This is a genomic window from Streptomyces sp. NPDC051133, from assembly GCF_040682635.1.
GTDB lineage: Bacteria > Actinomycetota > Actinomycetes > Streptomycetales > Streptomycetaceae > Streptomyces.
In genome coordinates, this window is sequence record NZ_JBFBBK010000056.1 from 1 (window position 1) to 55,043 (window position 55,043).

49 protein-coding genes, 1 tRNA gene and 3 pseudogenes are annotated in these 55,043 nt (G+C 70.5%); 31 read left to right on the forward strand and 22 right to left on the reverse strand.

Features of this window, described 5'->3' with window-relative positions:
- Both AB0N17_RS37400 and AB0N17_RS37405 read left to right on the forward strand, forming a co-directional pair.
- Positions 1-249: transglycosylase SLT domain-containing protein (locus tag AB0N17_RS37400; RefSeq protein ID WP_366016114.1), on the forward strand; the 249-nt coding region annotated here is incomplete at its 5' end.
- A gap of 687 nt (positions 250-936) precedes the next feature.
- Positions 937-1,269, forward strand: coding sequence for a hypothetical protein (locus AB0N17_RS37405; RefSeq protein ID WP_366016115.1), 333 nt, complete (start codon positions 937-939; stop codon positions 1,267-1,269).
- 185 nt (positions 1,270-1,454) lie between these two features.
- On the opposite strand, the gene AB0N17_RS37410 is transcribed toward AB0N17_RS37405, so the two are convergent.
- The 4 genes from AB0N17_RS37410 to AB0N17_RS37425 form a co-directional block, all read right to left on the reverse strand.
- Positions 1,455-2,141, reverse strand: a complete 687-nt coding sequence (locus tag AB0N17_RS37410; RefSeq protein ID WP_366016116.1) for a DUF4232 domain-containing protein — start codon at positions 2,139-2,141, stop codon at positions 1,455-1,457.
- 324 nt (positions 2,142-2,465) lie between these two features.
- Complete coding sequence (locus tag AB0N17_RS37415; RefSeq protein ID WP_366016117.1) at positions 2,466-3,077, reverse strand: hypothetical protein; 612 nt, start codon at positions 3,075-3,077, stop codon at positions 2,466-2,468.
- A gap of 617 nt (positions 3,078-3,694) precedes the next feature.
- A complete protein-coding gene (locus AB0N17_RS37420) occupies positions 3,695-4,081 on the reverse strand; it encodes a hypothetical protein (protein WP_366016118.1) in 387 nt (128 codons plus the stop codon).
- Positions 4,082-4,667: 586 nt separating this feature from the next.
- Entirely contained in the window at positions 4,668-5,234 is a 567-nt protein-coding gene (locus tag AB0N17_RS37425; protein ID WP_366016119.1) for a lytic transglycosylase domain-containing protein, read from the reverse strand.
- Positions 5,235-6,656: 1,422 nt separating this feature from the next.
- Here AB0N17_RS37425 and AB0N17_RS37430 point away from each other — a divergent pair.
- Both AB0N17_RS37430 and AB0N17_RS37435 read left to right on the forward strand, forming a co-directional pair.
- Positions 6,657-7,322, forward strand: a complete 666-nt coding sequence (locus tag AB0N17_RS37430; protein ID WP_366016120.1) for a YeeE/YedE thiosulfate transporter family protein — start codon at positions 6,657-6,659, stop codon at positions 7,320-7,322.
- Entirely contained in the window at positions 7,322-7,738 is a 417-nt protein-coding gene (locus AB0N17_RS37435) for a YeeE/YedE thiosulfate transporter family protein (protein ID WP_366016121.1), read from the forward strand. Before AB0N17_RS37430 ends, AB0N17_RS37435 begins: the two co-directional genes overlap by 1 nt.
- A 489-nt stretch (positions 7,739-8,227) precedes the next feature.
- Here the strand turns inward: AB0N17_RS37435 and AB0N17_RS37440 are convergent, their stop codons facing one another.
- Positions 8,228-10,627, reverse strand: a complete 2,400-nt coding sequence (locus tag AB0N17_RS37440; RefSeq protein WP_366016122.1) for an LPXTG cell wall anchor domain-containing protein — start codon at positions 10,625-10,627, stop codon at positions 8,228-8,230.
- A 205-nt stretch (positions 10,628-10,832) separates the two neighbouring features.
- On the opposite strand from AB0N17_RS37440, the gene AB0N17_RS37445 reads away from it, so the two are divergent.
- Complete coding sequence (locus AB0N17_RS37445) at positions 10,833-11,348, forward strand: hypothetical protein (RefSeq protein WP_366016123.1); 516 nt, start codon at positions 10,833-10,835, stop codon at positions 11,346-11,348.
- A gap of 129 nt (positions 11,349-11,477) precedes the next feature.
- Here the strand turns inward: AB0N17_RS37445 and AB0N17_RS37450 are convergent, their stop codons facing one another.
- From AB0N17_RS37450 to AB0N17_RS37460, 3 genes and pseudogenes are all read right to left on the reverse strand, one after another.
- A complete protein-coding gene (locus AB0N17_RS37450; RefSeq protein ID WP_366016124.1) occupies positions 11,478-12,191 on the reverse strand; it encodes a hypothetical protein in 714 nt (237 codons plus the stop codon).
- A gap of 312 nt (positions 12,192-12,503) precedes the next feature.
- Positions 12,504-12,683: pseudogene (locus tag AB0N17_RS37455) on the reverse strand (ATP-binding protein); the annotation flags it as partial.
- 294 nt (positions 12,684-12,977) lie between these two features.
- A complete protein-coding gene (locus AB0N17_RS37460; protein ID WP_366016125.1) occupies positions 12,978-13,622 on the reverse strand; it encodes a polysaccharide deacetylase family protein in 645 nt (214 codons plus the stop codon).
- Positions 13,623-16,271: 2,649 nt separating this feature from the next.
- On the opposite strand from AB0N17_RS37460, the gene AB0N17_RS37465 reads away from it, so the two are divergent.
- Positions 16,272-16,460 carry a peptidoglycan-binding domain-containing protein gene (locus AB0N17_RS37465; protein WP_366016126.1) on the forward strand — a complete coding sequence of 63 codons (189 nt, stop codon included), beginning with the start codon at positions 16,272-16,274 and terminating at the stop codon, positions 16,458-16,460.
- Between the two features lie 572 nt (positions 16,461-17,032).
- Positions 17,033-17,201: pseudogene (locus AB0N17_RS37470) on the forward strand (ANTAR domain-containing protein); the annotation flags it as partial.
- 350 nt (positions 17,202-17,551) lie between these two features.
- Here AB0N17_RS37470 and AB0N17_RS37475 read toward each other — a convergent pair.
- Complete coding sequence (locus AB0N17_RS37475) at positions 17,552-18,241, reverse strand: hemerythrin domain-containing protein (protein WP_366016128.1); 690 nt, start codon at positions 18,239-18,241, stop codon at positions 17,552-17,554.
- Positions 18,242-18,325: 84 nt separating this feature from the next.
- Between AB0N17_RS37475 and AB0N17_RS37480 the strand changes: the two genes are divergently transcribed.
- The 3 genes and pseudogenes from AB0N17_RS37480 to AB0N17_RS37490 form a co-directional block, all read left to right on the forward strand.
- Positions 18,326-18,772: a MarR family transcriptional regulator gene (locus AB0N17_RS37480; protein ID WP_366016129.1), complete on the forward strand. Its 447-nt coding sequence runs from the start codon at positions 18,326-18,328 to the stop codon at positions 18,770-18,772.
- A gap of 398 nt (positions 18,773-19,170) precedes the next feature.
- Positions 19,171-19,842: a hypothetical protein gene (locus AB0N17_RS37485; RefSeq protein WP_366016130.1), complete on the forward strand. Its 672-nt coding sequence runs from the start codon at positions 19,171-19,173 to the stop codon at positions 19,840-19,842.
- Between the two features lie 40 nt (positions 19,843-19,882).
- A pseudogene (locus AB0N17_RS37490) lies at positions 19,883-19,987 on the forward strand (IS5/IS1182 family transposase); the annotation flags it as partial.
- Positions 19,988-20,030: 43 nt separating this feature from the next.
- On the opposite strand, the gene msrA reads toward AB0N17_RS37490, so the two are convergent.
- A complete protein-coding gene (msrA, locus tag AB0N17_RS37495) occupies positions 20,031-20,543 on the reverse strand; it encodes a peptide-methionine (S)-S-oxide reductase MsrA (protein ID WP_366016131.1) in 513 nt (170 codons plus the stop codon).
- Positions 20,544-20,906: 363 nt separating this feature from the next.
- Here msrA and AB0N17_RS37500 point away from each other — a divergent pair, with 363 nt between their 5' ends.
- The 3 genes from AB0N17_RS37500 (at position 20,907) to AB0N17_RS37510 (ending at position 24,423) form a co-directional block, all read left to right on the forward strand.
- Entirely contained in the window at positions 20,907-21,632 is a 726-nt protein-coding gene (locus AB0N17_RS37500) for a DUF4839 domain-containing protein (RefSeq protein ID WP_366016132.1), read from the forward strand.
- Positions 21,633-21,825: 193 nt separating this feature from the next.
- Complete coding sequence (locus AB0N17_RS37505; RefSeq protein ID WP_366016133.1) at positions 21,826-22,569, forward strand: DUF3472 domain-containing protein; 744 nt, start codon at positions 21,826-21,828, stop codon at positions 22,567-22,569.
- A 432-nt stretch (positions 22,570-23,001) separates the two neighbouring features.
- Positions 23,002-24,423, forward strand: coding sequence for a selenium-binding protein SBP56-related protein (locus tag AB0N17_RS37510; protein WP_366016134.1), 1,422 nt, complete (start codon positions 23,002-23,004; stop codon positions 24,421-24,423).
- A 71-nt stretch (positions 24,424-24,494) separates the two neighbouring features.
- Here the strand turns inward: AB0N17_RS37510 and AB0N17_RS37515 are convergent, their stop codons facing one another.
- The 4 genes from AB0N17_RS37515 to AB0N17_RS37530 are packed head-to-tail and all read right to left on the reverse strand — an operon-like array spanning position 24,495 to position 29,347.
- Positions 24,495-25,502, reverse strand: a complete 1,008-nt coding sequence (locus AB0N17_RS37515; protein ID WP_366016135.1) for a GNAT family N-acetyltransferase — start codon at positions 25,500-25,502, stop codon at positions 24,495-24,497.
- Positions 25,499-26,863 carry an MFS transporter gene (locus tag AB0N17_RS37520; protein ID WP_366016136.1) on the reverse strand — a complete coding sequence of 455 codons (1,365 nt, stop codon included), beginning with the start codon at positions 26,861-26,863 and terminating at the stop codon, positions 25,499-25,501. Before AB0N17_RS37520 ends, AB0N17_RS37515 begins: the two co-directional genes overlap by 4 nt.
- Positions 26,860-28,113 carry an ATP-grasp domain-containing protein gene (locus tag AB0N17_RS37525; RefSeq protein ID WP_366016137.1) on the reverse strand — a complete coding sequence of 418 codons (1,254 nt, stop codon included), beginning with the start codon at positions 28,111-28,113 and terminating at the stop codon, positions 26,860-26,862. The genes AB0N17_RS37520 and AB0N17_RS37525 overlap by 4 nt, the downstream gene beginning before the upstream one ends.
- A 1-nt stretch (position 28,114) precedes the next feature.
- Positions 28,115-29,347 (reverse strand): ATP-grasp domain-containing protein, encoded by a 1,233-nt coding sequence (locus AB0N17_RS37530; RefSeq protein ID WP_366016138.1) that lies wholly within the window; start codon positions 29,345-29,347, stop codon positions 28,115-28,117.
- Between the two features lie 293 nt (positions 29,348-29,640).
- Between AB0N17_RS37530 and AB0N17_RS37535 the strand changes: the two genes are divergently transcribed.
- The 10 genes from AB0N17_RS37535 to AB0N17_RS37580 all read left to right on the forward strand — a co-directional run bounded on the left by AB0N17_RS37535 (position 29,641) and on the right by AB0N17_RS37580 (position 40,700).
- Positions 29,641-31,074, forward strand: a complete 1,434-nt coding sequence (locus AB0N17_RS37535; RefSeq protein ID WP_366016139.1) for a radical SAM protein — start codon at positions 29,641-29,643, stop codon at positions 31,072-31,074.
- Positions 31,071-32,159 (forward strand): DUF1152 domain-containing protein, encoded by a 1,089-nt coding sequence (locus AB0N17_RS37540; protein ID WP_366016140.1) that lies wholly within the window; start codon positions 31,071-31,073, stop codon positions 32,157-32,159. The genes AB0N17_RS37535 and AB0N17_RS37540 overlap by 4 nt, the downstream gene beginning before the upstream one ends.
- Before the next feature lie 70 nt (positions 32,160-32,229).
- Positions 32,230-32,370: a hypothetical protein gene (locus AB0N17_RS37545; protein WP_366016162.1), complete on the forward strand. Its 141-nt coding sequence runs from the start codon at positions 32,230-32,232 to the stop codon at positions 32,368-32,370.
- 142 nt (positions 32,371-32,512) lie between these two features.
- Positions 32,513-33,112, forward strand: coding sequence for an isochorismatase family protein (locus tag AB0N17_RS37550; protein WP_366016141.1), 600 nt, complete (start codon positions 32,513-32,515; stop codon positions 33,110-33,112).
- A gap of 10 nt (positions 33,113-33,122) precedes the next feature.
- Positions 33,123-34,034, forward strand: coding sequence for a DJ-1/PfpI family protein (locus AB0N17_RS37555; RefSeq protein ID WP_366016142.1), 912 nt, complete (start codon positions 33,123-33,125; stop codon positions 34,032-34,034).
- A 514-nt stretch (positions 34,035-34,548) separates the two neighbouring features.
- Positions 34,549-35,940, forward strand: coding sequence for an MFS transporter (locus AB0N17_RS37560; RefSeq protein ID WP_366016143.1), 1,392 nt, complete (start codon positions 34,549-34,551; stop codon positions 35,938-35,940).
- Positions 35,937-37,736 (forward strand): alpha/beta fold hydrolase, encoded by a 1,800-nt coding sequence (locus tag AB0N17_RS37565; protein WP_366016144.1) that lies wholly within the window; start codon positions 35,937-35,939, stop codon positions 37,734-37,736. Before AB0N17_RS37560 ends, AB0N17_RS37565 begins: the two co-directional genes overlap by 4 nt.
- Positions 37,737-37,793: 57 nt before the next feature.
- Entirely contained in the window at positions 37,794-37,919 is a 126-nt protein-coding gene (locus AB0N17_RS37570) for a hypothetical protein (RefSeq protein WP_353603442.1), read from the forward strand.
- 91 nt (positions 37,920-38,010) lie between these two features.
- Complete coding sequence (locus tag AB0N17_RS37575) at positions 38,011-39,966, forward strand: RiPP maturation radical SAM C-methyltransferase (RefSeq protein WP_366016145.1); 1,956 nt, start codon at positions 38,011-38,013, stop codon at positions 39,964-39,966.
- A gap of 74 nt (positions 39,967-40,040) precedes the next feature.
- On the forward strand, positions 40,041-40,700 hold the full coding sequence (locus tag AB0N17_RS37580; RefSeq protein ID WP_366016146.1) for a DUF5825 family protein: 660 nt from the start codon (positions 40,041-40,043) through the stop codon (positions 40,698-40,700).
- Positions 40,701-41,202: 502 nt separating this feature from the next.
- Here the strand turns inward: AB0N17_RS37580 and AB0N17_RS37585 are convergent.
- Positions 41,203-41,271, reverse strand: a tRNA-Ser gene (locus tag AB0N17_RS37585).
- A 293-nt stretch (positions 41,272-41,564) separates the two neighbouring features.
- Here AB0N17_RS37585 and AB0N17_RS37590 point away from each other — a divergent pair.
- Together AB0N17_RS37590 and AB0N17_RS37595 are read left to right on the forward strand one after the other, a co-directional pair.
- Positions 41,565-43,160, forward strand: coding sequence for a cytosine permease (locus AB0N17_RS37590; protein WP_366016147.1), 1,596 nt, complete (start codon positions 41,565-41,567; stop codon positions 43,158-43,160).
- Entirely contained in the window at positions 43,157-43,846 is a 690-nt protein-coding gene (locus AB0N17_RS37595; protein WP_366016148.1) for a cyclase family protein, read from the forward strand. Before AB0N17_RS37590 ends, AB0N17_RS37595 begins: the two co-directional genes overlap by 4 nt.
- A gap of 285 nt (positions 43,847-44,131) precedes the next feature.
- Here the strand turns inward: AB0N17_RS37595 and AB0N17_RS37600 are convergent, their stop codons facing one another.
- The gene (locus tag AB0N17_RS37600; protein WP_366016149.1) at positions 44,132-44,797 is read right to left on the reverse strand and encodes an HAD-IA family hydrolase; all 666 of its coding nucleotides are present in this window, start codon (positions 44,795-44,797) and stop codon (positions 44,132-44,134) included.
- Positions 44,798-45,003: 206 nt separating this feature from the next.
- Here AB0N17_RS37600 and AB0N17_RS37605 point away from each other — a divergent pair, with 206 nt between their 5' ends.
- The gene (locus tag AB0N17_RS37605) at positions 45,004-45,690 is read left to right on the forward strand and encodes a GAF and ANTAR domain-containing protein (protein ID WP_366016150.1); all 687 of its coding nucleotides are present in this window, start codon (positions 45,004-45,006) and stop codon (positions 45,688-45,690) included.
- Between the two features lie 63 nt (positions 45,691-45,753).
- Here AB0N17_RS37605 and AB0N17_RS37610 read toward each other — a convergent pair whose 3' ends face one another.
- Positions 45,754-46,785, reverse strand: coding sequence for a saccharopine dehydrogenase NADP-binding domain-containing protein (locus tag AB0N17_RS37610; RefSeq protein ID WP_366016151.1), 1,032 nt, complete (start codon positions 46,783-46,785; stop codon positions 45,754-45,756).
- A gap of 103 nt (positions 46,786-46,888) precedes the next feature.
- Between AB0N17_RS37610 and AB0N17_RS37615 the strand changes: the two genes are divergently transcribed.
- Positions 46,889-47,833, forward strand: a complete 945-nt coding sequence (locus AB0N17_RS37615) for a helix-turn-helix domain-containing protein (protein ID WP_366016152.1) — start codon at positions 46,889-46,891, stop codon at positions 47,831-47,833.
- A gap of 88 nt (positions 47,834-47,921) precedes the next feature.
- Here the strand turns inward: AB0N17_RS37615 and AB0N17_RS37620 are convergent, their stop codons facing one another.
- Positions 47,922-48,473, reverse strand: a complete 552-nt coding sequence (locus tag AB0N17_RS37620) for a CGNR zinc finger domain-containing protein (protein WP_366016153.1) — start codon at positions 48,471-48,473, stop codon at positions 47,922-47,924.
- Between the two features lie 93 nt (positions 48,474-48,566).
- Between AB0N17_RS37620 and AB0N17_RS37625 the strand changes: the two genes are divergently transcribed.
- On the forward strand, positions 48,567-49,778 hold the full coding sequence (locus AB0N17_RS37625; protein WP_366016154.1) for an MFS transporter: 1,212 nt from the start codon (positions 48,567-48,569) through the stop codon (positions 49,776-49,778).
- A 79-nt stretch (positions 49,779-49,857) separates the two neighbouring features.
- Here the strand turns inward: AB0N17_RS37625 and AB0N17_RS37630 are convergent, their stop codons facing one another.
- From AB0N17_RS37630 to AB0N17_RS37640, 3 genes are all read right to left on the reverse strand, one after another.
- Positions 49,858-50,064, reverse strand: a complete 207-nt coding sequence (locus tag AB0N17_RS37630) for a hypothetical protein (RefSeq protein WP_366016155.1) — start codon at positions 50,062-50,064, stop codon at positions 49,858-49,860.
- 243 nt (positions 50,065-50,307) lie between these two features.
- On the reverse strand, positions 50,308-50,835 hold the full coding sequence (locus tag AB0N17_RS37635) for an STM3941 family protein (protein ID WP_366016156.1): 528 nt from the start codon (positions 50,833-50,835) through the stop codon (positions 50,308-50,310).
- A gap of 110 nt (positions 50,836-50,945) precedes the next feature.
- Positions 50,946-51,791, reverse strand: a complete 846-nt coding sequence (locus AB0N17_RS37640) for an AraC family transcriptional regulator (protein WP_366016157.1) — start codon at positions 51,789-51,791, stop codon at positions 50,946-50,948.
- A 92-nt stretch (positions 51,792-51,883) separates the two neighbouring features.
- Between AB0N17_RS37640 and AB0N17_RS37645 the strand changes: the two genes are divergently transcribed.
- From AB0N17_RS37645 to AB0N17_RS37655, 3 genes are all read left to right on the forward strand, one after another.
- Positions 51,884-52,660, forward strand: coding sequence for an alpha/beta hydrolase (locus AB0N17_RS37645; RefSeq protein WP_366016158.1), 777 nt, complete (start codon positions 51,884-51,886; stop codon positions 52,658-52,660).
- Positions 52,661-52,928: 268 nt separating this feature from the next.
- Positions 52,929-53,312, forward strand: a complete 384-nt coding sequence (locus AB0N17_RS37650) for a peptidase inhibitor family I36 protein (RefSeq protein ID WP_366016159.1) — start codon at positions 52,929-52,931, stop codon at positions 53,310-53,312.
- Between the two features lie 270 nt (positions 53,313-53,582).
- Positions 53,583-54,200, forward strand: a complete 618-nt coding sequence (locus AB0N17_RS37655; protein WP_366016160.1) for a hypothetical protein — start codon at positions 53,583-53,585, stop codon at positions 54,198-54,200.
- Positions 54,201-54,308: 108 nt separating this feature from the next.
- Here AB0N17_RS37655 and AB0N17_RS37660 read toward each other — a convergent pair whose 3' ends face one another.
- The gene (locus AB0N17_RS37660; protein WP_366016161.1) at positions 54,309-54,860 is read right to left on the reverse strand and encodes a YciI family protein; all 552 of its coding nucleotides are present in this window, start codon (positions 54,858-54,860) and stop codon (positions 54,309-54,311) included.
- Positions 54,861-55,043 lie beyond the last annotated feature (183 nt).

Consider the following 55,043-nt stretch of genomic DNA (forward strand, 5'->3'; position numbering starts at 1 on the left):
AACGGCATCCACCGCAACGTCATACGGGAATCCTCCGGCAACCCCAAAGCCATCAACCTCTGGGACTCCAACGCCAAAGCCGGCACCCCCTCCAAGGGCCTCCTCCAGGTGATCCAGCCCACCTTCGACACCTACCACGTCCCCGGCACCTCAACCGACATCTACGACCCCGTCGCCAACATCACCGCAGCCTGCAACTACGCCTACCACCGCTACGGCTCCATCGACAACGTCAACGGACCGTACTGACCAGCTTCGGTGCCGCCGGCGGCCGCCGACCGGGGCGCGACCGGCCGTCGAGGCTCCGTGCCGGGCTAGATCACGGAAGAAGTGACGGCAGCCTCTCCGACAGCGGGCATGGTGGCGCAGACGACAGCCGCGCTCTCGAGAGGGAGGCGTGTCCGGTCGTCGCTGGCCAACTCTGCTTAGGCTGCTACCTGGTGACTGACGCCAAAAGGCGCCCTGTGCGGGCGGCGCGCGCCAAGCGAGCCCCGTCTCCTCTCCGCTCCGGACAGGAGACGGGGCTCGCGTGGCGTGCCGTCTGAGTAGAGCTGTCCCGGCCGTGAGGAGCACGGCGGAAAGGCCGGGCTTGCCCCCGCCGCCGATGTGGGTCGGAGCCAGGGGTTGGGGGGGTGGGGGGGCCTCTCCCGCGGTTGGCGCTGATGCTGCCGCCCCCACCGAGGCAGCGGATGCCAAGGTCGCGGGCGAAGGTCTGTGACCGTACGGAGTCCTTGGTGGTGCGGGAACCCCAATGCGTCCCGCCGTGCTGCCGAGCCATCGCCGTGGCCAGAACTTCGTGATCTCTTGTCCGGTCCCGGTGCGGATGCCGTAGCCGACGAAGCCCTTGCCCCAGGGGCGCATGCCTTGAAAGAGGCTCACAGGCAGCGGGCTGAGAGATCTTGTCATGCGGCTCATCCAGCCAGTTGGATGAGCCGCATGACAGCGTCCGACAGAGGCACCTTCCAGCAGCGCATCAGCCCCTACCCGATATCGACGCCCCGCTCCACGTGGGAGCGGTTCAACGTGGCGAAAACCGACTCCGGCTGGCCCCTGTTGATCGCGAACCTTCTGCTCGGTGCGGCAGCCGCCGGCCTGTGCACCTACCTCAGCGCATCGCGCGGCCGGTCGTTCCTGCTCTTCGCTGTCGCCCTGGCGGGGCACGCCGTCAGAACCCTCTACGTCATGGTCTGCCTTGCCCGAGACGAGAGCGATCGACGGACCACAGGAAACGCTGCCGAAGCCCGACGCAGCACCGGCCGGCACAGATGATGACACTGGCGTCGTGTGGTCGAAGCCGCGTACGCGGCGCGGGCCGACGCCCTGCTGCGGCACATCGGGCACGAAAGCCGTCCGCGCGCCACGGCCGAGGACTTCGCCGGCTTCTGGAACACCACCCTCGAAGCCGCCCTTGCCGAGGCCTTCCCACTCGGTAGGCCTCCCCCAGTCTCTGGACGTCAGAAGTCGTACGGCTTCTTGGTGTTCCAGTTCAACACATCGGCCTCGTTCCAGCTGAACTGCGGCTTCTGGCCCTTGATGTCGACGGAGTAGAACGGGCCGGTGTGACCGCCCGCGTCGCGCAGCGCGATGGCGAACGACTGCGCCGTGTGGTGCTTCGAGCCGTAGTCGAAGAGGTTCACCGCGCTGTACACCTTGCCGCCGGGCTGGAGCATGATCTGCTTGTCGCCGCCCGGGGCGTCCTTCGTCGAGTGCGGCAGTGCGGGGCCATCGACGTCGTCGCCCAGCTTCACGGCCGGATAGGAGGTGACCCAGCACGGTTTGCTGCCCTCGTTTGACGCGGTGACCAGCAGGTGGTCGCCCTGCTGACCGGCGAACCGGTGCACCGCGGTGACCAGCATTTCGTCCCCCCGGCACTGCTGAACGGCGGCCGTTGCGCCCTTGCTCGCCACCTTGCCCGTCCCGCCCGAGGCCGTCGCCGAACGCGTCTTGTCCTTGGTGGTGCCACCGCTGTCGGCCTGCTCCGCAGCGCCCTTGGTGTCCCCGTGGGACGCGGACCGGCTCTGCGCGGTGCCGGCGGCGTGGTCGCCGCCCGCCGCCTTCGAGCCGTCATCGGCGCCGCCGCACGCGGTCAGGCCCAACGCCAGCCCGGCGGTGACGGCGGCCAGGGTGGCGCGCCGAGGCACCGGCCCAGTGCGTTCGCCATACCCGCATGGAGCGGCTCGGCGAGGAGACTGTCGGATAATTACATGCCCCTGATCAGGTGATGGCGTTTCCCCTGATGTGGGCCATGAGGGAGCTCCGCCGTACCACCAGCGTGCGCGGGCGCGTTGGCGGCAACATGGAATCGCGCCGTCACTATCGAATGGCTTCTCCCGACGCGAGAAGACCGACACACAATGCCCGGCAATCACAAGGGAGTACGCGGAAGCGGCCCGCCCAACTGGGCTGCGCGAAGCGGCAAGCGGGCAGCCGGTTCGCGCCCGCGTGTCCGGGCGGGCCGGAGCGCGTCATCGAGTCGCCTTCAGGACGCCGGACCAGGCGGGTGCCTGTGGGCCGGCGAGGATCGAACGGCTGCGCTCGGCGGCACTTGTGCGGCCGTCAGCCGGAGCGGCGGATGCTGCGGCTTCCGGGCCTGGCGACGGCGCCCCGCATGCGGGACATCTCCCAGGCCCGTCGAGGGGTACGACTTGCCGGCCCAGGGCCTGCTGCAAGGCCAGTTCGACGGCTGCGGGCGCGAACAGTGCGCCGGTGCCGTCGGGCGGAACCAGCCAGCGGAGCGGCCCGGCGGCCCGGTCCGGCGGGGGGACCGTGAGCCAGGCACCCCTGCCGAGGTAGCGGGTCCCTGAGCCGACCCAGCGTCCGGTCGGGTCGGGCGGCAGGAAGAAGCCCACCCGGCGAGCAAGGGTGTCCGCCAGGGCGGGGCCGGGAGCCTGAGGAACGCAGAGGAGAGCGTCGAGGGCCAGCACGCCGAGTTCTTGGGGCACACTCAGCACGTCCCAGAACCGCCCGCATGCCAGCACCGCCGTCTCGTTCTCCCCGTGCCACTGCCGTTTGCACGCTCGGGGGTCGATTGCTGCGGCGGCCAGCCATTCCCTGGCCTGCCTCGCGTTTCCTCGCATGGCGCTTCTCCGGGATCCGTGAGCCGACGTGGTCCGCGTACGTCCTCATCCGTCGGGCGGTCAGCCCGACTCGCGTCATGCTGTTGCATATTTCTATTTGGCGGAAGGGGTGGCGAACCATGGCGAAAGGCTATGAAATGTTCGGTTTGGGAACGCGCGTTCCCTGCTCCTCGGAATTCTGCTCGAGGTCATGACCGGCAAACTGTCATGTGCCGGAATCCGGCGTGTCTGGCGGTACGTATGGCGCAGGACCGGCGCCGCGCTGTGCGGGCGGCCTGTGGACCCTTTGGCGTCCCTGGTGGAAACAGCGGAGCGTCTCGACTACGGCGCCGGTCAGCCCAATGGCGCTGATGACACGGGACGTGAACTCCGGTGACCCATTTGAGAATCAAACTGCTCGCCCTCGCCCGGGCGACGGTGGTCGCCGCCCCGGCTCCGAGTACGCGGTGCGGTGGTCGGGGGTGGTGACCGCACGGTCGGGCACACGGCCGGCGGGCCGAAGACCGTTCCTTGCGGTCTTCGGCCCGCCGACGGGGTGTGGTGGCCGTGCCGGTCATGACGACGGGCGGCGAAGGGCGCGGCCGGCGCCCGCGTCACAACTCGGCCTCCAAGGTGAGTCAGCGGTGGCCGAAGTAACGGTCGTCACCCCTGCGCCGGTCGTCGTGCCGGTCGTGGTGCCAGCCGTGGTGGCGGTCCTGGTACCGGTCCCGGTCGTGTCGGTCCCGGTCCCAGTCCTGTCCTCGGTCCCAGCCCCGGCCCCAGCCCCAGCCGTGACCTCGGTCCCAGTCACGGTCCCGGTTCCAGCCGTGCCCCCGGTCCCGATCCCGGTCGCCGAAGTGACCGTCGTGGTCGTGGTCGCTCCTGTGGCTGTACGAGTAATTCCTCCCGTCGTTGCGGTCATGGTCGGCTCCGGCGGCCAGGGCTGGAATGGCGGCCGCGGCAACGAGGGCGCCCGAGGCCACACAGGTGGCGATGAGGCGGACCGTCGTACGAGAAACAGACATCAATCTGTCACCTCACGTTCGTGCACACCGGGCCGGTGTGCGATCCGGTGTTCCCGGCTCGGTGCCGAGGTCCCACACTGTGGACCTCCACGGCGACGCCGGATCGACGAAAGGATTCGTGTTACAAAGCGGGGATATTTCCGTAACTCTCCCTTGTATGGGGCATCGAGGCCGGGGAGGGTCTGACGCCGGCCTTGCCAGGGTTCCGGATCACGCTGCGAGCAGGGAAGAGGCGGCTGACGGTCCGTGGGGCCCTTGGCGGTCTCGTTGCCTCACCTCCTTCGAATGGCTCAGTGACTTCCGTAACGAAGGGGGGCGTCTGTTCGGGGGACCCATTGCGGTCGGCGGCGATTCGGGTCAATGGGAGCAGGGCGCTGTCGTCACTCTCGGACGCCCTCGTGGAGGCAGGCTCGCTCCTGGCAGGGCTCTGGTCGGCATCCGTCAGAGACCGGTCAGGCGGACGTTGCCTGACGGGCGAGTGCCGTTGCAGTCCGCCGCGTTGCCGTCACGCACGGCCTGGTTGCGCGTTCAGGATCGTTCCCGGCAGCGATGTGACGGCCGCCGAAACCATCGACGACCGCACGGCTCACTCGTGGGCGGACTCGCTCGGAGTGCCGCAGGCCGCCAGGGCCTTGGCCGACCGGCTCCTGTGATGACGGAACCGGCGCAGGTAGGACCGCGCCATGGGGCCCGGGGGGACGCCCCGGGCGAAGGCGCGCATGTTGCGCTCGCCTGTGTTGTACCCCAGGGCAAGGAGCTCGTCGCGGGTGTAGCGGCGCGTCCGCCGCTGCGGAAGGCTCTGGTCGAGGTCCTTCAGATACAGGACGGCTGCGCGGATGGCGAAGGCCGGATCGTCGCGAAGGTCCTGCCATCGCCCCGACAGGCCGTGCGTCCGTTGCACCTGCTCGAACGTCGCACGGTGCATGTTGGCCACGCCGAAGGACGCCCCGGGCTTCCACCACTGCCACAGCCGCTCCAGCAGCGGATGATGGGGCTTGTACGCCTCGTTGTGGAGCACGGTCATGACCAGCAGAGGCGACACCGCGGCCTCCTCGGCGCTACGCAGCACGACAGCGGCGTAGTCGGCCGGATCGTAGCCGCCGGGCAGCAGCGGTGGAGTGCCCACCTCGCGGGCGTCCGTCTGACGGGACATCAACTTTGACGCGGGTGTCGATCTCCTGGCCATGCCCACTCACTTCCCCTTGCCGCCCGGCCGCCGTGCGGAGCGGGCAGCAGGCCCGTTCCCGGAGTGCGCGTGCCCGCGCGGTGCCGCCCTCAATCCAGTGCGGCGGAGCGGTACCGGGGTTTGGGTGAGCGGCCGGCTTCCACCGAGTCATGCCGGGCTTTTCATCCAAGTGATGAGCCGGGTCCACAAGCCGCCCTTGGCTCTCGGTCCGGTCGGCACCGGCCTCGTTCGACGTACCGGCTCCCCCGCGCGTGCACCTGTCCGCGCCGCCGACTCACATACGCATCGCTGATGTGTCGGCACGTCGACGAGCACTTGGTCCACGTGTCTCCCGCAGCCCTCGTAGGTCACCTTCCGGCAGGACTCGCAGACCGCGCGCTGACACATTTCTTCCTCCAATGACGCCGACTCAAATGTACGGGTCAGTAATATCAACAGTTTCGTCACAGCCGGATTTCACATTCTCACCACAAAGAATGTCCGGATGCGCACGAGCTCCACGGAGAGTCGACTCTCGTCGACAGAGGACCCAGCCGTGAGGTCGCGTCAGCCTTCAAGGAAGCTTCGCCGTCGGCCGCGAATATCCCATCATCATGGACATAGGACGATAAGTGTCGCCCGACGTTTCTCACCCAGCGGCGTCAAGCGGTCACGGTCACGGATGTCCCCCAGGTTGCTCGGGGCACCGACACAGTGGTTCCATCACGCCCGGCCGATAAATGGAGGAGCCATTCCGCATTGTGACAGGCCGTCACCGCGTCGTTTTCGAGATCGTCGGCCTGGCGCGGCGACGGCATGAGACCGAGAACGGACAACCGCTCACCGGACGGGTGTTGTGCGCCGGTCAGAAGGGAGCAACGTGGGTTGCTCGCACACCGTTGGATGCCCCCTCTTCCCCTTGCTCAGATCGAGCTTGCAGGGTTGGCGCGACTACTACTGTGACAGCGACGATCACTGGCGTGGCTGCGCGCGCTACCAGATGTCACTGACCGGAGAGCGGGTGCCGATCAGCCTGTTGCCCAACGGAGCCCGCGCGCGACACCTCGAAGACGCGGCCACCGACACGGGCCGGTCCGACGCCGCCGACCCGGGGCAGGGGGCCCGGCAGGCCCCGCCGCCCCGGCAGCAGTCGTGGTCGCCGGAAAGTGCGTCATGGTCGCAGCCCGCACCTGCCCATCCGCCACAGCCATCAGGGCCTGAACCCGCAGCGGCGGAGAACGGGACGTGGTTCGGGGCGGCCTCCGCACCGATCCAGGCCACGCCCTACCGACCGTCACCGTCCCCGCAGATTCCCCAGCCTCCCGACCGCCCCTCCCGGCACGCACGCCAAGAGTCCCGTCCGAAGCGCGGCTTGTGGGCTCGATTCACCGAATGGATGGGAGGCCCCGCATGAGCGGCTACTGGCCCTGGTGGGCCGGCGCTGCCGGGCTCGCCTTGATCACCATCAACTACGCCCTCACCACGGACCGGTCCTTCGGTGTGTCGTCCGCATGGGATCGCGTGTTGCACTGGCGCAGGGAGCGGCGACTGGAGCGCATGGACGAGGAGTTCAGCGACGAGCGTGCTCTGGCTGACGCCCTCGCCGCGGCTACGGCCGAGCACTTCGGCACCGGCCCCGGCGCGCCGACCGTGCCGCCGGTGCCGCCGGTGGCGTACGGGACGTCACAGCAGGTCGAGGCGGACGCCGAGCCGCTGGTGAGTGAGGACACCCCGGTCACCGGCCCGCAGCCGGCGCCGTTGGTCACCCAGGCCGCTCTGCTGGTGTCGATCTTCATCGGCGGACTGATCGCCGCACTCACCTCCGGCCGGTTCCACCTCCGCTTCGACATGGGGCCGGGATTCCGCGACCTGGTCACTGCCGATCCGCTCACCATGCTCGTCCTGCTGTTCGCCGGGGGCGTGCTGGTCGGCTTCGGCACTCGGCTGGCCGGTGGGTGCAGTTCCGGCCACGGACTCAACGGCTGCGGTCGGCTGCGCCCGGTCAGTCTCGTTGCGACCGCCGTGTTCTTCGGTACCGCCGTCGCGGTGTCGTTCCTGCTGTGGAAGGTGATCTGATGCGTACTCGGGGCGCGATTCTGCTGGCCAACATCATCACCGGACTGGCTCTCGGCTTCACCGTCTCCAACATCGGCTTCGGCGACTACGCCGAGCTGAACCGCATGTTCACCTTCCAGGACACGCGCATGCTCCTCTCCTTCGCCGGCGCGGTCGTGATCATCGTGTGCGCGTTCGCTCTGCTGCGGATCCGCCGTACTCCCGGGCGCATCCACGCCGGCGTGATCCCGGGCGCAGTACTGTTCGGTACGGGGTGGGCGATCTCCGGCGGGTGCCCGGCCATCCCGATCATCCAGGTCGCCGGCGGGTACCTCCCCGCCCTGGTCACCATCCTGGGCGTCACCGTCGGCATCCGGCTGTGCCGGTGGGCCAACGCCCGCTACTTCCACCTCGACCGCGGCTCCTGCGGCCTGTGACGCCGAGCTGACCCTGCGGCACCCGTATGTGCTCCATTCGGGGCTACTGCGGTTACGGACAGCGCGGTGGGGCGTTAAGCGTGCATGAGCGGAAGTCACAGACGGAAGCGGTCAAGGTCGCGAGCATTCGAACAGGTGCAAGCGCAGTTGGCGCGTGCGGCTGCTGCGATGACTGCGGGAAAGAAGTCACCGCAGCAGGAGGTGGGAGAAACGGTTCGCCCGGCGGGTGCGCAGCCGGGCGGCGGCCACGGTACGACGATGCCGGGTACGACGGAACCGGTCGCAGGCGGCAAACCCCCGACCTGAACGTCCACGGCAGGCCGACGTGCTGTTCATCGCCTGTACAACGGCCCTCACCGTCGGCCGTCAAGGCACCGTGCCGGACTCCTTCACCCGAGACGTGCCGCCCCTCCTACGCGAGCGGCCCCCGTCTCATCTCCGGTCGGGAGAGGAGGCGGGGGCCGCGTGATGTGCCGTCGGTCGGTTCGGTCAGCTGCCGGTCGTGTGGCGGCGGCGCCACCAGACGAGGGCTGCCCCGGCCGCGAGGAGCGCGGCGGCGATTCCGGCGATGGTGAGGACCTGTGTGCCGGTGCTGGCGAGGCCGCCGCCGTCATCGTCCTTCGACGGTGCCGGCGCGCCGGTGGGGCTCACGGTCGCCGTGGGCTTTGGTGCCGGGCTGGACGTGCCGGTCGGCTGCGGGCTGGGTTTGCCCCCGCCGCCGGTGTGGGTGGGATTCGGAGTGGGGGTGGGGGTGGGGGTGGGGGTGCCTCCGCCGCCGCTGGTGTCGATGTTGCCGCCACCGCCGAGGTAGGTGGTGTCGGAGTCGCGGGCGGAGGTCTGTGACCGTACGGAGTCCTTGGTGGTGCGGGGAAGCGTGCGGTGCTGGGTGGTGAACTCGACGCGGCTCACGTTCCGCTTGGGCGCCTTGGAGAAGTCGACGCCGCCCACACCCTGGTTGTAGGCCTGGCCGCCGTATTCGAGCTTGAACCACTCGATGCCCTCGCGCAGGGACTTCATGTACCGGTCGTAGACGGACTGCTTGGTCCACGTCGCGTTGGGCGCGCGCAGCGGCCAGCGCTTGACGTTGTTGGAGTTGATGATGGGGCGGAAGTCGGTCGGCTTCTTCGCGTCCTGCTGACGGATCCACTCGGCCGCGACCCGCGAGGCGTAGACGCGGCGCAGGTCCTTGTACGCGTCGCCGGTGTTGACGGCCTTGTCCACGCCCGGCATGACGTACTGGCGCAGCAGACGCTCCGACTCGCGCTTCTGGGCGTCGGTGAAGGTGCAGGTGCGGGCGCCCGGCGCGTGCCAGGCCATGTCCATCCACTCGGTGGACACCTTCAGCGGGGCGTCCAGGATGTAGATCCCACCGTCCTGCTCACGTACCTTCGCCGGCTTGGGCTCGATCCACAGCCGCACCTCGGGGAAGCAGGGGATGCCGTCCTTGTCCTTGACCTCCCCGTCCCAGAAGTTCTTAGCCGCCGGGTTCTTCTCGGGGTTCATCTGGTGGGCGAAGTCGGCCTTCATGGCCAGGTCGGCCTCCAGCAGGACGCGGCCCGCGTCGGTGGAGGCGAACGTGGAGTCCATGATCTTGTCGGGCTGGTCGGGGTTGAGGTTGACCCAGAACTTGTCCGGCGTCAGCGCCAGCCACGTGAACATGGAGTCGCTCGCGAGCTGGAGGTCGGCCTTCCCGCCCCAGCCCGGAGCGGTGTCCTCGTCGGGCGTGAAGTCGGCCTTGAAGGAGTAGTCGAGAGCCTTCCCCTTGACCGGGTTCCCGACGTACTGAAGCTGGAGGGTGGAGAAGTCGACGCCACCCGGGCCGCGGCCGAGCGCGCTCCGGGTGTTGATCTTGTTGAAGTCCTTCTGGATGCGCTGGCCCTCGGCCGGGGTGCGCCCGGACGCCCAGGCGATGTCGTTGATCGGTCCCTGGGTGCCGGTGTTGGGGCGCGGGTTGAAGACCGGGTAGGTCTTGGTCCACTTCGTCTGCGGCCACAGGGCGCGCGCGGTGGCGCGCTTCTCCACGATGCGCACCTGGTTGCCAGAGGTGCCTCGTTCGCTCTTCAGTGCGTTGTTGAGGCTGTTGTAACGCTTGACGGTGGTGTCGGAGGCTTTCTCACCCGCGAACATCGACATCCGCGACTTGGTGAAGTCGTACTTGTCGTCCTTGTGGCGAAGGATGACCTGGTCGGCCTTGTACTGGTTCGGCTTGTACTTGCCGTTCGACTTGAACTCGCCGAGCTCGCCGCTGCGTTGATTGTAGGCGTCGTAACGGCGGGACGCGATGAGCTTGTCGTCCTTGTCACGGATCTCGATCGTGACCTCGCACAGCCAGTCCGGGCCGATCAGGTTGAAGTCCTGGACCGTCTTCCTCTCGAAGACACCGCCCTTGGAACTGTTGGCCTGTCCGTTGATCAGGTAGCGGGGAACCCAGTCCCGGAACGGCTTGGGGCGTGCCGACGTCGTCTTGTGCCGGTTGTAACGCGCATAGATCGCGTTCTTCATGTCATCGACGTTGTGGGACTTGGCGTACTTGGCGTCCCAGGCGTCGATGTCCGCCCGGCTGGACCCTGCAGCGTCCAGGTCGGCCTGGGTGGGGACGGGGACGTTCTCGAAGCCCTTGAACTCGTTGTTGTAGTAGTACTCGCCGTCCGGCCCGGGTGCGACCCAGTGCGCGTCCGGCATCGGCGCCCCGGACAGCGGCGGCGTGGTCGGGTAGGTCTTCTTCAGGTGCATTTCGTCGCACCGCTTGCCCGTCGTGATCTTCGCGTAGTCACCGGGCGCGGCATGTGCGGTGGCGGGCAGCCCGACCAGCATCATGCCGGTGGCCGCCAGGAGCGTGAGCGCGGTCTTCAGGCGCCTCGGAAGGCGGGCGCGTATCGGTCTTCTCACGTACGTGTCCCTGGTCCTGGGGGCCACGGGACGGGTGGTATTCGGGCGGCGGGAAGTGGGGCCCCCGTGTCATGTCTCCGTCCGCCGGCGCTCCCCACCTTAGAGGCACTCAAGTGCTCCTGTGCAAAGGGTTGTTGATGTGGCGGCGTGTCGACTCGGCTTCGGCCGGTGCGGTGTTGTCGTACCTGTCGGCTACGGTGCGGGTATGACTGCGCCTTCCGGGACCCCCTACGACCCGACCCGCAACCCCGACCTGTTGGCATGGCTGACCGAACGGCGGACCGGGTTCGAACGGTGGGCGGACGAGGCCGGCGGGGGCGGCCTGTTCGACTTCTCGCCCGCCTCGCTGGACAGTCTGGAAGGTATCGTCCGGGACGGTTTCGAGACCCCGGAGGACGTCACCGAACAGCGCCGCACCCCGTTTGTTCAGGGGGCCGTGTGGTATCTCGGTGAGGTGTTCTGCCGGCACAGGGGCACGGTGTGGAAGTACGAGCCTGACTTCGACACCGGCCGGCCGGCGCCGTTCTTCGCCGCCCAATCCGCAGGGGTGCTGGACACACCGTGCGTGGGCCTTCCCGGAGCGCGCCCGGGTGAGAACTGGTACCCGCTGAACATGATCCGGCGTCTGCTGATCGATGAGGACGAGGTCGGCAACCGGGTCGATGAGCGGCTGCTGGGCATGCTGGAGGGCTGGTACGAGGACGAGGACGACGAGGAATAGAGGGCGCAGGGGCATTTGGGTGCCGTCTTGCACGACGTATGCCCGGTGGACGATGGGCCGCTTCTCACCGCGGACGAAGCGGGCCACCGCCAGATGCTCAGGTACCCAGGCGCTCAGGCGCTCAGGCGCTCAGGCGCTCAGGCGCTCACGGTCCCCCATCACCACGACGGGGTGGAGGCGGGGATCGAGGGTGCGCAGGAGGGTCCTCATCCCGGACTCGGGAACGGTGACACAGGCAGACGTGCCGTCACCGTGGTCCAGGTGCAGCCATATGCCGCCGCCCTTCTCCACTCCCTGGGGACGGCTCCAGTCGAACGGCGGGACGCCCTTGAGCCGGTTGTAGTCGATGGCGATGACGTAGTCGAAGTCGTGGGCGTGCTCGTCGCCCTCCTCCGTCATGGACGCGAAGGCGTTGTCGTCGTACCAGTACGGCAGGCGGCTGCCCGGATCCTTGAGAGACCCTCCCGCATCCGTCAGGGAGAACGCACCGACGGGACTGCGCTCGTCGTCCATGTGATGGTCGGTCGTCCAGCCCAGCCTGCCGTTGTGCGCGGGCCAACTGCCCGCGCGTTTCCAGGCGGTGTCCTGCTTCTCGTAGAGCACGACGGTGCTCTCGGCGGAGTCCCGGTCGTCGCCGTAGACGACCACCGCCTGACGGCTGTCGGCCGGTACGCGCTTCCATATGCGGCTTCCGACGCCCGGGAGGCGGGGGCCCGCCTCCGGGCCCAGGGACCCGGACGCCGCCGGGTTGTTGAGACCCGGTGCGCCGGCGCGGCTCGTGTGCCCGTCGGCTCCGGTGCACGCGGCGGTGCCGGCCAGCAGCACACCGCAGGCAAGAGCCACGGGTATGGCCTGACGCACCCCGCCACGCCGCGCCGACACAGGACAAGCCGGTATGACATTGAATGTCCGCATGATCAGGATGCTGCGGCGGACGACCTCGGCATGCATCCGGAGACGGCATCCGGCCTAACAGCCGCGTCTTGCGCCGGGGGGGTTCGCGGGGGTCGTCGGGATTCCGTTCTTCCTCGGTCGGCGCGTGACCCGCCGTCGCGCCAACGACGGGCGACAGCCGTCACGGCCGTCTCACTCACGGCGGGCCGGAGTCCGGGACCGGCGTGCCCGGCGATTCCGGCTTCGGGCCTCTGGCCGTAGTCAGTACGCGGGGGTGGCGCACTCCACCCAGATCGTCTTGCCGGTGAGGGAGTAGCGGGTTCCCCATCGGTCGGCCATCTGCGCGATCATGAAAAGGCCACGACCGTCTTCATCGGTCTCGGCCGCCTGGCGCATGTGCGGTGAGGTGCTACTGGCGTCGGACACCTCACAGATGAGTGAAGTCGCACCCCAAGGCAGCACGTCTGCCCGCTCGGGCGGCGCCGCCTCGCAGGTACGAAAGGCGTCGTCGGAACAGCTGGACGTCGATCGGCCGCAGACCCCGATCGCCGGGCCGGGCGGGACAGGGCAGGAGAGCTGCGGGGGCGGCCAGACCGCGGCAAGGAAGGTTCGGCCGGCCTCCTGCAGTCAGCAACCGGCGCGGTGACGGGCTCGCTGAGATCTTGCAGGTCCGTGCAGTGAGGTCCGACAGCGCCTGCAAGGCTGCCCGTCGCCGACCCCCACCAGAGGCGTACCTCACGGTTCGTCCGCGAGCCGCGCCGTGCGGGGCACAGGCACGAGGGTGCGAAGGTCGATGACGCGGTAGCCGCGGGCGGCGATCGCGTCGAGGATCCGTGGCAGGGCCTGCGCGTCGATCACCTCACTCTGGCCCTCGGTCGTACCGACGTGCATCTGCACGATCGCGCCTGGGCACAGGGCGTCCAACGCCCTGTGCACCGCGCGGTCCACGCTCATGCCGCCCTCGGTGCCCATCCATCCGTTGGTGTCGGTGGTGAACTCGATGTCCGCGAAGCCCAGCCCGTTGACCTCCCTGATCTGGGCAGGGCTGGTCTCACTGCAGGGAAAACGGAAGAAGGGCGTCAGGGCTCCGCCTGCGCCGGCCGCGCGCAGAGCCCGGTCCGCCGCCTGGACCTCACGGCGCCTGCCGGCCGCGGTCAGCTCCTTGAAGTAGGGGTGACTGTAGGAGTGGTTGCCCAGCCCATGCCCCGCAGCCGCGATCCTCCTCACCACCTCGGGGTACCGGTCGGCGAAGTCGCCGGTCAGGAAGAACGTGGCAGGACTGCGCCGGATGGCAAGCTCACCGAGAACGTCGTCGAGGCCCGCGTCGTTCCAAGCCGCGTTGAACGTCACCGCGACCACCCGCTCGTGCGTACGGATCACACGGTCCTCCGAACCGAACAGCACCCGCAAGCATCCCTCTTCCCCCGCCACCCAGGGACCGCGAGCAACCCGGCAGCCACCCCGAGCATGTGGCAGGGCACAGCACGACGCGCGACGACTCCCAGGCGTGTTCCCATGCCTTGGCCATCGGCCACCCGGAGCTCGTCCCTGAGCCCTCGCATGCATGCGAGGCTCGCCGGCCTCACGGGTGACGCATGCGAAGCACAGTGGCGCCGCCGGCGGGAGGCGTCCGAGGCCGTACAGGCGGCCATCACCGCGCACGCCGAAGCCGCCGACTCCAGTCGGTACGAACCGGGGCAGACCACGAAGAAAGCCGTCCGGCACGTCCAGAAAGACCCGGCCGTCGAACAGCCGGTGCTTCCTACCGCTGGCGGGCGTCCTGCTGGTCGGGCCGGGCCGCGCCGTGGGCGAAGCCGGCCTTCTCAAGATCGGCTGACGCAGATCGGCTGACGCGGTCCGTGGTCGTGGCCACTGTCGGCGCTGCCGGCCACCTGCCGATCAGACGGCTGCCGGGCCCTGACCATGTGGAGGTTGCCGTGCCGGGGAGCCCCGTCCGTGTCTCAGTCTCCGGCTTCCCCTTTGCTGCTCGGTGAGCTGCTACTGGTGGGAGAGGCGCTGACGCTGCCGGAAGGACTGCCCGACGGACTGGCGGAAGGGGTTGCCGTCCGCGGGGGCGAGGTGGGGCGGCGGCCACTGGATGCTCGCGGGGTCGGCGTCGCCTTCGCGGGTGGCGGCGTACTGGTGGCGGCAGGAGGCCGAGGTAACGGTGACGTGCTGCGGGTCGCCGTCGGCACAGGGTGCCGGATCCCGTCACTGTCTCGGTCCTGGACGCCCTTTCCGGCCGGGTGTGCGGTCACACGCCCCGGTGAGGCTTGTGGATCCGGAACGCGAACCCCGGGCTCTTCGAGTGTCGGCGGTTCCGGAACCGAGGCCGCTCGCGGGGCCGTCGACTGAGGAAGGACCGATGCGGTGGCCAGGCCGCCGAGGAGGGTGAAGGCGGCTGCGGCAAGGGACCGGACGGCATACTTCTTCAGCCGCCCTGGACGGTCGTGCCGGTCAGCCAACAGGTCTTGCGCAACAGTTGGTGACCCGGACCCGGAAAGGGGCGGCCCAGAGGAACTCGGCTCCTCGCTCGAGCGGATCTCCGGCATCGCGGTCTCGACGGTCGGAGCACCGTCTCTCGGATCGCTCACCTGTGCCATCCCGGGGTCGAATGCCCCGCACTCCGGGCAGGTTACGGCGCCGTTGAGCGTGCGGCTGCACGGGATGCAGTAGTCCATGAAGCGACCGTTCTCAGTCCTTGAGTCGACGGGAGCGACGGCACCCGATCCAGGCAGGTGGGTCACCGGTTACCGGGGTCAACGGCTCGCATCCGATGAGCGCTCACCCGAAGGCCGGAAAGTGGGGTACGCAACTCTGCAGGCGGAGACGTTGATGGCCCAACGGTCGCGGCTCGATCCCGGCCGAGCGCCACTCACTTCCCACGGCTCGGCCGGCTTCCCCGTCCGCGTGCTCTTCGCTCCCGCGATGCCTGAGGCGGCGGGACCTTGGATGAGGCGTGGGTTACACACCGGCCGCGAAGTGAGAACGAAGCAGCACGGCTTACGTATCGCGTCCATGAGAAGACGAAGGGAAAGCGATCGCCACCCGGGACTTGGCCGCCGCCGACGAAGAAGTGGTCCCTCAGGACCAAGACAGCCTCAGGAGGACTCGGTGGGTCGCAACGACGTCAACCGTGAGTGGACTTCCGGCTCAGACCCTGACCTCGCTCAAGAGACCAGGAAGTCCTTCCAAGCCGTGCTGGACGCGTTGGATGCCGCACGCGCCGACCTCCTTCGCGACGAGAGCCGGGTACGCGTCGAGGGCCCGCCCCAGTCCCCGAGCCCGCGCGATCGCCCGACCCCGGCTTCCTCCACATCCGGCCGGGCACTGCCGGTCAGACGTGTGTCATCCGGCACACGACGAGAGCGTCCCGTGCCCCGTCGCCCGGCTGCCGATCGATCACCACCGACCGGTGAACCGCGTCAGGACACCCCCCGGGTTGTCGGGGCGGAGCCACCGGGACTGCCCAGAGGGCTGGGAGTCGCCCCGCCCCGGTCGACGGGAGAGCCATCGACGGCCGGCGGACCGGGCCCGGAGGTTGTCGCAGCAGCCGTGGCTCGCCCGACTCCGGTTCCCTCGCGAGAGAGCGCGCCGCGCAGGAGCCCCCCGCGGGGCGACGCCCGGTCAGAGCACCCCCATGGTGCTGCCGTCCCGTACGACCGGCTCGACACCGCGCCGTCAAAGGGATCTACGCCATCCGCCCGGGCACACGGGAGGCGGGCCGGTCGCGGACGGCGGCGACTCGCCGGCCGCCGGGGGCCGCGCATCACCGGAATCCTGGGCGTGGCCGCGGCGAGCGGACTGCTCCTGGCCACTTGGCTGCTGACCTACGACAACGCCGACACTGCGACCTCCTCTTCGCCTCCCCCGCACATGGAATCCGCACTGCCCGCGACTCCCGCGCCGAAGGAGCACTCTCCCCCGGCTCCAGGGCGGACGAACCGCCCGCAGCCCGGCACACCGGACCCACCGCTCCCCGAGGTCCCGGGCACGGGCGTGCTGCGCGAAGGCGACCGTGGCCATGGCGTGTACGAGTTGCAGGTACGTCTCCAGCAGATACCCGGCCTCTACGACGGCGGTCCGATCGACGGCCTCTACGGCGCGGAGGTCCGCACGGCAGTGGCCCTGTTCCAGAAGAGGTACAAGATCCGCGGCGATGAGACCGGGGTCTACGGCGACCGCACACGTTTTGCCCTCACGCTCCGGACCAGGTGACCAGCGACCGAAGGCCCGGGCCCCCGGAAGCCTCTGCCCCGCAAGGCCGTCGTCCGTCGTCCGCCGTGCCGCTCGACGGATACGCCTCATCCGCCCCGACCAGCACCTGAAGTCGACGGTGATGAGGCGTTGACCGACTTTCATCCGCGGCCGGGGCGGGCACCGAGCCCCTGACGTACCGTCGAACCTGTGACGTGCACCCTGAAATCCCGGCTGGTGGCCCAGTGAGCGGCTGGTGAGACCACTTGGAGGGACGGACCTGCCGAGAGGCCGATGCCGACGTGCTGCGCGACTGCCGGCTGTGGGACGGACAGGTGCGTTCGGGAGGCGCTGCGCCCGCTGAGGGTGGGCCTGCACGAAGCCGAGCGGGTGGCCCACGTGCGGTACGAGGCTCTGGGCGACCGTGTGCAGCGCAACGAAGGGAAGCTTCGTAACACCCACTGAGACGGCCCGCATCCCGCCGGCCGCCGGCATCCTGGTCGCCACTCCCGGACAGCCCTCCCCCGAACTGGTCCCCGCCCCCTGCTCGCCGTGTCCGACGTCCTGGGCACCGGCTGGTACGCCGCCGTCGCCGCGCCATCGCTACCCGCCATGCCATCGGGGAAGCCATGGGCATCCTCATGGGCAGCCACACCATCACCGAGGACCAGGCCTTCGACGTGCTGCGCCGCTGCTCCCAGGAGAGCAACGAAGCTCCGCGAGGTAGCCCGCCAGGTCTGTGAAGAAGGCACTCCGTCCTGAGGCGTGGTGGGGCGGCGCCCCCCGGCACGGTTACTGAACCGGGGGTGCCTGAGCCCGGCCGGCCCCCAGGGGAGCGCCGCCGACCCGGCCTGCACACCGAAGTCCCCCACACCGGCGATCCCACACCTGCGGTCCGGCGGGATGACGGCGCTCCCTGCGTACCCAGGCGCGCCAGGTGACGGCGCTGCCGTCGCTGTGGCGGCTGGAGCGACCGTGCCGGTTCAGGACCATGGCTGGTGGCACAGTCGGGCAGAGATCCACTCGCCGCATGCGTCGGGGACTGCGCCGGTCAGAGCGCGGACTGCGTGCCGTGGGTGTCCGTCGGGCGCGGCGTGACGAGGAACCGCACGTCAGGGCTGGACCTGGAGCGCCCAGGCCTCCGGCACGCCGAGGTCGTCGTACAGCCGCCGGCGCTGGCCGGGGCTGAGGGTGGTGGTGGCCGCGGCCAGGAGGCCGGCCTCCTGGCCCGGAGCCGCCTCGATGACGCCTCGCGCGATCGCTGCCCGCACGGCGGGCGGCAGAGCGGGAAGCATCCGGCGAAGGTCGGTCAGAGCCTCCTCGGGGGTGCGGGAGGCACGGAAGGCGGCGAGGACTGCGCCCAGCTCGGTGTCGCCGGCGTACTGCCACAGGGCCGGCATCGCGACCGTCTCCTCGAGGTGGAGGTGTGCGAGGTAGGCGCTGATGACTTCGTTCAAGGCCAGGTAGAGGGCGTGCTGGGCCTCCGGCAGGGCCTCGGCGGGGGTGCCGGGGAGCGAGCGTGCCTGCTCGTCGAGTGTGGTGAAGGCGGCGTCGAGGCGTATGTGCTCGGCGTCCAGTGCGTCGGCTGCCTCGGGGGCCCGCTCGCGCAGGAGCTGGTGGATGAAGGTGTCCTCGTGGTCGGCGTGCTCGCGCAGTTCCTGGGTCATGGCCAGGCAGCGCTCCGCCTGCTCGGCAGCGGCGCCGCTGGAGGTGATGTCCGCGGCGCCCAGTTCGGTGGCGAGAGTGAACAGCCGCACACGCTGTCCCATGTGAACGTTCCGGTAGAGGTCGATCTTGGGCATGGTCTGTCCTTCGGGGTGGCCGATCCAGTACACTGACAACACATTGTCTATCTAGCAACATGTTGTCAAGTGAAGGAGTGTGCGATGCCGGACGAGGCAGCCCTGTTGATCGCCGACGTCTTCGAGGCAGCCGGGGCCCTACGCCGGCTCGGCGAGCAGACCGCCGCCGCGGAAGGCCTCACCCAGGCCCGATGGCAGGTCCTCAGCGCCGCCTCCGAAGACCCGCTCACCGTCCCCCAGGCCGCACGCCGCCTCGGCGTCAGCCGCCAGAACGTCCAGCGCGTCGCCAACGACCTCGTGTCCTCCCGGCACGCCTCCTACGAGCCCAACCCGGACCACCGCGGCTCCCCCCTGCTCACCCTCACGCCCCGCGGCAGGGAGTCACTCGCCCGCGTCACCGCCAGAGCCGAACGACTGCACCGCACCCTCTTCGCGACCATCCCCGACGAGGAGATCCACGCCACCAGGACATCGCTGCGGCGCCTGCTGTCCGAACTCGACCGCCACGAAGGCGAAGCAGGCAAGCGCTAGACGGAGGCCAACTGCGGACGGGGGCCTTCCTTCAGCCCCCCATCGCACGCCGTCCGGGCCTCCCGCGTACGCACCCGCACCCGACCCTTCTTGGCTGAGGTGACGGCTGCCGATGAGCGTGCCCGTGCCGACCGCGGGCATGCCGTCGAGGCGCGGGCGGGTCGTCAGCCGCAGTCCCGGATCCACGCTTCGGCCCGACCACACCCACGCCGAATCACCAGCGCCCGTCGCCCCCCCGTTTTGCCTCTGTTTCCCGTCACATGATCCGTCGCTCGTGACGGCATTGTCCTGAGTCCGTGACACGGCACGTTCTGGTAATGCGGCGCAAGCCGAGGGGTTGTTACGGTCCCGACCGGTGTGCGGCCGACACGGCCGCCTGATCAGGGGGACGTCCCGACATGAATGCTCATCGCCTCAGACCCGCCGCCATCGCGCTCGCCGCGGCCGTGCTGGCCGCAGTGCTCACCGGTTGCCAGGGGAACGATTCCGCTGCTGGAGCCGAGGGCTCGCCGAGCGCCGCCACGGCGAGCCAGGTGTCCGGCACGTCCGGCGGCGGCAAGGGCGGGGCCACGGGGCGCACCGGAGGGTCGGGACGGGCGGGTTCCACGGCGACCGCGTCGCCGGGTCCGGCCAGCGCCGGAACGCCCGCAGCAACGCCCGCTTCAGAGGCCCCCGGCTCGGTCGAGCCCACCGCGCCGGGCTGTGTCGACAAGGCGCCGGACCCGGACCACGTCGACCCCGACGAGATCGCCGTCTACCGCGTCGAGGAACTCCCCGCCAGCACCGGAAAGGTCAACCTCGTCATTCAGCACGGGGCGTGGGGATGCCCCGGCAAGGACTCCGACGGAACGTCGTTCACCGTCACCGGCGAGGACAGCCGCTGGGCCCTCGACCAGGCCGCGTACATCACCGCCACCAACCCCATCGTCGCCGGCAGCAAGAATCAACGCATCGGCGTCCAGGAGCTGATCGACTGGATCAAGGCGCACCCCGACTCAGGTTTGGTGTTCAAGTACGCGACCGGCGACGACGGCGCCATCCACAGCCTGGAGCAGGTCTACGCGCCGTAGCCACCGGACCGCCCGCCCCGGCACGAAGGAACGTGGAGGCGAGCGGACGAACGCGTGGATCCACGGCTTCCGACGGCTACGGATCCGCAGGGAGATCCGCGACGCCATCCTCGAGGCGCTCCTGAGGCTCGCCTGCTGTGTGATCACCTGCAGGCGAGTCCAGGCATCGTGTCAGCTCCTCCAAGACATCAGGCATCCGCGCGATGGGGCAGTCGCCATTCCTTGCGCGGGAAGTGGCAGGTGTAGCCGTCCGGGTAACGCTGCAGGTAGTCCTGGTGCTCGGGCTCGGCCTCCCAGAAGGGGCCGACCGGCTCCACCTCGGTGACGACCTTGCCGGGCCACAGTCCGGAGGCGTCCACGTCCGCGATCGTGTCCTCGGCGATCCGCTTCTGCTCGTCGTCCACGTAGTAGATCGCCGAGCGGTAACTGAGGCCGATGTCGTTGCCCTGGCGGTTCTTGGTGCTCGGGTCGTGGATCTGGAAGAAGAACTCCAGGATCGCGCGGTAGTCGGTCTTCGCGGGGTCGAAAAGGATCTCGATGGCCTCCGCGTGCGTGCCATGATTACGGTACGTCGCGTTAGGCACGTCACCTCCCGTGTATCCGACCCGGGTCGCCGTCACGCCCGGGAGTCGGCGGATCAGCTCCTCCATCCCCCAGAAGCATCCGCCTGCCAGTACGGCCCTCTGCGTCTGCGCAGTCATTTCGGCCCCTCCAATTTCTGTCAGCTCAACCACTCGGCTCGCACACCACCGGCATGCCTGCCCGGCATCTTCAACGCGTGAGGGTTCCGGGCGATTCCGATCCCCCTCAGCCCCGCCCACGGAGCGCACCCGTAGACCCTTACAGTGCTGCGGCCGCAACTCTCCGTCACGGCGAACCACGGTCGACGATCAGTGGCTGGACGACGTGGGTCACCAAGGCGTGTTCTCGCCCCCTGGGTGTCGAGGATCGATGGGCTTCGGGACACGAAGACATCGTCGCCAAGGCGGTCGAGGCCCTGGGTGAGTCCCCTATGCTGCCGAGGCAGTTGGTATGAACGGTCCATTCAGGGGGCGCGGAGACGCATGGCCGACGAGATCAGATACGAGTACAAGTCCGTGCGGACAGTCCGCGGCACCGACGGTTCGGTGATCTCGAAGATGCAGAAGGAGGGCTGGGAGCTCGTAGAACAGGACCGGGGCACGCTTCGTTCCACCCTCACCTTCCGTCGGCCGAAGAAGCCGCAGCCGTGGCTGCTGATCGGCGCAGCGGCAGCCGTCCTGGTGGTCCTGGCCATCGTCATCGGTGTTGCCTCCGCGCTCAGCGGCGGAGAGGATGAGGAAGACGCGTCGAGCAGGTCGACGGCCATGGCGAGCAAGAAGCCTTCCGCTACGCCGGCTCCGGCCGCAGCCGAGTCGGCTGCGGCTGAAATGATCACACCGCAGAACAACCCGGAGTTCGCGGCGCTGCTGAAGGCGGACTCGTGCGACGACGCGAACCTGGACTTCGCGACCAGGCACAAGGGCGCGACGGTCGCGTTCAACGGCTCGATCGTGAACACGGCGCACCACGGTGACTACGACACCCGCTACGACTTCCTCCTCGGCCCGGGCGACAAGGGACCGGACACGACGGTCGGCCCGGCCTTCACGTACGAGGACGTCAACGTCTCCGACCTGAAACTGACCGGCAAGAAGATCCCTGCGACCGTCGGCACAGGCGAGAAGTTCCGCTTCGTCGCCAAGGTGGGCGAGTTCAACGCGAACCAGTGCCTCTTCTTCCTCGACCCGGTCTCGACGGAAGTGCGGTAGTCAGCACACGCCCTTGTAAGCGAGCCGATGCTTCCTCACGCCCCTTCCGTGTCCGGTCTCCCGTATCCACTCTGGAGCAACGGCCACGGCCGGGTTCGAGCCGTGAACAGGGGTGTTCAACAGGGGGTTGGGGATGTACGCCACAGAGGGACGTCGCCGGAGGGTACGGGCTCGCGCCGGCAGGTTTCTGTCAATGGTCACCGCCGTCTGCACGGCGCTTCTGATCAGTACCGGGTCGTCGCACGCCGCCCAGCATCAGAACGCCAACGAGTACGCGTTGTGGAACTTCCATGGCGCGAGCGGCTTCTGGAACATCGACCAGCGCGTCCAGATCACACACAAGGCGAACCACTCCTACTGGGCGATGCTCTGGGATTTCACGGCCACGCCGGGCAAGGGCGGGTACATGGGACTGCAGACCGACGGCGTGCGTTTCAACCACACGACCGGTGAGACAGCGATCTTCTCGCTGTGGAACGCCACCGGCAGCAGGGGAAGCGGTTGCGGAGTCTTCGGCGGCGAAGGGACGGGCCGCAGTTGCAGGATCTCGTACGCCATCGACCCGCAGACCGACTATCGGCTCCGTGTATGGCGCCTGGAGGCGGACTCCGGTGGCCAGTGGTGGGGTGCCTGGATCCAAAACGTGAAGACCGGCGTCGACACGCCCATCGGCGGTCTTCGAACACCGCGTGGCCAAAGCCTGTTGGGCGTACCGTCCAACTTCAGCGAGTACTTCGGCAAGGCCGTCGCCTGCAGCAAGGTTCCGCGGTCGGTGGCCTACTTCACGCAGCCTGCGGCCAACGCCCAGGGCGGCGGCCGCTACCAGTACACCTCCACCTACAAGTCCTCTACCCGGGGCGACTGCACCGGCGGTTCCGTGTCGCTGGTGAACCTCGGCTGGACCAAGGCCGCCAGGGTGATTCTCGGCGGGCCATGACACTGGGCGGAGCAGAGTGCCCGGCACTACCGCCATCCGCTGCAGCACCACAGACGCGCATGGCCGTGGAGATCGTCGGTCCGCTGGTCGTCTGCGGCGCGATCAGCACGCGAGTCATTTCGTGCCTCAGCTCCCGCGGTGTGCTCACCCGATTCCGAGGCGGCGGCGCTTCGGGGCCGGTCGCCAGGGCGTCGGCGGTTTCGTGGAGCGCCGACGTCGGCGCTAACGCCCCTGGCGCTGGTGGCCGCGAACGGTGCTGAGGGTCCGATCCGCCCGAGGTGGCCGTCGCCTTGGCAGGGTTCCCAGGGCTGTGAAACGCTCGAATCAGTAGCAAATGTGACCTTCGCCGCATGTCGATGGCTCATGAGGGCGTCGGCCTGTCTGTCGGGTGCTCACCCGATTCTGGCTTCCGCTCGGGAGTGAGGAACAGCGATGAGGACGACTGAGCACATCCACGACCACGGTGACCCGACCTTGTACCGCACCCCAGCGGATGCCGTCGCCGCGCCCCCGGAGAAGCTCGCCTACGTCGTCGGATTCGACCCGACCGCACGGCGCGCGGACGCGTTGTTCACCGTCGACACCGACCCCGCGTCCCCGGCGTACGGTCGCGTGGCCTCCCACGCCGAGATGCCCGACCTCGGCAATGAGCTGCACCACTTCGGCTGGAACGCCTGCTCCAGCGCGCTGGCGCACGCCGGTCATCACCACGCTGCGCGTCGCTACCTGATCGTTCCGGGGCTGCGCTCGTCCAGGCTGCACGTGTTCGACACCGTCCCCGATCCCGCCCGCCCTCGCCTGGTCAAGGTGGTGGGGTCTGAGGAACTGGCTGCCAAGGCCGGGTATTCGCGTCCCCACACCTTGCACTGCGGCCCCGACGGAGTCTTCCTGTCCTGCCTGGGCGGCGCGGACGGTGCGGACGGGCCCGGTGGCGTGGCGCTCCTGGACCACGAAAGCTTCGACGTGCTGCGCAGCTGGGAGAGCGACCGCGGCCCGCAGCGGCTCGCTTACGACGTGTGGTGGCACCTGCGCCGGAACATCGCTGTGACCAGCGAGTGGGGAAGCCCCTCGATGATCGAGGACGGCCTTCTCCCCGACCTGCTGCTGGATCGCCGGTACGGCCACTCACTGCACTTCTGGGAGCTCGACTCCGGCCGGCACCTGCAGCGCGTCGACCTGGGGGACGAGCACCAGATGGTGCTGGAACTGCGGCCCGCGCACGACCCCGAGGCGACGTGGGGGTTCACCGACACCGTGATCAATGTGGAGGACCTGTCGGCATCGGTGTGGCTGTGGCACCGGGAGGGCGAGACCTTCCGGGTCCGCAAGGTGATCACCGTCCCGGCCGAGCCCGCGCAGCCGGAGGACCTGCCCCCGGCGCTGAAGCCGTTCGGCGCCGTGCCCCCCTTGATCACCGACATCGACCTGTCGGTGGATGACCAGTGGCTGTACGTCTCCGCATGGGGAACCGGCGACCTGCTCCAGTACGACGTCAGCGACCCGTTCCATCCGAGGCAGACCGCGGTCGTGCGTCTCGGCGGCATCGCCGCCCGGCAGCCGCACCCCGCTGCGCCCGACAGGCCGCTGACGGGCGGAGCGCAGATGGTCGAGCTCAGCCGCGACGGGCGGCGCGTGTACCTGACGAACTCCCTCTACGCCGCCTGGGATGAACAGTTCTATCCCGCGGGAATCGATCCGTGGATGGTCAAACTCGACGCCGATACCTCGCACGGAGGGCTTTCGGTCGACAGCCGCTTCTTCGCGCACGACGCGGACTTCCTCGGCTTGCGCGTGCACCAGATACGCCTGCAAGGCGGCGACGCCTCCTCGGACTCCTATTGCTACCGCGGCTGACGAAGCCGGTGTGCCCGGGCGCCGCGCAGGGACGCCCTGTGCCGCTGAGGAGCCGTGGCAACGGCTGTCGCTCACGCTTCGTGCCCGGGTACGGCCCACAGGGGTGAGGTGATCGCTCCGCGGAGGGTCTTGGCGTGGAGGGACTCCACGCCGAGGTGGAGGGCGGTGGCGCCGTGGGCGTAGGCGTCCTCGATGGGCAGGTAGTAGACGAGGTTGAAGTACTCGTGTGCGGCGCGCAGCCGTGCGTAGTCGTAGCCGGTGGCGCGGAGCCAGACGGTTCCCGCGTGGCGGTAGAAGAGGCTGAACGCGGCCATGCGGCTGTCGGCGTACGCGGCGAGGACGGTTCCGCTGTCGGCCATGCCGTCGGCCTGGTCGCGCAGCAATCGGGCCATGGCGGCGGGGTCCGCCGGGTGGCCGTGGCGCTGCTGGAGCTGGGCGAGCAGTGTGCCGGCGGCATCGGCGCACTCGGAGAGCCGTAGGGTGCGCAGCTCGTATCCGGCTTCGAGGAATGCCCGGCGTTCGCGGCGGATGCTGACGCGGCGCTTGGACGGGAGGCCGGCGAGATAGTCGTCGAACGTGCTGCCGGCCAGCGGTATACGGGCGTCCTGAGTCAGCCGCACGGGCTCGGTGCCGCAGACGGCGGCGAGTTCGGTGGCCGCCGTGTCGGTGACGTAGAGCCACCATGGCCGTGCCTCGTGGGCGGCGGCGAGGGATGCGGCAGCCGCGACGAGACGACGCAGTGCCTCGCGCCGTCGGCCGGGGGTGAGGCGGCGGTGCAGGAGAGGGGCGTTGAGGTAGCCGCGGCGGGCTCCCGCGAGCACGGTCCTGGCCGGTGTGCGGCCGGGGACGATCTCGTGCACGCGGTAGAGGGCGTTGGGCTCGGTGTCCACCACGTACAGCGGTGCGGCGGCGATCAGGGTGCCGTCGTCGTGGACCAGCGCGTAGTGGACATGGGCGGTGGGATCGTGCTGCTGCGCCGCGAGCCACTGGTGGGAGAGGTAGAGGCCGGCCGGGGTGGCGAGGGCGTCCCACTCGGCGGAGGGGACGTCCCGGACGTCGCGGATGGAGGAGAGGATCACGGCAGGGGTTCCTCCAGGTCGGGCCGGTCAGAGGGGGCGAGAGCGTGCGCGGCGGGAACGGCGAGCACGCTGAGGGCGGCCAGGAGCAGCCAGGGCAGGACGGGCTGCCGGCTCAGCAGTGCGGTGAGGACGACGGGTGCTGCGGCGCCGCCCAGGGACCAGGACAGTTGGAAGGCGGCCTGGTGACGGCCGTCTGCCTCGGCGGGGGCCATGGCGACGGAGAGTTCGTTCAGCGCGGGTGAGCTGAGGATCTCCGACAGGCTGAACAGCAGCATGGCAGCGACCAGCACGCAGGCCACGGCCCAGCCCGGCGCGCCCCGCCAGGCGAGGGGTGCGGCGAACAGGGCGAACGAACCGGCGCCGACGAGGAACCCGCCCGCGATCGCACGGTCCGGGCGGTGACGCGTCGAGCGGCGGGTGATGGCCGGGGTGAGGACGGCGACGGCGGCGGTGTTGACGACCAGGAGGGCGCCCGCGAGCCAGGTGCCCGCGCGGAGGGTGTCGGTGACGTACACGGCCAGCAGGACCGGCGGGACCATCTGCGCGAGGACGAACGCCACGTTGGCCGCGACCAGCAGGAGGTAGCGGCCGTCTCGGAGGAGGGCCGCCCAGCTTCCCCGCCGGGCCGGCGCGCCGTCGTGCCGCGGTGGGCCGGGTGTGTCCGGCGCGGCCGGGGTCCTGGCCGGCTTCCAGGTGATGAACAGCGCCGCAGCGCACAGGAACGTGCCGGCGTTGGCGGCGATGAACACGTACAGGCTGTCCGAGCCGAACAGGGCCAGTGCCACGGCTGAGACGGTGGCGCCGGCGCCGATGCCCAGGTTGCGCAGGGACGAGATGAACCCGAACCACAGGCGCTCCTCGCCGGGCACGCAGGCCAGTGGCACCAGGTTGCGGGCGGCCGTCCAGTACAGGTTGATACCGGCCTGTACGACGAGGTAGGCGAGGCTGATCTGCCAGGCGGAGCGGACCGCGAGGAAGCCTGCGAAACCGGCGGCGCAGACGAGGTTGGCGGCCGCGACGACCGCTTTCGGGCCGAAGCGGTCCAGCAGGAGCCCGCCGAGCGCCGGGGCGGGCAGCGCGAGGAGGTTCCCCAGGGAGAGCGCCGCCCCGATCTCGGCGAGGGGGAGGTGGGTGGCGTGGGTGAGGTAGACGACGGTGAAGGCGAACAGGAGTCCGGTGCCGAGGCTGTCGACCGCGTGAGCGGCGACGAAGCGGCCCGCTCCGGTGAGCACGGGCAGTCCTGCCCGGGCCCGCAGCCCGCGGCGGCGGCCGGGGTCCGGCGGGGCGCCGTACGAGCCGGCGGGCGGCGGGCGGCGGGCAGCGCGGCGGCGTCCCGGCCGCCGGCCGGTGCGGACGGTCACCGGCCCGTGGGGGTCAGGAGGCGGCGGATCTTGTCGAGCATGGGGGGCGCGATGAACCCGGTCTGTGCGCACAGTTCGGCGAGGTCCTTCACCGCACGCTGCTCGTCGCCCGGTTCCACGGTGAAGGTGAGGATCCCACCGTGGTCGTGACCGTCGATGATCAGGTCGTGACAGGTGACGAGGTCGATCCGGGCGCGAAGTTCGGCGAGCAGCCCGGGGGTGGGGTTGGCGGTGAGGCACTCGATCGCGAAGCGCTCGGCCGGGGCGCCGGTCCGGGTCGGCCAGCTGCCGTCGAGGATGTCGAGGAGGGCGACGAAGGTGTTGAGTCCGCCGGCGGCGATGGACAGCGTGGTGGCGCCGCCGATCCGGGGGTTGATCTCCAGGACGTGGTAGACGCCGTCGGCGTGGATCATGTCGACGTTGACGGACCCCTCGACGCCGAGTTCGGTGCACAGCTGCACCAGGCGCCGCGCGGTGGGCCGGAAGTCGTCGTGCGGGGTGGGGTCGGCGTGGCGGAGGTCTTCGAAGGTGAACGCGGGAGGGCCTCCGGCGGTGCCGGTCCAGATGAGCGGCATGACGGTGTAGTGGCCGCCCGCGCCGACGATGTCGACCGAGCAGAGCCGTCCGGCGACGCACTTCTCCAGGACCGCGTGCGCCGCGGGCGGATCGGCCAGGTAGGCGTCGAGGGCGGAGGAGTCCGGGATGAACCTGATGCCCATGCTGGTGGAGTCCCACAGCGGCTTCGCCATGAGGGGGTAGCCGATGTCCTGGGCGGCGAGGCGGACGGCGTCCGGGTAGGCCGGGACGGGCAGCGCACGGTCGTTGAGGAGGTCACTGTCGACCAGGACGGCGGACGGGGTGGTGAGGCCGTGCGCGGTCAGGGCCCGCTTGGTTTCCCACTTGTCGCACAGAACGCGCGTGGCGGCGAGTGGGGTCATGACCGTACGGATGCCGAACGCTTCGAGCTTGGTCTTGACGACGGCGTCTCGCAGGGCGTTCTCGTCCGGCAGGGAGATCGCGACGGCCGCGTCGGCTCCCCAGGCGCGCACGCGCTCGACGAACTCGTCGGGGGTCGCGGCGGGGTCGAGCCGCTCGCTCGTCCCCGGGAACAGGTCGGGACCGCAGTCGTCACGGTGGGTGTGGAAGAGACGGGCCTGCGCACCGAGCCGCGCCAGGGCGGGGGCGATGCCGTGGATGTACGGGTCGGCCCGTTTGATGTGGGCGGACCGGAGGAAGGCGATGCGCCGCATGTCAGCTCACCTCGATGCGCGTGTGGGCCAGTACGTGGGCGGCGTCGGCGTTGACCTGAGCGGGTGTGGGCGCGGTGAGGAGCAGGTGGCCGACGCGGGCCGAGTTGTCGTGGGCGCTGCCGACGGTTTCGCCGGGCGCAGTCGTGATGTGCTGGTGGACCAGAGCGGTGTGCCGGCCCAGGACGGTCACCCCGTGGAAGGTGCCGGCGCGCGGTGGGGTGAGGAACCGGATCGCGCACGCTCCCTCTCGGGACGTGGCGACGTCCGGTTTCTCGTCGAGGACGGCCTGCAGGTAGGCCCGGGCTTCGTCGATGCCGGACGCACGGCGTACGACGTCCACGAGGTGGTCTCCGGGCAGGCGGGCGCCCACCTCGATGACGACCGGGCCTCCCTCCGGCGGGATCTTGAGTTCGGTGTGGGCGACGCCGTTGCGGATGCCGAGTGCCCGTAGGGCCTGTTCGGTGGCCGCGCGCAGGCCGCGGAGGTCGGCGGGTGGCAGGACGGCGGGGCAGGTGTGACCGGTCTCGGCCCGGTAGGCGCCACCAGTGGTGTGCTTCTCGACCACAGGCAGGTGGAAGCAGGTGTCGCGCCAGACCACGGTGTCGAGGCTGAACTCCGGTCCGTGGACGTACTCCTGGATGACGACGCGCGGGTCCATGCGCAGCCCGTGCGGGCCGGCGACCGGCCAGGACTGGGCATGCCGTACGGCGGTGCCGAGCTCCGCCGGGCCCGCGACCACGCTGACCCCCCAGGAACCGCCCTGCTCGGCCGGTTTGACGACCACCGGGAACCCGATGCCGGCGCGGTCGAGGGCCTGGGCCGCCTGCGCGGCCGTGCGCACGCCGACCGTGCGGGGTGCCGGTACCCGGCCCGCGGAGAAGGCCTGCGCCATCTCCGCCTTGTTCCGGGACGCCTGGGCGCACCGCGGGTCGTTGCCGGGCAGCCCCAGGCGCCGGGCCAGGTGGGCGACGAGCGGGGTGAAGAACTCCCAGCAGCCGGCCACCGCGTCGATCCCGGTGGTCTCGGCGAACGCGGCCAGGTCCGCCAACGCCCGTTCGGGGTCGGTGAGATCGGTGAACACCGTGCCGTGGATCTTGTCACGCAGGGCGGCGGGGTAGCTCTCGTAGACGTCCTCGTGGGTGGCGACGAAGACGTGTGCCCCGAGCTGACGGGCGGCATCCAGCACGTACGGGCCCGAGTTTGCGAGCGCTTCGATCAGCAGGATCTTCTTCACGCAGCGCAGTAGACCGCACCGGCGGGGGCGCGGCCACGAGCGTAACCACCAGAGCCCGGCGCCGATTTGGGGACGACAGTTGTAGCAAGCTCCAGTCGTCGGCCGGCCCGGGATACTAGGGGTTTCGGCTTTGCGGAAGCGACCTTTCCGGTGAACTTCGGGCCATCGCACAGGAGTGAGCGCGTCGGACGGGCCGGGGTTTCGTGGGTACCGCGCCTGGGGTCCTGCCACCGATCCCGGATTGACTCTCGGACGACCCAACCGTCACATGTGTACGAGAGGGGCACCATCCCGTGACCGGCTACGCCGCCCAGCTGACCGACTACATCCGTCAGGGCGTCATCCCGCCGTACAACTACTCCTACCCGTCGCGTTCCACCTACCGGCCGCTCGACGGCCGTTGGACGGCCGAGGAGGCCTGGAATCAGGACCTGGATCTCTACCAGGTGCCTGAGCTGAACCTGTACCTGCACGTGCCGTTCTGTCGCTACAAGTGCGGCTTCTGCAACCTGTACACCGTCATCAGCGAGGACGGGGACGTCTACACGGACTACATGAACGCGCTGTGCACCCAGCTGCGCGATCACGCCGACATCATCCGTGCCCGCCGGCTGCGCACCGTCTACATCGGCGGCGGCACCCCGAGCCTGCTGTCGCTGCGCCACTTCGAGCAGTTGTTCAGCACGCTGGACGAGGTGTATCCCAACTGGCGTTCCACCGTGGAGGAAGTGGCGATCGAGGCCACGCCGGACTCGATCGTCCATGAGCCCGCCACCCTGCGGGGTCTGCTGCAGCTCGGCCTGACCCGGGCCAACATCGGCATCCAGTCGCTCGTACCGAAGGAGATCCGCGAGGCCGGCCGCGGCCAGGCGGGCGAACACGTCATCCGCAAGGCCATCGAGATCGTGCACGACCTGGGGCTGCCGGATCTGTCGACCGACCTCATCATGGGATTCGCCGGCCAGACCGACGAGACCTGGCGGACGTCCGTCGATGAACTCGCCCAGCTCAACCCGTCCACGATCAGCACGTACTTCCTGACCGTGCGCCCGGACGCCTGGTTCTCCAAGACGGGCGCCTACCAGTACGCGCAGTCCCCGAACCTGTACGAGCGCTACGACTACGCCCGTCAGGTCTTCACCGACCACGGCTACGTCCAGGAAGGCTCCGTCCGGTACAAGAAGCTCGGCCGCGGCGGCTACAGGCAGAAGGTGCTCACCTTCCACGGCGTGCCGCTGCTCGGACTCGGCGTCGGCGCCCGCTCCTACACCGGTGTCCTCGACTACATGGTGGGCTCCGTCAAACCGTCCATGTCCGAGGTCGCAGACTACATCGGCAAGGCGAACGCCCACGCGCTGCGGCCCGTCACCGGGTTCGTCCTCGACGACGAGGAGATCATCCGCAAGCGCCTCGTCCTGGACACCTTCGACCTGGACCTCGCCGAGCTGGACCGTTTCGGCTACCAGGACAAGGCCCACCTGTTCGAGCCCGTCCTGGACGCCGCCGAGGAGACCGGACTCCTGCGGCGCCTCGGCCGCCGTGTCCAGCTCACTCCGGCGGGCTTCAAGTACCGCGACATCCTGTCCTGGATGTTCTTCTCCGACACCGTCGTCCATCTCGACCGTGCGTACTACGAGGGTCTGCACGAGAACAACAAGCGGGCCCGCAAGCACATGGGCACGCCGGTCGGCATCTCGGGCATACGCACCGCGCGAGCGGCATCGTGACCGAGCTGTTCGTCGCGGCGGGCGGCGGCGGTGACCCGATCGGCACCGCCCTGGTTCACGCGAGCCTGGGCGCCGGAGCCGATGCCGTCGTCCTCACGTACGGCTGGGAGCGCCTCAGCGTGGATCCGCTGCCCGGCCCCCTCGCCACGCACGACTTCGCCGGCCTCGACCACGCCTCCCTGCCGGTGCCGCTCATCACCGCCGGCACGAAGGCGGTCCCACCGCGTGTTTCCACCCTGCCCCGACTCGCCGGTCACCTGCCGACGAAGCTCGCGCTCCTCGACCCCCACACCGGAGTCGAAGGCCTCGCCGACCAGATCGGGCGCACCGCCCGCGCACTCGGCACCGACCACATCAGCGTGGTGGACATGGGCGGCGACATCCTCGCCCACGGCGACGAACCCACCCTTGCCAGCCCCCTGCTCGACGCGCTCGTGCTCACGGCCTGCCACCTGGCGGGCGTCCGGACCACCGTCCACGTCGCCGGCCCCGGTCTGGACGGTGAGATAGCCGAGGCCACCGTTCTGACCCGTGTCACCGGCGACGGCACCGATCTCGGCCCCGCCCTTCCCGCGTGGGCGCCGGAGGTCCTGCGCTGGCATCCGTCGGAGGCCAGTACCCTGCTCGCCGCAGCTGCCGCCGGGCTGCGCGGCCCCTGTCTCACGAGGTCAGGGCCGCTCCCGCTCACCGACCGCAGCGGCCGCGCGTGGGAGCTGCCGCTCGCTCAGGCCCTGGATCACAACCGTCTCGCCCAGGGCCTGGCGGAGACCCGGCCCGACACTCTGGCAGGCGCGCAGGAGGTCAGCCTGAAGCTGTATGGATTCGACGAGGTCGAGCGCGAGCGCCGTCGGGCCGGCCGACGGCACACCGCGCGCGACACCATCGACGACGACACCTTCCTGGACGAACTTGACGCCTGGCTCCGTACCCAGCGCGCCGGCAACCCCGGCGCCCGGTACGTGGGCATGCGCTGCGCCATCGAGTCCCTGGACTACGACTGGCGCCTGACCGAACACGTCCGCGACCTGCTGACCCGGCGCCGTCCCGGCCTGGACGCCTTCCCGCTCCTGACACTGACGGACTGACCGGTCCCGCGCGCACGGGGGCGGCGCCCGGCAACGGGGCCGCCCCTTGTTCGAAGCGCGGTGCAGGACGATGCCCGGCGGCCCGTGGGACCGCCGGGCATCGCCACGCGCCGACCGGCGAGGCCGGGGCCGGCTGTACCAGCACGACCTGGGCGTGGTCCGGCTGCGCCGGATGTACCGCTCCGCGGCCGAGGAGCAGGCCTCCGCATAGGCCGCTCAGGCCCCTGGGCGGGTGTCCTGCGCAGGGCGGGCACGCAGCGCGTGGTCATGCTTCCGGGTGTGACCGGATCGGTCCGCACCCGGACCCGATGGGGCCTGTCGCGACTCAGGTCCGGCCGGTCAGGCTGGGGAGCATGACCCGAGCGCTGATCGTCATCGACGTCCAGGAATCCTTCCGTGCCCGCCCGCTGTGGGAGACCATCTCCGACCCGAAGATCGCCGACCGGGTGAACCGCCTGGTCCGGCTCGCCCGCCAGGCCGGGGACCTGGTGGTGTGGGTGCTGCATTCCGAGCCCGGCAGCGGCGATGTCTTCGACCCCGCCCTCGGCCATGTCCGGCTGATGGAGGAGCTGGAGCGCCGGGACGGTGAACCGCTGCTCCACAAGACTTCCCACAACGCCTTCACCACGACCGGCCTGCAGCAGCTGCTCACGGAGCGCGGCGTCCGCGAGCTCACCGTCTGCGGCATCCGGACCGAGCAGTGCGTCGAGACCACCACCCGCGTCGCGAGCGACTTCGGCTACCTGGTCACCTTCGTCATCGACGCCACGGCCACCAACCCCATCCCGCACCGTGACGCGCCCGCCGACCGGAGCGTCGCCGAACTGCTGTCGGACCCCCGCACCCTGAGCACCGAGGAGATCATCAGGCGCACCGAGTACGCCTTGGCCGGACGCTTTGCCACCATCACCACCGTCGGGCAGCTGGAGGCCGCGGCCCGGGCTCGGGCATGATGACCGGATCGTGAACCACATCGCCTTCCTCCTGGTGCCCGGAGTCCATCTGCTGGACCTGGCAGGCCCCGCGCAGGTCTTTTCCACGGCCGCCGACTTCGGGCACCCCTACACGCTCAGCTACATCGCCGAGCAGCCACTGGTCTCCACCGCTCAGGGCCTGCCGCTGGTGGCCCGGCCCGACTGGCCCGAGCTCGGTCCCGAGGACCTGATCGTGGTGCCCGGCTGGCGAGCGCTCACCCTGGGCGACAGCCCGGCCATCGGCGCGGCCTTCCTGCAGTGCCTGCGGGACCACCACGCCAGGGGCGGGACCGTCGCGAGCGTCTGCGCAGGGGCCGACGCGCTCGGCCGCGCCGGCCTGCTCGACGGCCGCCGCTGCACCACCCACCACGACGTGCAGGACGAACTCGCACGCCGTCACCCCAGGGCGACGGTCGTCCGCGACGTCCTGTACACCGCCGACGACCGGGTCGTCACCTCGGCCGGCATCGCCAGTGGCATCGACCTGGCCCTGCACCTGATCGCCACCCGGCACGGCCCCGCCCTCGCCGCCCAGGTGGCCCGGGACATGGTCGTCTACGCGCGGCGCAACGGCCATGAACCGCAGGCCAGCGCGATGCTCCGGTACCGGTCCCACCTCGACGACACCGTGCACCACGCCCAGGACCTGCTGGACGCCCGCTTCGACCAGCCGTTGCCCCTGTCCGCCCTGGCCGCGGCGGTGGGGGTGAGCGAGCGCACCCTCACCCGCCAGTTCACCCGCGCCACCGGCGGCCTCACCCCGCTGCGCTATCAGCAGACCCTCCGTCTCGAACGCGCCGAGCACCTCATCAGCCACGGCGCCACGGTCGATGCCGCCGCGCACGCGGTCGGCTTCGCGGACCCCCGGATGCTGCGCCGCCTGCGAGCACGCGAGCACTGACCGGTGACAGCGCACGCCGAAGCGCTGCTCCCGGGACGTTGACGCCGCCGTCCACGGGGCGCGCGTGGCAGGCGGAAGGCTTGCTTCATCTTTGACGGCCGATGGGGCGCATTGTCAGCCAACCTGAGAGAGACGTCGGTGCCAGTGCGGGGGGCACGTCGGGGTGGTTCGCCGTCGCCTTCCCCCGGGCCCCGGAGGCGGCTCGTCTCCAGGGCACGCGGTCACGACGTGCCGGGTCGGCCCGGAACCGCCGGCGGGGACGGCTGTCCCGGCGCCTTCGCGGGGGCGCGGCCCGGGCCGTGCGGCCAGTCGACTGTCGGCCACATTCGGTGTGACGGGCGGCCTTCGGGAGGCTTCAGAGCCCTTGTTCCCGCGACATGGAGGTGATTAGGCTCCGGCTCGCTTTCGCACTTCGTACACACTTTCCACACATGGCGGTCGATTTTCCGGGACGCCAGGTGCTTTCGCATGCCTCGCCGGTCGCCTCCGGCCGTGGGCGCCGGGCGGTCAGGGGGTGGGGGACATCGGCACGTCAGGCCTACCTGGGCACGCCGACGGCGAGTCGCCCGCGCCGACGGCCGTCCCCCTCCGGCAGGGAAGCGGATCCGTCACCGGCAGCCGTCGTGACACGGCCGTGCTGTGGTGGATCAACGCCGTCGACGGCCTCGGCACTCAGGCCTCGGGGCTGGTCCTCCCCCTCCTCCTCCTGGAGCTGGGCCAAGGCCCCGGGACGGCCGGCGCGTTCGCCAGCGCCGCCGCGATCAGCGGCGTGGTGCTGGGGCCGCTGGTCGCCGTACCGGCCGACGGCGGACATCGGCGCACCCTCATGACCGTGTCGGCGGTGACGGCGGCGCTGGCGATGGCCGGGCTCGCCGTCTGCTGCCGCTGGCATCCGCCGCTGTGGGCCCTGCTGGCCCTGGCGTTCACCGAGCGTCTGTGCGCGACGGCGTACGAGGCGGCGGCGCGCGGCGCGCTGTACCGGCTGGCCTCCCGGGAGGACATGCCGCGGGCCGTGGCCGGCGTACAGGCGGGCGATCAGGCGGCGCTGGTGCTGGGCCCCGCGCTGGGCGGCGTCCTGTTCGGCGTGAGCCGCATGCTGCCGTTCGCCGTCGACGCGGTCAGCTATGCCCTGGCGGCCGCGGGCGTCCGGGCGATCCGCGGCCCACTCGACACACCGGCGCTCACCGCGGCGCGGCCCGCCGGCCCGGCCGGGGCGCCCGCCGCCGACGGCGCCGCGCGGCGGCGGGTCTTCACGGGTGCGCTGCGCGCCGGACTGGTCGTGGTGGTCCGCTCCCCCGTGCTGCGGCTGGTGTTCCTGTGGTCGTCGGCGGCGAGCGGGGCGCTCGCCCTGCTCTTCTACACCGCCGTGTTCGTGCTCGGCAGTCGCTCGGGCAGTGCGGTGACCGGAGGGGTGCTCGCCGCGTCCGGGGCGGCGGGACTGGCCGGGTCGCTGGCGGCGGCCCGGGTGGTACGGCGGCTGGGGGCGCACCGCGCGCTGGCCGCGGCCACCTGGCTGCTGCTGCCGCCCTGCGCCGCACTGGCGGTGTCCCAGGAGCCGTGGCTGTGGGCGGTGTGCTTCTCGGCACTGTGCGCGGTGCTGCCCGTGGTCACCGTCGTCCTCGGCTCCGCGGCCGTCCTCGCCGCACCGCAGGAGGCGCAGTCGCGGGCCGGGGCCGTACTGGCCGCCGGTGCCGCGGTGACCGCGGCCGTGGCGCCGGCGTGCGCCGCGGCCCTGGTGGACCGGGGCGGCGACCGGGCCCCGGCGCTGGTCTGCGCCGCCGTGCTCGCCGTACTGGCGCTGCACACCCAGCGGTCCGCGGCCACGGTGCTTCGCCCGTCCGGGTCCGACGGCGGATCCGAACTCCTCGGCCCCGCAGCGGACTCCACCCCGGAAGGACGGTCATGACCGCTCCCGCCTACCAGGTGTTCGTCGCCGCCCTGCCCGACGTGTGCCCCACGGACCGGCGCCGCATGGTCTTCACCGCGGACGCCGCCGGCCGCTGCGAGGTCTTCACCTGGGACGCCGTCACCCGCCGGGCCCAGCAGGTGACGGACAGCCGCGAGGGCACCGCGCATCGCGCGATCGACGCCGACGGGTATGTGTGGTGGTTCGACGAGGACGGGAACGGCGGCGGCCCCGGAGAGGGTGAAGGCCGCTGGTGGTTCCGGCACTTCGACGGCGGCCCGCGGCTGCCGGGGCTGCCCGGGGCGCCGGCCGGGCTCCCCCGCGGGCTGGCCGTGACCGCGGACGGCACGGTCGCCGCCGCCGTGGCCCGCGAACGGCGGACCGTGGTGCTGATGGGCCGGCGAGGTCAGGTCCCCCGCGAGGTGCTGCGCACGGACCGGCCGTACCGGCTGGGCGGCGTCAGCCCGGACGGCGCACTGATCGCGCTGGCCGCGTCCGCCGACGACGCGGTGGCCGTGACGGTCCTCACGCCCGACGGCCGCACCGTGGCCGCCCTGTCCGGCCCCGGACTGTGGTGCCAGGGCTTCTCCACCCTGCCCGGACACCGCGAACTGCTGCTCGTCCGTGATCTCGGCGACCGCTACGCCCTGGCCACGTGGACACAGGAGGAGGGGCTGCGCACCGGGCACTGGTGCGCGTTCGACACCGAGATCAGCGCCCGCTGGTACCCGGACGGCCGGCACGTACTGGTGCGCCAGGACCGCCACGGCCGCTCGCTGCTGCACCGCGTCGACCTCCGGTCCCGGCGGCGCCACCGGCTGCCGACACCGGCGGGCAGTGTGCTGGATGCGGCGCCGAGGGCCTCGGGAGCGGTCGACTACCTGTGGACCGGCACGGCCCATCCGCCCCTCCTGTGCGCCACGGACGGCACCGCCCTGCCCCCGGCCGGCCCCACGGTCCTCGTCCCGGGCCGGCACACCGACCGCTGGACGCCGACGGAGTCGGGCCGCGTGCACTCCCTGCTGAGCCTTCCCGACCCGGCGGGATCGACGCCGCCGCCGGCCGTGTTCCTGGTCCATGGCGGACCGGCCGACCACGACCGTGACGCCTACGACGCCACGGTGCACTCACTGGTGGCCTCGGGCTACGCGGTCGTCCGTGTCAACTACCACGGCTCCACCGGCTACGGGCCACGCTGGCGCAACGCCTTCCCCGCCGGGGTGGGACACACCCAGGTGGCGGACCTCGACGCGGTGCGCGCCGACCTCGTCCGCGAGGGGCTGATCGCCGGTGACGCCACCGCGTTGTGGGGCGTGTCCTGGGGTGCCTACCTGGTGCTGCTCGCCCTCGGCCTGAGCCCCGGGCAGTGGCATGCGGGCATCGCCGTCAAGCCGGTCGCCGACTGGGCGGCCGCGCACCGGGCGACCACCCCGGCGCTACGGGCCCTGGACGTACGGATGTTCGGCGGCACGCCGGACGAGGTGCCCGAACGCTACGCGCGCGCCTCGCCGCTCACCTACGCGTCCTCGGTCACAGCGCCACTGCTCGTCGTCGGCGCGATGCGTGACACCAAGTGCCCTCCCGGGCAGATCCGCGGCTATCTCGGCGCCCTGACCGGCGCGGGTGTGGCGCACGAGGCCATGTGGCTCGACACCGGTCACGACGGCTACGACGGCGCGGCGCACGTCGCGGTCCTGCGCCGCGCGCTGTCCTTCCTGCGCGCGCGGCTGCCCCGGCCGGCGCCCCGCGCCCATGAACGTCCTCCCACAGCGGCGGGAGGGCCCCGGTCCCGCTGAGGCAACAGCGGGACCGGGTGTGCACAGCACCACACCACTCACAGAAGGAGAGGCACCGTGCAGAAGGACATCATCCACAACGACCCGCTCGCGGGCGACGAGCAGAACCGCAGGCCGGGCATCGGCATCACCATCACCGTCCCGTTCCGCAACGCCGACGAGGGCGACGACAACGAGGAGTGACTCCCGGTCCGGCCGGTCCGCGCGTGCGCGGGCCGGCCGGGCTCGCCCGCCCCTTCCGATCGCTGGTTCGCGCGTATCCAAGGAGCCCTCCGTGCGCGTTCTTCTCCTCAACATGCCGTGGTCGCCCATCGATCTGCCCTCGCTGGCCCTGGGCATCCTCAAACGCAGTGTCGACGAGCGCGTCGCGGGCGCGACGTGCGAAGTACTGCACGCCAACCTCGAGTTCACCGACTGGATCACCGACCGTACCGAGTTCTCCGCCGAGGACTACGAGTACTACGCGCTGTCCTCCTACTTCCTCGGCTGCGGCGACTGGGTGTTCTCCAGCGCCCTGTACGACGACCCGCAGTGGATGGACGGCGAGTTCACCGAGGCGATGTCCGGCAGGCTGCGCGCCTCGCGGCTGCGGATGACGCGTGAACTGCACGCGGTCGTCCCTGAGTTCGTCGAGCAGATCGCGCGACGCGTGGTGGACCTCGCCCCCGACGTGGTGGGCATGACGTCCACCTTCCAGCAGAACACCGCCGCGCTGGCGGCGGCCCGGCACATCAAGCGGCTGGACCCGCGCATCGTGACGGTCATGGGCGGCGCCAACTGCGACGCCGAGCAGGGTGCCGCCGTGCACCGCAACTTCCCCTTCGTCGACTTCGTGGTGCGCGGTGAGGGCGAGGACGCCTTCCCCCGGCTGCTGGAGACGCTGCGCGACGGATCGGGGCCCGGCGCACTGGCCGGGATCCCGGGCCTGTGCCACCGCGAGGACGGCACCTCGGTCGCCAACCCGATGCCCACCGGCCCGCTGCCCCCGGCCGCGATCCTGCCCCCCGACTACAGCGGCTACTTCGAGCGCCTCGCCGCCTCCGTGGCACGCAACTGGGTGGAGCCGAAGCTCGTCGTCGAGGGCGCTCGCGGCTGCTGGTGGGGAGAGAAGCACCACTGCACGTTCTGCGGCCTGAACGGCTCCTTCATGCAGTTCCGGAGCAAGAGCCCCGACATCTTCTACCAGGAGATCATGGACCTGGCCGAGCGCCACCGGGTGCTCGACATGTACGTCGTCGACAACATCCTCGACATGCGGTACCTCTCGACCGTGCTGCCCCGGATCATCGAGAGCGGCTACGACCTGCGCATGCACATCGAGATCAAGGCGAACATGCGGCGCCCGCAGCTGCAGACCCTCGCCGACGCCGGGCTCATCTACGTCCAGCCCGGCATCGAGAGCCTCAACAGCAGGGTGCTCGACCTCATGGACAAAGGGGTGAGCGGCTGCCAGAACGTGCGCATGCTGCGGGACGCGGCCGAGACGGGACTGTCGGTGTCCTGGAACTACCTGCACGGCTTCCCCGGTGAGACGGCCGCCGACTACGACCCCGTGATCCGTCAACTGCCCGCGCTGGAACACCTCAACCCGCCGGTCGACCTGTCCGCACGGATCGCCATCGAGCGCTTCAGCCCCTATTTCAACCGACCGGAACTGGGCTTCACCGGACTGCGCCCGGAGGAGCACTACCTGTTCACGTACGACCTGCCGGTTGACGAACTGCACGACATGGCCTACGTGTTCCAGGCACCGGAGCGCGGTGTCGGCGAGGACACGGTGAGCCGGCTGAACGACGCCATCGCCGCGTGGAAGAAGCACCACACCGACGCCCGGCTCACCCACACCGACCTCGGAGACGAGATCCTCCTGGTCAGCCGGCGGCAGTCGTTCGAGTGGCGGACGATGCGCCTGACCGACCCGTTCGGCGTCGCGCTCTTCCGGCTTCTGGACCAGCCGCACTCCCCCACCGCCCTGCACCGCAAGGCGACGCGGGACCGGGCGTTCGCCGACCGCACCCCGCAGGACGTGCAGGAGCTGCTGGACGAGTGGACGGCCCTGGGGGTGACCTTCACGGACGCCGGCCAGTACGTCCACATCGCACCCGCGGCCGTCAACCAGGACCTGCTGCGCCTCGACTACATGAACCACCTGCACGGCCGTTCCGACGCCGAACCTTCCACGCACCCCGTGCCGGCGGCCCGGCCCGCCCCCGCTCCCGCGCTCCCCTGACGCCCGCCGCCGACCGCCACCCCGCTCGCCCGCCCGACGCCGCACCGTCTCCCGGCCGACCACGAGGAGCCGCCATGTCCCCGAGCACACCATCCCCGGCCGTCCTGGCCTGGCGCGACCACGACGCCCAGGCCCGGACGCTGCCGGGCATGTCCCTGGGCCGCGTCCCGCTCGCCCCGGAGCCCGGCGCCGCCGAGCGCCTGTGGTCCATGGGCGCGCGCCGAGCCGAACTGGACAGCCCGGTGGACCTCGTCACGACCGGGCCCGGCCCCGCGCGGGCCGCGATCGACCGGCTCTGCCTGGTCCGTGACCTGACGGCACGGGCCGTCCAGGTGGACTGGGACCTGCGCCTGCCCGCGAGCCACGGCGATGAGACCTGGAAGGTCCTGTCCCACCTCCAGCCGCCCCGCACCATCAGCGGCCTCACCGAGCCCGAGACCGCCCTGCGGGCGTGGCGAACCCGCCACTACCTCTGCAAACTCGTGTGGCGCAAGGGCCCGGGATTCCTGCAGATCCGCGACCGGCGCTGGGGTGATCTGCGTCGCTTCACCGCCGACGACCCGCGCTATCCGGCAGCCGTCGCCCGGCTCGACCGGGGCGCCCACCGCTCGGACATCGCCACGGACATCCTGGAGGAACTCACCGCGGAGCACCTCGTCCTGACAGCCGGTGACCTCGTCTGGTGGCTTCCCTACCGCGTCGCCCGGTGGCTCCAGGAGGCCATGGCCGTCTAGCGCGGCAGCGCACTGACCCGTCGGCGTGACCGCCCATGCGTTCACGACACTAGACTCGGCGCCCGTACACGTGATGATCACTACTGGAAGGGCCCACATGTTTCAGGACGCTCCGATCTACCATCAGCTTGTCGCGGAGCGTGGCGATGTACCTGCGCGGGTTCGTGACGCGGCGACGAGCATATTGCGTGAACTCGACCACGTGATCGGTGCGATGGCGTTGCCCGCCGCCTCACCGAGCCCTCTGCCGTTCCGGCCGTCCGAAGCCGGAGCGCGAGCGGCGCTTCCGCTTCCCAGGTCGTAGGCCGCTCACGGTTCGGGGGTACGGGGCGGATTCCAGTGTGTCCTGCGCACTGGACTGGCGACGCACAAGAGACAGAACAGTGCGGAATCCGCCCTGCCACAACTGCCTTGTGGTGAACGGGTCGTCCCTGAGTGTGCAGAGATCAAGGCCGGCTGCGGCGACGTAAGTGTCCTGGGCCGCTGGACGACACCGGCTCGACGCCGGCGACAGGATTCGAACCTGCGTTGCTCTCTTGACAGGAGAAGTAGCCGCTACCTGCGCACCTGCACAGCAGGACCATAGCGCGGGCCAGTCTGCCGTCGCACATGGGTTTCCGCTGCGGACGGTCGGTTCTGCTGGTCGCGGCGTGCGTGACAGCCCGCCGGGAGATGGCCGATCCCTCCACCGGCGACGGCGAAGATGGATGAATCATCCTCTGGCAGGGGTCTGCACCGGGGCCGTACCGTCGGCAGACCGCTCCGGACTGCCCCTGCCGGCACCGCACACCCCCGCGGCACCGACGGCCGTCCACGATCACCGCGCGACCAGCGCTCCACCGCCGTGACCTCGCTGGAGCACCCGTGACCCCTCAGTCCCCCGATTCCCCCTCCACGCCGCCGCCGTCCCTGACCGAGGTCGAGCCCTACGGCGTCGAGCGCATCCCCGACGCGGACCGCACCGCGTCCGCGCTGGACCTCTTCCGGGTCGCCTTCGGCGGCGCCAACACCTTCTCCACCTGCGTCCTCGGCGCGTTCCCGATCCTGTTCGGGCTGTCGTTCTGGCAGGGACTCGCGGCCACCGTCCTCGGTGTCGTCGCGGGTGCGCTGATCCTGTGCCCGATGGCGGTCTTCGGACCGGTCAACGGCACCAACAACGCCGTCTCCTCGTCCGCGCACCTGGGCGTGCACGGCCGGGTGGTCGGCTCGTTCCTGTCGCTGCTCACGGCGGTCGCCTTCTTCTCCATCTCGGTGTGGAGTTCGGGCGACGCCCTGGTCGGCGGCGCGCACCGGCTGTTCGGCCTGCCGCGCGACACCGCGTCGTTCGTGGTGGCGTACGCCTTGTTCGCCGGGCTGGTGCTGGCCGTATGCGTCTACGGCTTCCGGTTCATGCTGTTCGTCAACAAGATCGCCGTGGCCTCGGCGACCGTGCTGTTCCTGCTCGGCGCGATCGCCTTCGCCGGTGACTTCGACCCGTCCTACGCCGGTGCCTTCACGGCCTCGGCGGACGCCTCGACGCAGTCCCTCTTCTGGCCGTCGTTCATCGGTGCGGCCCTGATCGTGCTGTCCAACCCGGTGTCGTTCGGGGCGTTCCTCGGCGACTGGTCGCGCTACATCCCGGCGAACACGCCCCGCCGCAGGGTGGTGGGCGCCGCGTTCCTCTCCCAGATCGCGACCCTGCTGCCGTTCCTCTTCGGCCTGGCGACCGCGAGCATCATCGCGGCGAAGGCACCGAAGTACCTCGACCCGGCCGCGCCCGACTTCGTCGGCGGGCTGCTGGCGATCTCGCCGGGCTGGTTCTTCCTCCCCGTGTGTCTGCTCGCTCTGATCGGCGGCATGTCGACGGGCACCACCTCGCTGTACGGCACCGGCCTGGACTTCTCGTCGGTGTTCCCGAGGCTGTCCCGCGTGCAGGCGACCCTGCTCGTCGGCGTGTTGTCCATCGCGTTCATCTTCATCGGCCGGTTCGGCCTGGACCTCGTGCAGTCGATCTCGACGTTCGCCACGATGATCATCACGTGCACCACACCGTGGATGGTCGTGATGATGCTCGGCTTCTACACCCGGCGCGGCTGGTACGACCCGGACGCCCTGCAGGTCTTCAACCGCCGTCAGCGCGGCGGCCGTTACTGGTTCTCGCACGGCTGGAACTGGCGCGGGATGACGGCCTGGTGGGTGGCCGCGGTGGTCGGTGTGCTGTTCACCGACATTCCGGGCCAGTTCGTCGGTCCGCTGGGAGATCTGGCGAACGGTGTCGACATCAGTCTGCCGCTGTCGCTCGCCGTGGCGGCGATCCTGTTCCTGTTGCTGCTGCGGCTCTTCCCCGAGCCCCGGGCGGCGTACGGGCCCGAGGGCCCACGGCTGGCCCGTACCGTCGAGGTGGCGGTGCCGCCCATCACCGGTCCCGGGGCTGCGGTGGGCGACGCGGCGACCGTGCTCGCTTCGGACGGCGGCCGGTGAGCGGCTGGCTCGACCTGTCGGTGCCGCTGGTCACCGGGATGCCCGTCTATCCCGGCGACCCGGAGGTCACGGTCTCGCCCGCCCTGCGGGCCCCGGCCGACGGGGTCAACGTCCTGGGCTTGCACCTGGGTTCGCAGTCCGGCACCCACGTCGACGCGCCCTACCACGTCGACGACGCCTGGCCCCGCCTGGACGAGCTGCCCCTGGACCGGTTCGCCGGACCCGCGGTCGTGGCCGACGTCCGGGGGCTGCCGGCCCGGTCGCCCATCACGCCCGGCCTGCTGGCCCCCGCGCTCGCCGCCCTCACGGCGACGCCCGGCGCCCTGCTGCTCCTGGCCACCGGCTGGTCGGCGCACTGGGGCACCGACGCGTACCTCGACCATCCGTGGCTGACGCCCGAGGCCGCCGGGGCGGCGGTGAAGGCCGGCGCCCGGACGGTGGCGGTGGACGCGCTCAGCGTGGACCCTACGCCGCGGCCCGGCGATCCCCCCACCGACGTCGGCCTGCCGGCCCATCGGGTGCTGTGCGGGGCGGGCGGGGTGATCGCCGAGAACCTCACCGGCCTCGACCGGCTGGTGGGCGCGGAGGCGGTGGAGCTGTTCCTGTTCCCGCTCCGGCTCCCCGGGGCGGACGGCGCTCCCGTCCGAGCGGTGGCCCGGATCGTCCGAGCCCGGCGCTCGCCCTGATGCCGGGGCGCCGTGGTGGCCCGTGGGATGACGTTGAGCGGGCAGGACGACGTGCCGCTCGTGGTCCGTACCGATCCGACGACGATCTCGGTAGGCGGCTCGCACAGACGCAGCGGCTTCCCGGCCACGTCCGCGCTGCTGCGCCCGTCGCCGACCGGAGGGGCGCCGCCCAGGTCCTCGTCGTGGGGGACGCCCGCTTCGGTGGGTGCCCGCTGGTGGCCGCCCACTGACCCGGTAGTCGGCCCGTCCGCCCGTCCCGGTGGTGCCCGGTGCCGGCGGACGGGCTCAGGCCACGGCGTCGACCGACGATCCGGACGCGAAGGCGAGGATGTGCGGGACTGCTTCGCGCAGGCTCCCGAAGTGCCGGTGCACGCCCTCCTGTGCGACAGCGGCGTTCACGCCCCACACCGTCATACCGGCACGCAGGCCGGACCGCACTCCGGACGGGGCGTCCTCGATGACCAGGCAGTCTCCCGGCTCGGCACCGAGTCGCGCAGCGGCCCGCAGATACGGAACCGGAGAGGGCTTGCCCTCTTCGACTGCGGCCGCATCGACGATCAGGCCCGGAACCGGCAGGCCCGTCCGCAGGAAACGGCCGCGCACCCGGTGCTCGTAGTTCGAGGTCACCAGCGCCCAGGACCCCGGCGGCAGGCGGCGCAGCACCTCTGCGGCGCCGTCGAAGGCCGCGTAGCGGCCGGACCGGACGTCCTCGTCCTCCAGCTCGTGCAACCGGGCCAGGCACTCGTGCGGATCGTGGCTCCCGGCTACCCGCGCGAACGTTTCGGTGGGCCTGGTCCGCAGGGCCACCCTGTAGACCTCGTCCGGGTCCAGTCCGTAGTGCTCCGCCCACGCTCGCCATACCTGGCGCTGGTTGTCCAGGGCGTCGATCAATGTGCCGTCGACATCGAACAGAACGTATCTCGTCCGGCCGTGCTGCCCGGCTTCGCTCATCACACATCGATCATGCCAGGCGCGCCGGGCAACCTGTGAGGGCACAGCGCAACCCTGAGGTACGGAGCGTCCACCCGCTCGCTCTCGCCGTCCCGTTGGCCGACGCCCGTCGGCCGGCCACGCCCCCGGGCGGATCGCGCCCCCTGTGCTCGGTGCGTGCGAGACTGGGCGGAAGGACGGGCCTGGCGGGAGAGGCGGAGGAGCTGATGGACTGGCGTGAGTTCGCCGAGCGGATGGCGTCGATGGCGCGACAGCTGCTGGCGCAGTCGTCGGTCGCGGATACGTTGACGTCCATCACGTCGTCGGCGACCGAGCTGGTGGAGGGCTGTGACGCGGCCGGCATCCTGATCCTGCACGGACGGAAGGTCCAGTCACTCGCTGCGACCGCCCAGCTGGTCACCGACAGTGACCGACTGCAGGAACGTCTGGGCGAAGGCCCCTGCTTCGACGCCGCCCGCACCCGAGAGGGCGAACGGGTGTTCCGGATCGCCGATTTCACCCAGGAACAGCCCCGTTGGCCCTCCTACGCTCCCCAGGCCCGGAAGCTGGGCGTGGGCAGCATGATGGGGTTCCTGCTGTACACCGACGAAGAGGAGCTCGGCGCGCTGAACCTCTATTCGCACGAGGTCGGCGCGTTCACCGACACCAGCGAGACAGCCGGCTGGCTGCTCGCCTCCCACGCCGCGGTCGCCTTCTCCAGCGCCCGCACCCACGCCCAGATGGAGCAGGCCGTCGCCACCCGCCACATCATCGGCGAGGCCATGGGCATCCTCATGGGCGAACACCGCCTCACCGAGCAGCAGGCCTTCGACGTGCTGCGCCGCTACTCGCAGGAGAAGAACATCAAACTGCGGGAGGTCGCCCGCCGGGTCTGTGAAACGGGCGGCCTGTAGCCGTGCGCACCGTGTGCACCCCGCGAGGTGGGCACCTGAAGGCCACGCCGGGCGGGCCGCCGATCACAGGCGCAGTTCCAGGGTGATGTGCGGGGACAGTGCGCTCAGGAAGTCGGGCGCGTCGAAGAGCTCGCCGGCGGAGGCCACGCCGACCGTCCTGGTCCGGCCGCTGAGGATGCGGGCGACCGCTTCCACCGCGAGCGGCGCGGTGACGGCGTAGATGTCCTGGCCCCGGGCTACGGCGCGCCGTTCGGTGTCGCCGGACCGTACGACGACGTCGACGAGGAAGGTCTGTGCGGAGCGCCCGTGTTCGTCGACCGCGGTGGGGGCCGGCGTGTCCGGGGCCACGACACCGCCGGCCGCTTCGGTCGTCATGTAGGTGCGCACCTCGGGGATGGACAGGTGGCTGGGGATGGTGACGACATCGGCCATCGTGAACTCGCCGATGACGGCCCGCGGGCCCATCGGGTCGGGGAAGGACCAGGTCAGGGTGGGCAGTTGGTCGTCGTGGTACTCCAGTTGCCCGTGCGTGAAGCGGACGCGACGGCCGCCACGCCGATCGGCGGAGACCTTGCCCGCGGCGCGTGTCCCCTCCGTGGGCTCCCAGCTGTTCAGGCCGTACGCGACGTGGGCCTCGTCGGCCACGGTCCACTCGCCCATCGCGGCGGTGGCCATCAGGTCACCGAGGCCGCCGTAGAAGGCCATCGCGGGGACGATCAGGATGCCCGCGTCGTGTGCTCGGTCCGTGAAGTGCGCGAACGTGTCGGCGTTGGCCTCGATCTCGGCCGCCACGTCGACGTAGGGGATGCCGGCGCGCAGGGCTGCTTCGATCACGGGGGCGGCTGTGGTGGCGAAGGGGCCCGCACAGTTGATGACGGCTGCCACCCCGTCCAGCGCGCGGTCGAGTGAGACCGGGTCGTCGACCGACGCGGGCCGGACGTCGAGTCCGGGGTGCCTGTCCGCGAGCGCCTTCAGCTTGTGGACGTCGCGTCCGGCCAGGACCGGGACGAATCCGCGCTCCTGAAGGTGTGTCACCACGAACCGGCCGGTGTGCCCGTACGCGCCGTACACCGTCACCGTCTGCCCCGTTGCCATGACTTCTCTCCCATGCTCCGAACTGATCACCTGCACCCATCCTGGCGTGTTTGAACGGTCAACCATGAGTGTCTGGAACGACATGTGCCGTACAGTTTCGGACATGAAAGCTGTCGCGTTGGCCGTCACCGACGGGATGCTGCACTTCGAACTGTCCGTGGCTCACGAGGTCTTCGGCTCCGCCCCGGACGCGGTCACCGCCTCCTGGTACGACCTCACGGTCTGCGGGCCGGACGTCGTGCCCGTGGGCCGGTTCCAGCTGAAGCCCGACCACGGCCTCGACCACTTGCGGAACGCCGACACCGTGATCGTGCCCGGCTGGGCCGACGTCGAGGCGACCCCGCCGGCCGAACTGGTCGACGCGGTGCGCGCGGCCCACGACGCGGGCGCCCGCGTAGCCTCTCTGTGCACCGGCGCGTTCGTCCTGGCCGAAGCCGGCCTGCTGGACGGGAAGCGCGCCACCACCCACTGGGCGCACACCGACGTCCTGGCCGCCCGTTACCCCGAGACGGAGGTCGACCCGGGCGTCCTCTACGTGGACAACGGCAGCGTCCTCACCTCCGCCGGCAAGGCCGCCGCGCTGGACCTGTGCCTGCACCTGGTCCGCCTCGACCACGGCTCGTCGGTCGCCAACGCCGTCGCCCGCCGCCTGGTCGTCCCGCCACACCGGTCCGGCGGCCAGGCCCAGTTCGTCAGCGCCCCGGTACCCGCCCAGCACGACCACCCGCTCACCGCCCTGTTCCCCTGGATCATGGAGCGGCTCGGCCAACCGCTGACCGTGGAGGACCTGGCCCGCCGGGCCGGGATGAGCTCGCGCCACCTGAGCCGCCATTTCCACGCGGCGACCGGCACCACTCCCCTGCAATGGCTCCTGGCCCAGCGGATCCGGCACGCCCAGGAACTCCTGGAGAAGACCGACGACAGCATCGACACCATCGCGGCGGCCACCGGCATGGGCACCTCCACGACCCTGCGCCGTCACTTCAACCGCACCCTGGGCGTCCCACCGGACGCCTACCGCCGCACTTTCCGCTCACGAACCCACTAGGGCACGGGCCAGGCACTGTCGGTCGGCCCAGCGGCCGTCGTCGCCGGCCCCACCGCACTGATCGCCGCCGCCGCGCGAGGGTCTGAGCTCACGTCTGGTCGCTCACGCGCCGGGCACGGAACGCGGCTGCCTTGACCCGGTTCTGGCAGGCCGTCGAGCAGAACTGGCGGCCGGCGTTGCGGGACGTGTCCACATAGACCCGGTCGCAGCGCGGAGCTGCGCAGACCCCGAGGCGTCCGGCGTAGTCGCCGCCGAGGGCCATGGCGAGGCCGGTGGCGCAGCCGGCGCTCCAGCCGACGGCGTAGGAGTCGTCGGCACCGTGGAAATGGACCTGCCACGGCTCCCCGGGAGCGCGGTCGAGCTGGGGGCGGGCTCCGGTCTCCCGCAGCAGCACGTTGAGGGCGGGAGCCGCGTCGTCGAGACGGTCGGCGGCCACGGCCTCGAACACGGTGCGCAGGGCGCGGGCGGTGCCGGCCAACCGGTCGGCCTCGGCGAGTTCCAGGTCTGCGCCGGCGGACAGCGCCGCACGGACCGCCCCGACCCGCTCGGCGCCCTCGGGGGCGAGGTAACGACGGCCGCGGGCCTCACCGTCGGTCAGCGCGTTGACGAGCGCCACCGAGGCGTCGAGCAGAGTACGCATGTGACTGTCGAACAACACTTGACCAGTTACCTTTCGCCTGCCTACGGTACCCGTCACCGACAATAGACGATTCACCAGTGACAGGAGGGCGCTGTGCTGCGCTCCGAACCGCTGCCCCGTACCGTCCGCCTGCTACTGCTCGCCCGGGTCGTCAACCGGCTCGGAGCCTTCTCGCTGCCTTTTCTCACCGCACTGATCTGCGCCGACCACGGCGCTCGCCCGACCACCGCCGGGCTGGTCGGCGCCGCCTTCGGAGTCGCGACGATCCCCTCGCGGCTGGCCGGTGGAGGACTGGCCGACAGGATCGGCCGGCGCACGACCGTCGTACTCGGGCTCTGCGCATGCGCCGCGGCGCAACTGTTGATCGCGGCCTCCTCGTCGCTCACCTGGGCGCTCGTCGGAGCGGTGCTGCTCGGGCTGGCCTTCGAGCTCTACGAGCCGCCGAGCCAGGCGATCATCGGCGGGTCCGTGCCGGAGCGCCAACGGGTGCGCGCGTTCAGCCTGTTCAGCGCCGCGCTCGCGGCGGGCGGCATCGGCGCCGGACTGCTCGCCGCCCTGCTCGGGCGCTGGGATCTGCGCTGGCTCTTCGTCACCGACGCCGCGACGTGTCTGGCCTGCGCGCTCCTGATTCGGCTGGCTCTTCCCCACGACCGTCCGGCACCGCGCACAGCGGACCGGGCCAACACCACCGTGCGGCCGCTGCGGGACCGAGCCCTGTTGAGCGTCCTGGCCACTGGCACCGGCTACGCGCTGATCAACCAGCAGACCGTGATGACCCTGCCGCTCGCGCTCGCGCGGCAGGGCCTGCCCACCGCCGACACCGGGCTGCTGTTCACCGCCGGCGCGGCCACCACCGTGCTCGCCCAGCCGCTGGTCCGGCTGTCCTGGGTGAGCCGGCTCACGACACCCGTCGCGCTCGCTCTGGCCCATCTCCTGCTGGCAGCGGGGCTGACCGGGTACGCCCTCGCCCGCACGCTGCCGATGCTGCTCGTCTCGGCCGTCGTGTGCGGTCTCGGCGACCTGCTGGTCATGAGCCGTGTCTACGCACTCGTCACCGCCCTCGCACCGCCCGGCGGAAGCGGCCGCTACCTGGCCGTGTTCGGTACCAGCTGGGGCGTCGCCGCTACGCTCGCACCCATCGTCGGCACCCAGCTGCTCGCCCGCGCAGGGACGACCACGCTGTGGTCCACGATGGCCGCACTCTGCCTGCTGCTCGCCGCGCTGCACCGGCGGGTGACACCCGAGGCGCCCGGTCTCCGCAACGCCGCGAACACGGTTCGCCGCAGCGTTCCGGGCGCTGCGTAGCAGCTGCTCGCGGACCGGTGCTGTCGCTGCTCACGAACATCGGACACCGAACGAGCTGCCCTCGGTGCGTGCGCGCCGCTCACATGCAGGGGACGTTGGCGTAGCCCGGGTAGAAGTAGCGCCCGGCGGGACCGGCGCTGTGGACGCAACGGTCGAAGGTGTGGCTCTGGGGCTTGGGGCTCTCGGTGGCGGCGGTCGCGACCGGAGCGACGAAGGCGATCACCCCGAGGACCACCGCCGCCACCACCGATTTCTTGCCCGGACTGCACCTCTGGAACGTCTTCATTGCCGCCCTCCTTCGGGCCGAGACGGGAGCGCCGCGCGAATCACAGGGCGACGGAGCGACGCTCACATTCCGGACATCGTCATATGCCACAGACATGACGTCAATACCCGATATCCGGACATTCGCCGCGAATGTGCGATCGCTCGTCCGGGCACGGGAGACGACGCATGTGGATCCGCGCTCACGTGGCGTGATGATGCCGCACGGAACGTGAGCGGGCCGCTGCGGATGCCGACGGTGCGTTCAGGCCTGTATCACGAGTCCGGGGCGGTGGCGCCGCATCGCGTCCAGGATCGCCTCAGGCGGCACCGGCAAGGTGTTCGTGGCCATGTTGGCCGGACCGAAACCGAGCCGTGCGTTCATGGACGCGGTGCTGCGGACGAGCTTGGGCGCTCGGGCCAGATAGGCGTCCGGGTCGTGCAGCACCAGCTCGATGAACCGCTGCGAGGTGTTGCGTACCCGCTGCTCGCGTATGCGCACGGCGGCTATCTCGTCCCAGCCGAACCGGCCCAGCCTCTCGTGGTCCACTCCCGCGTCGTCCAGCACCAGCTCCGGCCGGTCGCGGAGCAGGCGCTGGATGATGATCACCGAGCAGCACCCGAAGAAGGGCACGGCGAGCACACCCGCCACGGTCATCTTCACAGTGCTGTGGACGACCAGGAAGACGATGCCCAGAGCGACGAAGACCAGAGAGCCGGCCAGCATGGCCCACACACGCCCCTTGGCGAGCGGGTAGACCGTCGGGGGCAGCGGAACACCGTTTTCGATCACGGGCTCAGACGATAGGACCAGAGCCCTCATCAGCGGAAGCCCTTTCGCGGGCCGTCTGGTGCCGTGGCCGTCCCGTCAGCCCTGTACGGATGCGCCGAGGCCTCTACGCCTTACTCGACGGCGGCCGCCGCCTGCCATGCGCCGGGACGTTTGCCTGTCGCCTTCTGGAAGAACACCGAGAAGTTGGATGCGTCGGGGAAGCCCAACGCGTCGGCGCAGCGGGTCGCGGTGAGGCGGTCGTGCACGAGGAGTCGTTTGGCTTCGAGGATGATTCGGTCGACGATGTAGGCCTTCGCGGTCCGGCCGGTGGTCTGCTGCACTGCTCGTGAGAGGGTGCGGGGCGCGTATCCCAGTGTTCGGGCGTAGTAGCCGGCGTCGTGGTGTTCTCGGAAGTGCGCTTCGACGCTTGAGCGGAACAACCGGAACACCGGGTGCGTCGACCGTGCCTCGGTATGCGGCGGCCGCAGCCGGGCAATGAGCGCGGAGAGCAGGATCTCGGGCAGCTCCGTCGAGCACTCCCCCGGTGGGGCGGACGCCTCCAGGAGGAGATGGTTGCGCGCGGCGTCGACGAACGGCCAGTCGGCGTCGGGAATGCCCCAGTGGGCGACCAGGTCCGGGGACGCGACGAGTTCCCGGGTGGCGTGGGTGACCGGCGCAGTCGGCACGAACAGCACGAGGTGCCCTGTCACACCGGCGATGTCGTCCCATCGGTGCACCGCGCCCGGAGGGACCCACACCGCAGACCGCTCCTTGAGTGGGTGGTGGAGGAAGTCGACCGTGATCAGGCCGCGCCCGTCGTCGATGACGGCGAGCACGTGGAAGTCGGCACGCTGCGTGCCGGCGTCGTTCAGCTCGCGCAGGCGCTCGAACGTCATCGTCTCGACGGCGGCGGCGCAGCGGCCCGCGGGCCGATAGGTCATCTGCCGGATCACACGCACGTGTCCAGTTTTCACCATCAGGCGACCAGTCGCACCGATGTCCTGTGAGAGCGGAGAAGTTTGAATGACGCACAGGGTTATAGCCCGGACCACTGAACTGGAGAGTCACGATGACCACGACGCAGCAACCGCTCCTGCCCACTTACGACCATCGGCGGGGAACCGGATCGACCCTGGTGTTCCTGCACTACTGGGGTGGCTCCGCCCGTACCTGGGACCTCGTCGTCGACCGCCTCGCCGGCCGTGATGTGCTCACGGCCGACTTCCGTGGGTGGAGCCGGTCGAACGGGCTGCCCGGCCCCTACACGCTCGGTCAACTCGCCGACGACACGCTCGCCGTGCTCACCGACGCGGGCGTGAGCGACTACTTCCTGGTCGGGCACTCGATGGGCGGCAAGGTCGCGCAGCTGGTCGCGGCGATGCGGCCCGTCGGCCTGCGCGGCATCGTCCTCGTCGGCTCCGGTCCGGCGAAGCCCGCCGCACAGATCACCCCTGAGTACCAGGAAGTCCTTTCCCACGCCTACGACTCGGACGAGTCCGTGGCCGGGGCGCGGGACCACGTCCTGACCGCGTCGGAGCTGCCCGCGTCGGTCAAGGCGCGGATCGTGACCGATTCGCGGGCCGGCGCCGACGCCGCCCGCACCGAATGGCCGCTGCGCGGCATCGCGCAGGACATCACCGCGCACACCCGGATGGTCAGCGTTCCCGCACTCGTCGTCGCCGGAGACAACGACCAGGTCGAGCCCGTCGATGTGTTGCGCGACAACCTGGTGCCCTACCTCTCCCAGGCCGACTTCATGGTGATCCCGAACACCGGCCACCTGATTCCGCTGGAAGCTCCCGGCGACCTCGTGGAGGCCATCACGGCCTTCGCACCGGCAGCCTGACGATCCGCACGACCAGGCGACCCCATCCTCGGTTTTCCTTCCTGGCGCTCCGCGCCAACGATGTGGCACGGCTCGCCAACGCGATGCGTGCCGCGTACTCCGACACTGGGTGGGCCTGGAGCCCGTCGGCGTCCGCCGCACCACGGAACACCGACGTCGCCGCGGTGAACGCCGGGCTCACGACGCGACCGGTGCCTCAACGGACGCACCGAGACCGCACAAGTGCCCACAAGGAAACTCAGTAGAGGCTCAGCGAAGAGGAGTCAGTATGCGCACGTCCAGGAAGTTCGGAGCCATTGCCGGCGGCATCGTGCTGACCGGCGGTCTGCTGGCCGCAAGCGCAGGTGCTGCCGGTGCGACTCAGGCCGCGCCGCAGGCGGCGTCGGACTGCCCGTCGGGCTGGTTCTGCGTCTGGTCCGGGCAGAACTACACCGGCCACATGCAGAAGGTCGCGGGGAACAACGCGGACCTCACCAAGTACTCGGTCTTCCAGCACTTCCGCTCGTACTACAACCACGGGAAGTCCTGTGACTTCGAGGGGTTCTCGGAGAAGAACTACCACGGATCCAGCGGAGTCGCCGCGCGGGGAGACAAGGGGACCGGCAGCACGCCCGGCTGGGTGAAGTCCAACAAGTGGGTCAACTGCGGCTGACCAGCGACCAGCCCAACGCAGGTACGCAGCGCCCTCGGCCGTGCCGGGGGCGCCGGCATGACCCGTCCCGACTCCGGTCTCGACAAGTCGGAATGGCACACACGAGCCGCAACACTCCTGCACCACCTTGCCGGAGGCTGTCAAGACGAAAATGCGCAGCAGGAGGAACAACCTGCCGCATTCTCCGTACTATCTCTACCTCAGGGCACCCGAAGCAGCTGCAACCCTCCATCAGGCAGCGCTGCCACAAGCCGAGGAAGAGTGAGCCACATGCCCGAAAGCACCGCGTCCGTCTCCGAACTCGCTTCGCAGTACATCGCCCAAGTGAGCAGTGACCTCGAACGCAACATCAAGGAGCAGGACCGCCTCCGCGAAGAAATCAGCGCGCTGGAAACGCAGTTGGCCGCCCTGCGGCGCGACCACGCGGTGCTGACGAACGTCCAGCAGGCGCTCGACGGACCAGCGGCGCCGACTGAGCCCGTCGCCGGCGTCGACGGCACCGCACCATCCCCCCGCAAGCCCGCCGCCAGGCCAGCGGCAGGAAAACAAGCACGTGCCCGCAAGTCCCCCACGGGGCCGGGCCGCACGGCGGCCCGGAAGCCCGCCGCCAAACACACCAAGAAGCCGGACGCGGCCGCGAAGACGGCCAAGCCCACCTTGGTCGACCTGGTGCGCAGCCACCTCGCCCAGCAGAGCGAACCCCGCTCCGCCGCAGAAGTCACCACCGCGCTCGCCGAGGCCTACCCCGAACGCGGGACCAAGGCCGCCGTCGTACGGACCACCCTCGAAGGGCTCGTGGCCAAGAACCTCGCCCAGCGCACCAAGCAGGGCTCCTCGGTCTTCTACACCACCTCCGACGCCCCGCAGCAGGGTGCCCAGGCCGAATGACGTGCTGCCCCTGCCCTGCCCCGCTCCGGCCGGCCAGCCGGCGGGTTCGGCGATGCCCGGGGGCCTCCCGCTTCAGCCATGTCGCCACCGACCCTCGTTCAACACCTGTCAGTTCGGGCGCCCGCCGAACTGCCAGTTGTGCACCTCGATGTCGTCGTAATGGTCCGGGACCAGGACGGCGCGTGCCGTGTCCGGGTCCGGCGCACGGACCAACGCTGCCGTGCCCAGCCAGTTGGCGCCGTCGTCGGACGACAACGGCCCGTAGGCGATCAGTTCACCCTGGTCGGACGGCACCGTGAGGTCGGTGGCCTGTTCCGTGCCGAGGCCGAGCACCAGATACCGGCTGCCCCCGGTCCGGCCGCCGGGGAAGTCCCACATGGTGCGCCCCAGCATGTTGCGCCACCGTCGCAGCAGCACGTCACGGTAGACGCCGGCTTGATAGTTCGGCTCGTCGAAGGCGAACGCGCGGGCAGCGGCGGGATCGGGCAGGTCGAGGATGTGCACGCTGCCGGTGGGTGTGTCGCCGTCGGCGGCGAGGGTCGGGCCCCGGGCGATCATTTCCTTGGCATACCGGTCCATGTAGGACCAATGCTCTTCCAGCAGCTCATCGCGTAGTGGCAGAGATCCGGGCCGGTCACGGTGGTAGCACAGGAATTCCATGCCCAAGGATCTCTCCGCGGAGGCGACCAGGTCGAACGGATTTCACGGCGCCGCAGTCGGCTCAGTAGGCCTGGTCAGTACTGCCAGGGGCCTGGTCAGTAGGCGGAGTTGACGTTGTCGATGGAGCCGTAGCGGTGTGCGGCGTAGTTGGCGGCGGCGGTGATGTTGGCCACCGGGTCGGTG

Excerpts from the sequence above, each read along its gene's own strand:
- AB0N17_RS37500 (WP_366016132.1), top strand. The coding sequence starts at position 20,907 with ATGGCCGACGAGATCAGATACGAGTACAAGTCCGTGCGGACAGTCCGC.
- AB0N17_RS37660 (WP_366016161.1), bottom strand. The coding sequence starts at position 54,860 with ATGGAATTCCTGTGCTACCACCGTGACCGGCCCGGATCTCTGCCACTA.
- AB0N17_RS37655 (WP_366016160.1), top strand. The coding sequence starts at position 53,583 with ATGCCCGAAAGCACCGCGTCCGTCTCCGAACTCGCTTCGCAGTACATC.
- AB0N17_RS37510 (WP_366016134.1), top strand. The coding sequence starts at position 23,002 with ATGAGGACGACTGAGCACATCCACGACCACGGTGACCCGACCTTGTAC.
- AB0N17_RS37615 (WP_366016152.1), top strand. The coding sequence starts at position 46,889 with ATGAAAGCTGTCGCGTTGGCCGTCACCGACGGGATGCTGCACTTCGAA.
- AB0N17_RS37475 (WP_366016128.1), bottom strand. The coding sequence starts at position 18,241 with ATGCCCAAGATCGACCTCTACCGGAACGTTCACATGGGACAGCGTGTG.
- AB0N17_RS37525 (WP_366016137.1), bottom strand. The coding sequence starts at position 28,113 with ATGCGGCGCATCGCCTTCCTCCGGTCCGCCCACATCAAACGGGCCGAC.
- AB0N17_RS37420 (WP_366016118.1), bottom strand. The coding sequence starts at position 4,081 with ATGTCTGTTTCTCGTACGACGGTCCGCCTCATCGCCACCTGTGTGGCC.
- AB0N17_RS37435 (WP_366016121.1), top strand. The coding sequence starts at position 7,322 with ATGCGTACTCGGGGCGCGATTCTGCTGGCCAACATCATCACCGGACTG.
- AB0N17_RS37565 (WP_366016144.1), top strand. The coding sequence starts at position 35,937 with ATGACCGCTCCCGCCTACCAGGTGTTCGTCGCCGCCCTGCCCGACGTG.
- AB0N17_RS37480 (WP_366016129.1), top strand. The coding sequence starts at position 18,326 with ATGCCGGACGAGGCAGCCCTGTTGATCGCCGACGTCTTCGAGGCAGCC.
- AB0N17_RS37405 (WP_366016115.1), top strand. The coding sequence starts at position 937 with ATGACAGCGTCCGACAGAGGCACCTTCCAGCAGCGCATCAGCCCCTAC.
- AB0N17_RS37580 (WP_366016146.1), top strand. The coding sequence starts at position 40,041 with ATGTCCCCGAGCACACCATCCCCGGCCGTCCTGGCCTGGCGCGACCAC.
- AB0N17_RS37445 (WP_366016123.1), top strand. The coding sequence starts at position 10,833 with ATGACTGCGCCTTCCGGGACCCCCTACGACCCGACCCGCAACCCCGAC.
- AB0N17_RS37620 (WP_366016153.1), bottom strand. The coding sequence starts at position 48,473 with ATGCGTACTCTGCTCGACGCCTCGGTGGCGCTCGTCAACGCGCTGACC.
- AB0N17_RS37425 (WP_366016119.1), bottom strand. The coding sequence starts at position 5,234 with ATGTCCCGTCAGACGGACGCCCGCGAGGTGGGCACTCCACCGCTGCTG.
- AB0N17_RS37485 (WP_366016130.1), top strand. The coding sequence starts at position 19,171 with ATGAATGCTCATCGCCTCAGACCCGCCGCCATCGCGCTCGCCGCGGCC.
- AB0N17_RS37645 (WP_366016158.1), top strand. The coding sequence starts at position 51,884 with ATGACCACGACGCAGCAACCGCTCCTGCCCACTTACGACCATCGGCGG.
- AB0N17_RS37550 (WP_366016141.1), top strand. The coding sequence starts at position 32,513 with ATGACCCGAGCGCTGATCGTCATCGACGTCCAGGAATCCTTCCGTGCC.
- AB0N17_RS37545 (WP_366016162.1), top strand. The coding sequence starts at position 32,230 with ATGCCCGGCGGCCCGTGGGACCGCCGGGCATCGCCACGCGCCGACCGG.
- AB0N17_RS37600 (WP_366016149.1), bottom strand. The coding sequence starts at position 44,797 with ATGAGCGAAGCCGGGCAGCACGGCCGGACGAGATACGTTCTGTTCGAT.
- AB0N17_RS37630 (WP_366016155.1), bottom strand. The coding sequence starts at position 50,064 with ATGAAGACGTTCCAGAGGTGCAGTCCGGGCAAGAAATCGGTGGTGGCG.
- AB0N17_RS37650 (WP_366016159.1), top strand. The coding sequence starts at position 52,929 with ATGCGCACGTCCAGGAAGTTCGGAGCCATTGCCGGCGGCATCGTGCTG.
- AB0N17_RS37640 (WP_366016157.1), bottom strand. The coding sequence starts at position 51,791 with ATGGTGAAAACTGGACACGTGCGTGTGATCCGGCAGATGACCTATCGG.
- msrA (WP_366016131.1), bottom strand. The coding sequence starts at position 20,543 with ATGACTGCGCAGACGCAGAGGGCCGTACTGGCAGGCGGATGCTTCTGG.
- AB0N17_RS37605 (WP_366016150.1), top strand. The coding sequence starts at position 45,004 with ATGGACTGGCGTGAGTTCGCCGAGCGGATGGCGTCGATGGCGCGACAG.
- AB0N17_RS37415 (WP_366016117.1), bottom strand. The coding sequence starts at position 3,077 with ATGCGAGGAAACGCGAGGCAGGCCAGGGAATGGCTGGCCGCCGCAGCA.
- AB0N17_RS37505 (WP_366016133.1), top strand. The coding sequence starts at position 21,826 with ATGGTCACCGCCGTCTGCACGGCGCTTCTGATCAGTACCGGGTCGTCG.
- AB0N17_RS37430 (WP_366016120.1), top strand. The coding sequence starts at position 6,657 with ATGAGCGGCTACTGGCCCTGGTGGGCCGGCGCTGCCGGGCTCGCCTTG.
- AB0N17_RS37610 (WP_366016151.1), bottom strand. The coding sequence starts at position 46,785 with ATGGCAACGGGGCAGACGGTGACGGTGTACGGCGCGTACGGGCACACC.